This window comes from Desulfatitalea alkaliphila, from assembly GCF_022968795.1.
Classification (GTDB): Bacteria; Desulfobacterota; Desulfobacteria; order Desulfobacterales; family Desulfosarcinaceae; genus Desulfatitalea; species Desulfatitalea alkaliphila.
In genome coordinates, this window is sequence record NZ_JALJRB010000004.1 from 1 (window position 1) to 57,671 (window position 57,671).

At 61.3% G+C, this 57,671-nt stretch carries 46 protein-coding genes, 1 tRNA gene and 1 riboswitch (1 of these 48 running past the window's edge); of the genes, 24 read left to right on the forward strand and 23 right to left on the reverse strand.

Translation table 11 applies throughout. The features are described from left to right. The first annotated feature begins 232 nt into the window (after positions 1–232). Together MRX98_RS05035 and MRX98_RS05040 are read left to right on the forward strand one after the other, a co-directional pair. The gene (locus MRX98_RS05035; protein ID WP_246903610.1) at positions 233–904 is read left to right on the forward strand and encodes a lysoplasmalogenase; all 672 of its coding nucleotides are present in this window, start codon (positions 233–235) and stop codon (positions 902–904) included. A gap of 60 nt (positions 905–964) precedes the next feature. Continuing rightward, positions 965–1,885 carry a zinc-dependent alcohol dehydrogenase gene (locus tag MRX98_RS05040; protein ID WP_246903613.1) on the forward strand — a complete coding sequence of 307 codons (921 nt, stop codon included), beginning with the start codon at positions 965–967 and terminating at the stop codon, positions 1,883–1,885. A gap of 178 nt (positions 1,886–2,063) precedes the next feature. Here MRX98_RS05040 and MRX98_RS05045 read toward each other — a convergent pair whose 3' ends face one another. From MRX98_RS05045 to MRX98_RS05055, 3 genes are all read right to left on the reverse strand, one after another. Beyond that, positions 2,064–2,477: a J domain-containing protein gene (locus MRX98_RS05045; protein ID WP_246903615.1), complete on the reverse strand. Its 414-nt coding sequence runs from the start codon at positions 2,475–2,477 to the stop codon at positions 2,064–2,066. A 124-nt stretch (positions 2,478–2,601) separates the two neighbouring features. Further along, complete coding sequence (locus MRX98_RS05050; RefSeq protein ID WP_246903617.1) at positions 2,602–3,006, reverse strand: Hsp20/alpha crystallin family protein; 405 nt, start codon at positions 3,004–3,006, stop codon at positions 2,602–2,604. Positions 3,007–3,031: 25 nt separating this feature from the next. Beyond that, the gene (locus MRX98_RS05055) at positions 3,032–3,493 is read right to left on the reverse strand and encodes an Hsp20/alpha crystallin family protein (RefSeq protein ID WP_246903621.1); all 462 of its coding nucleotides are present in this window, start codon (positions 3,491–3,493) and stop codon (positions 3,032–3,034) included. Between the two features lie 639 nt (positions 3,494–4,132). On the opposite strand from MRX98_RS05055, the gene MRX98_RS05060 reads away from it, so the two are divergent. From MRX98_RS05060 to cobK, 12 genes are all read left to right on the forward strand, one after another. Continuing rightward, positions 4,133–4,807, forward strand: coding sequence for a class I SAM-dependent methyltransferase (locus MRX98_RS05060; protein WP_246903623.1), 675 nt, complete (start codon positions 4,133–4,135; stop codon positions 4,805–4,807). A gap of 68 nt (positions 4,808–4,875) precedes the next feature. Further along, positions 4,876–5,058: riboswitch (cobalamin riboswitch) on the forward strand. 193 nt (positions 5,059–5,251) lie between these two features. Then, positions 5,252–7,843 carry a cobyric acid synthase gene (locus tag MRX98_RS05065; protein ID WP_246903625.1) on the forward strand — a complete coding sequence of 864 codons (2,592 nt, stop codon included), beginning with the start codon at positions 5,252–5,254 and terminating at the stop codon, positions 7,841–7,843. Then, complete coding sequence (gene cbiB, locus MRX98_RS05070; RefSeq protein ID WP_246903627.1) at positions 7,844–8,806, forward strand: adenosylcobinamide-phosphate synthase CbiB; 963 nt, start codon at positions 7,844–7,846, stop codon at positions 8,804–8,806. Beyond that, positions 8,803–10,197 (forward strand): cobyrinic acid a,c-diamide synthase CobB, encoded by a 1,395-nt coding sequence (locus MRX98_RS05075; protein WP_246903631.1) that lies wholly within the window; start codon positions 8,803–8,805, stop codon positions 10,195–10,197. Before cbiB ends, MRX98_RS05075 begins: the two co-directional genes overlap by 4 nt. A gap of 404 nt (positions 10,198–10,601) precedes the next feature. Then, the gene (locus tag MRX98_RS05080) at positions 10,602–11,798 is read left to right on the forward strand and encodes a precorrin-8X methylmutase (RefSeq protein WP_246903632.1); all 1,197 of its coding nucleotides are present in this window, start codon (positions 10,602–10,604) and stop codon (positions 11,796–11,798) included. Positions 11,799–12,012: 214 nt separating this feature from the next. Then, positions 12,013–13,104, forward strand: a complete 1,092-nt coding sequence (gene cbiD, locus MRX98_RS05085) for a cobalt-precorrin-5B (C(1))-methyltransferase CbiD (protein ID WP_246903633.1) — start codon at positions 12,013–12,015, stop codon at positions 13,102–13,104. A 92-nt stretch (positions 13,105–13,196) separates the two neighbouring features. Further along, positions 13,197–13,847, forward strand: a complete 651-nt coding sequence (cbiE, locus tag MRX98_RS05090; RefSeq protein ID WP_246903932.1) for a precorrin-6y C5,15-methyltransferase (decarboxylating) subunit CbiE — start codon at positions 13,197–13,199, stop codon at positions 13,845–13,847. Then, positions 13,844–14,572: a precorrin-2 C(20)-methyltransferase gene (gene cobI / locus MRX98_RS05095; RefSeq protein ID WP_246903635.1), complete on the forward strand. Its 729-nt coding sequence runs from the start codon at positions 13,844–13,846 to the stop codon at positions 14,570–14,572. Before cbiE ends, cobI begins: the two co-directional genes overlap by 4 nt. Then, on the forward strand, positions 14,569–15,324 hold the full coding sequence (gene cobM / locus MRX98_RS05100; protein ID WP_246903636.1) for a precorrin-4 C(11)-methyltransferase: 756 nt from the start codon (positions 14,569–14,571) through the stop codon (positions 15,322–15,324). Before cobI ends, cobM begins: the two co-directional genes overlap by 4 nt. Next, positions 15,321–16,088 carry a cobalamin biosynthesis protein gene (locus MRX98_RS05105; protein WP_246903637.1) on the forward strand — a complete coding sequence of 256 codons (768 nt, stop codon included), beginning with the start codon at positions 15,321–15,323 and terminating at the stop codon, positions 16,086–16,088. Before cobM ends, MRX98_RS05105 begins: the two co-directional genes overlap by 4 nt. A 29-nt stretch (positions 16,089–16,117) precedes the next feature. Continuing rightward, entirely contained in the window at positions 16,118–16,807 is a 690-nt protein-coding gene (gene cobJ, locus MRX98_RS05110; RefSeq protein WP_246903934.1) for a precorrin-3B C(17)-methyltransferase, read from the forward strand. Next, a complete protein-coding gene (gene cobK / locus MRX98_RS05115) occupies positions 16,774–17,559 on the forward strand; it encodes a precorrin-6A reductase (protein WP_246903638.1) in 786 nt (261 codons plus the stop codon). Before cobJ ends, cobK begins: the two co-directional genes overlap by 34 nt. Before the next feature lie 42 nt (positions 17,560–17,601). Here the strand turns inward: cobK and MRX98_RS05120 are convergent, their stop codons facing one another. Both MRX98_RS05120 and MRX98_RS05125 read right to left on the reverse strand, forming a co-directional pair. Next, positions 17,602–18,618, reverse strand: a complete 1,017-nt coding sequence (locus MRX98_RS05120; protein ID WP_246903639.1) for a class I fructose-bisphosphate aldolase — start codon at positions 18,616–18,618, stop codon at positions 17,602–17,604. A 157-nt stretch (positions 18,619–18,775) separates the two neighbouring features. After that, the gene (locus MRX98_RS05125) at positions 18,776–19,618 is read right to left on the reverse strand and encodes a Kazal-type serine protease inhibitor family protein (RefSeq protein ID WP_246903641.1); all 843 of its coding nucleotides are present in this window, start codon (positions 19,616–19,618) and stop codon (positions 18,776–18,778) included. Here MRX98_RS05125 and MRX98_RS05130 point away from each other — a divergent pair. From MRX98_RS05130 to MRX98_RS05140, 3 genes are all read left to right on the forward strand, one after another. Continuing rightward, a complete protein-coding gene (locus tag MRX98_RS05130) occupies positions 19,590–23,396 on the forward strand; it encodes a PAS domain S-box protein (RefSeq protein WP_246903643.1) in 3,807 nt (1,268 codons plus the stop codon). The two genes, MRX98_RS05125 and MRX98_RS05130, sit on opposite strands and share 29 nt — an antisense overlap. After that, complete coding sequence (locus MRX98_RS05135) at positions 23,393–24,319, forward strand: GGDEF domain-containing protein (RefSeq protein WP_246903645.1); 927 nt, start codon at positions 23,393–23,395, stop codon at positions 24,317–24,319. Before MRX98_RS05130 ends, MRX98_RS05135 begins: the two co-directional genes overlap by 4 nt. A gap of 423 nt (positions 24,320–24,742) precedes the next feature. After that, positions 24,743–27,676, forward strand: coding sequence for a DEAD/DEAH box helicase (locus MRX98_RS05140; protein ID WP_246903648.1), 2,934 nt, complete (start codon positions 24,743–24,745; stop codon positions 27,674–27,676). On the opposite strand, the gene MRX98_RS05145 is transcribed toward MRX98_RS05140, so the two are convergent. Next, positions 27,652–30,408 (reverse strand): hybrid sensor histidine kinase/response regulator, encoded by a 2,757-nt coding sequence (locus MRX98_RS05145; RefSeq protein ID WP_246903650.1) that lies wholly within the window; start codon positions 30,406–30,408, stop codon positions 27,652–27,654. The genes MRX98_RS05140 and MRX98_RS05145 overlap by 25 nt on opposite strands. 343 nt (positions 30,409–30,751) lie before the next feature. Between MRX98_RS05145 and MRX98_RS05150 the strand changes: the two genes are divergently transcribed. Next, the gene (locus tag MRX98_RS05150; protein WP_246903652.1) at positions 30,752–31,600 is read left to right on the forward strand and encodes a HEAT repeat domain-containing protein; all 849 of its coding nucleotides are present in this window, start codon (positions 30,752–30,754) and stop codon (positions 31,598–31,600) included. Positions 31,601–31,703: 103 nt separating this feature from the next. Here MRX98_RS05150 and rho read toward each other — a convergent pair whose 3' ends face one another. From rho to MRX98_RS05210, 12 genes are all read right to left on the reverse strand, one after another. Next, positions 31,704–32,777: a transcription termination factor Rho gene (gene rho / locus MRX98_RS05155; protein WP_246903655.1), complete on the reverse strand. Its 1,074-nt coding sequence runs from the start codon at positions 32,775–32,777 to the stop codon at positions 31,704–31,706. 15 nt (positions 32,778–32,792) lie between these two features. Further along, positions 32,793–33,101 (reverse strand): hypothetical protein, encoded by a 309-nt coding sequence (locus tag MRX98_RS05160; protein WP_246903657.1) that lies wholly within the window; start codon positions 33,099–33,101, stop codon positions 32,793–32,795. Further along, positions 33,061–33,855, reverse strand: coding sequence for a ParA family protein (locus tag MRX98_RS05165; protein ID WP_281432206.1), 795 nt, complete (start codon positions 33,853–33,855; stop codon positions 33,061–33,063). The genes MRX98_RS05160 and MRX98_RS05165 overlap by 41 nt, the downstream gene beginning before the upstream one ends. Positions 33,856–34,039: 184 nt before the next feature. Then, complete coding sequence (locus MRX98_RS05170; RefSeq protein WP_246903658.1) at positions 34,040–34,306, reverse strand: hypothetical protein; 267 nt, start codon at positions 34,304–34,306, stop codon at positions 34,040–34,042. Positions 34,307–34,547: 241 nt separating this feature from the next. Continuing rightward, entirely contained in the window at positions 34,548–35,756 is a 1,209-nt protein-coding gene (locus MRX98_RS05175; RefSeq protein ID WP_246903659.1) for a TAXI family TRAP transporter solute-binding subunit, read from the reverse strand. Positions 35,757–36,155: 399 nt separating this feature from the next. Then, positions 36,156–38,093, reverse strand: a complete 1,938-nt coding sequence (locus tag MRX98_RS05180) for a TRAP transporter permease (RefSeq protein WP_246903660.1) — start codon at positions 38,091–38,093, stop codon at positions 36,156–36,158. A gap of 116 nt (positions 38,094–38,209) precedes the next feature. After that, positions 38,210–39,415: a TAXI family TRAP transporter solute-binding subunit gene (locus tag MRX98_RS05185; RefSeq protein WP_246903661.1), complete on the reverse strand. Its 1,206-nt coding sequence runs from the start codon at positions 39,413–39,415 to the stop codon at positions 38,210–38,212. 23 nt (positions 39,416–39,438) lie between these two features. Then, on the reverse strand, positions 39,439–40,560 hold the full coding sequence (locus MRX98_RS05190) for an NAD(P)H-dependent flavin oxidoreductase (RefSeq protein ID WP_246903662.1): 1,122 nt from the start codon (positions 40,558–40,560) through the stop codon (positions 39,439–39,441). A 157-nt stretch (positions 40,561–40,717) separates the two neighbouring features. Continuing rightward, the gene (locus MRX98_RS05195; protein WP_246903663.1) at positions 40,718–42,214 is read right to left on the reverse strand and encodes a 4-hydroxyphenylacetate 3-hydroxylase family protein; all 1,497 of its coding nucleotides are present in this window, start codon (positions 42,212–42,214) and stop codon (positions 40,718–40,720) included. Between the two features lie 350 nt (positions 42,215–42,564). After that, entirely contained in the window at positions 42,565–44,343 is a 1,779-nt protein-coding gene (locus MRX98_RS05200; RefSeq protein WP_246903665.1) for a sigma 54-interacting transcriptional regulator, read from the reverse strand. 288 nt (positions 44,344–44,631) lie between these two features. Further along, positions 44,632–46,101 (reverse strand): HD-GYP domain-containing protein, encoded by a 1,470-nt coding sequence (locus MRX98_RS05205; protein WP_246903666.1) that lies wholly within the window; start codon positions 46,099–46,101, stop codon positions 44,632–44,634. Then, positions 46,098–47,825: a HEAT repeat domain-containing protein gene (locus MRX98_RS05210; RefSeq protein WP_246903667.1), complete on the reverse strand. Its 1,728-nt coding sequence runs from the start codon at positions 47,823–47,825 to the stop codon at positions 46,098–46,100. Before MRX98_RS05210 ends, MRX98_RS05205 begins: the two co-directional genes overlap by 4 nt. 98 nt (positions 47,826–47,923) lie before the next feature. Here MRX98_RS05210 and recD2 point away from each other — a divergent pair, with 98 nt between their 5' ends. After that, positions 47,924–50,413, forward strand: coding sequence for an SF1B family DNA helicase RecD2 (recD2, locus tag MRX98_RS05215; protein WP_246903668.1), 2,490 nt, complete (start codon positions 47,924–47,926; stop codon positions 50,411–50,413). A 108-nt stretch (positions 50,414–50,521) separates the two neighbouring features. Here the strand turns inward: recD2 and MRX98_RS05220 are convergent, their stop codons facing one another. Continuing rightward, positions 50,522–50,857, reverse strand: coding sequence for a cupin domain-containing protein (locus tag MRX98_RS05220; RefSeq protein WP_246903669.1), 336 nt, complete (start codon positions 50,855–50,857; stop codon positions 50,522–50,524). A gap of 186 nt (positions 50,858–51,043) precedes the next feature. Here MRX98_RS05220 and MRX98_RS05225 point away from each other — a divergent pair, with 186 nt between their 5' ends. Genes MRX98_RS05225 through MRX98_RS05235 form a run of 3 tightly spaced genes read left to right on the forward strand, consistent with a single transcriptional unit; the run spans position 51,044 to position 54,532 of the window. After that, positions 51,044–52,258, forward strand: coding sequence for an MFS transporter (locus tag MRX98_RS05225; RefSeq protein ID WP_246903670.1), 1,215 nt, complete (start codon positions 51,044–51,046; stop codon positions 52,256–52,258). A gap of 6 nt (positions 52,259–52,264) precedes the next feature. After that, positions 52,265–52,801 (forward strand): hypothetical protein, encoded by a 537-nt coding sequence (locus tag MRX98_RS05230; RefSeq protein ID WP_246903671.1) that lies wholly within the window; start codon positions 52,265–52,267, stop codon positions 52,799–52,801. A 27-nt stretch (positions 52,802–52,828) separates the two neighbouring features. Then, positions 52,829–54,532: a sugar phosphorylase gene (locus MRX98_RS05235; protein ID WP_246903672.1), complete on the forward strand. Its 1,704-nt coding sequence runs from the start codon at positions 52,829–52,831 to the stop codon at positions 54,530–54,532. Here MRX98_RS05235 and MRX98_RS05240 read toward each other — a convergent pair. From MRX98_RS05240 to MRX98_RS05245, 3 genes are all read right to left on the reverse strand, one after another. Next, on the reverse strand, positions 54,513–54,827 hold the full coding sequence (locus MRX98_RS05240) for an integration host factor subunit alpha (protein WP_246903673.1): 315 nt from the start codon (positions 54,825–54,827) through the stop codon (positions 54,513–54,515). The genes MRX98_RS05235 and MRX98_RS05240 overlap by 20 nt on opposite strands. A gap of 98 nt (positions 54,828–54,925) precedes the next feature. Further along, complete coding sequence (locus MRX98_RS21985) at positions 54,926–55,057, reverse strand: hypothetical protein (protein ID WP_281432207.1); 132 nt, start codon at positions 55,055–55,057, stop codon at positions 54,926–54,928. Between the two features lie 94 nt (positions 55,058–55,151). Further along, complete coding sequence (locus MRX98_RS05245; RefSeq protein ID WP_246903675.1) at positions 55,152–55,490, reverse strand: hypothetical protein; 339 nt, start codon at positions 55,488–55,490, stop codon at positions 55,152–55,154. A gap of 210 nt (positions 55,491–55,700) precedes the next feature. On the opposite strand from MRX98_RS05245, the gene MRX98_RS05250 reads away from it, so the two are divergent. After that, positions 55,701–55,874: a hypothetical protein gene (locus MRX98_RS05250; RefSeq protein ID WP_246903677.1), complete on the forward strand. Its 174-nt coding sequence runs from the start codon at positions 55,701–55,703 to the stop codon at positions 55,872–55,874. Positions 55,875–56,034: 160 nt separating this feature from the next. On the opposite strand, the gene MRX98_RS05255 is transcribed toward MRX98_RS05250, so the two are convergent. Further along, positions 56,035–56,110: transfer RNA gene (locus tag MRX98_RS05255), tRNA-Thr, on the reverse strand. A 27-nt stretch (positions 56,111–56,137) separates the two neighbouring features. On the opposite strand from MRX98_RS05255, the gene mfd reads away from it, so the two are divergent. Continuing rightward, on the forward strand, positions 56,138–57,671 hold the beginning of the coding sequence (gene mfd / locus MRX98_RS05260) for a transcription-repair coupling factor (RefSeq protein ID WP_246903679.1). It continues 1,979 nt past the right edge of the window; only the first 1,534 of its 3,513 coding nucleotides appear in the window; the start codon lies at positions 56,138–56,140; its stop codon lies off the right edge, out of view.

Genomic DNA, 57,671 nt, shown 5'->3' on the forward strand with positions numbered 1-57,671 from the left:
CTTTAAACTATCTTAATTACGCATGACAGCAAACCACAACCTATGGATGGAATATCGTCTTGACCCCGGCATCCATTTTGGTATCTTGACTTGCGTTCAATCACTGAAGACGCCTTGCACCGAACCGGGCGCCGCCGTCACCGTCGGCTTTCTCCGGCGTCCATTCCGGATCGGTGGCGCATCGGCCCCAGGAAACCGGTTGTCGCCGTCGGTTGCCAACGAAGGAGATAGCATGCCTATGCCGCGTAACGCCTATTATTTGAAGGGCTACACCCTGATCTTTGTGGCCGCTGGTTTGGTTTTTCTGGTGCTGCTGGCCCTGGGGGTGCCCGGTATCGGGAGGTCGTTGCTCAAGGCGGTGCCGGTAAGCACCTTGGCGGTCCTGGTGCTGCGGGAAATGAGCGGCCTGCCGCGCGTCGCCCTGGCGGGTGCCTTGATCGGTTCGGCCTGCGGCGATTTCCTGCTGGATCTGCCCGGGGAGGATTTCTTCGTTTTCGGTTTGGCGGCTTTCCTGACGGGGCATCTGTTTTATACGGGTCTCTTTTTCCGCTACGCCAGCCGACCCGATGGGGCCGGCCTGGCGGTCATCGCCGGCCTGGTGGTGTTTGCCGGGTTCATGATGTGGCTGTTCAGGGGGATCGAGCCCGGACTCTATCCGCCGGTGGTGCTCTACATCGCTGTGATTGTGGCCATGAGCATCGGTGCCTACCTGGTGCCCGCCGGCAGCCGGCTGCTCTTTTGGGGCGCACTGCTGTTCATTTTATCGGATGTGGTGCTGGCGGTGAACAAATTTCTGGTGGCCATTCCCAATGGCCGCCTGGTCAACATCAGTCTCTATTTTCTGGCCCAGTATCTGATTGTCGTCGCCGCCCGTTCCATTTGGGGGCGCCGCGCGGCGGGATGACGGTGGCGGGCGGGCTGCCAAGCGACTGCCTGGATCAAATGAAAGGATGGCGAACCGAAAATGAAAAAAGCAGTCTATTACGGCATTCGGGATGTGCGCGTGGAAGAGGTGCCGGAACCCGAGCCGGCAGCGGGCGAGGTGAAGGTCAAGATCCACTCCTGCGGCATTTGCGGCTCGGATCTGCACGAGTACCTGCACGGTCCTTTTCCCGAGAGCCCCTTCGGGCACGAGGCCTGCGGCACCATCTGCGCCATGGGTCAGGGGGTGGACGGGCTTGCCGTGGGGGATCGGGTTTGCGCGGTCAGCCCGGGTGCCTTTGCCGAGTACCTGGTCTGCCCCGTGGCGCGGCTGATCAAAATACCAGACGACATGACCTGGCAACGGGCTGTGGTGCTGGAGCCCTTTTCGGGTGCGGCCTACGCCATCAGTCGCGGCGGGGTGAAACCCGATGACACGGTGCTTGTGGCCGGCGCGGGCACCGTGGGCCTGATGCTGTTGCAAGGGCTCAAGGCCATGGGGGTGGAAACCGTTTTCATGACCGATGTGCTGGCTGATCGTCGCCGCAAGGCGGAGGTGTTGGGCGCCGCCCGGGTGTGGGACCCGACCCGTGTCAAAAGCGGTGCAAACATCAAGGCGTTGACCGGGGGGCGGGGCGTGGATGTGGCCATCGAAGCGGTGGGCGTGGCGGCAGCGCTCAAAGATTGTCTCTCCTCGGTGCGTTATCAGGGCACGGTGATCGTTCAGGGGATTTTCACCGAAAAGGTGCCCATGCACATGCTCGGCTTCGTCTCCCGCGAGACCACCATGATGGGCACCAATGCCATCGATGTGCCCTTGGCCATGTCGTGGCTGGAGGCCGGAACCATCGCGCCTGAAAACGTCATCACCCACACCATCCCGCTGGAGGGGATCGTTACGTCCGGTTTCGAGACGCTGGCCGCCAGGCAGGAAGGGGTCATCAAGATCGTGGTCGCTTTCTGACGGCGGGTGCAGGGATATCTGAAGTTGGAAATCGAAAGCGGAATCGGGATCGCTATCGAAATATCGTCGAACCGAAGCGCAAAACGGAACCGAATCGATTGCGATCCCGATGCTGCGTTCGCCGGCTGCCAATCTCATTTGGGCATTGTGCATAGCCGCATCTATTTACGCATGAGCCCTAAAAGCGGCCGGGCCCGAAGGGGAAACCGAAAAGCCACCCCAGAAGTGCGTCGAGGGAGGGGTCGGTCCTGCGGGCGCCGCGGATCGGGGCTGGGCCCACGGGGCCGGACGGCCGGGTCGGGATGAGCGGTTCGGGTGTTCCGGGCCGCTGGGCGTAGGTTCGGTATGCCGCCTGTCGTGGGGGTTCCGGTCGCAAGTTGCGCTGTTGGGCCGCCAGCCGATGACGATAGGCTTGGCGCTTGGCGCTGTCGCCCAGCACGGCATAAGCTTCCTGAATTTCGCGAAAAGGTTCGCTGCCGCCGGAAAAGTGGTCCGGGTGGTATGCCTTGGCCAAGCGGCGGTAGGCGGATCGGATCTCCTCCGCGGAGGCGTCGGCGGCTACACCGAGTATGGTGAAATAGCTCTTGCCCATGGTGCGATTATGCCACTGTCCGGATCCTGATTTCAAGTAGTGCTGACAACACAAAAAGCCAATGGATGCATGGGCCGGCTTGGGTTTGAACAATGCCGCCCATGCATCGCTTTTGTTATGTACTTCAACCGGCGTTCACGGTGATTTTGCGCGGTCGCGCCTTTTCCGCCTTGGGAAGGGTCAAGCGCAGCACGCCGTCAGCGAGCTTGGCTTGTATCTTGTCCTGGTCAATGGCTTCCGACAGAGCGAACTGCCGGTGATACTTTCCGATTTCGAATTCGATCAGAACATCCTTTTCGTCGGGGTTTTCCCAAGGTATTACATCCCCCGTGAACGTCAGCACCCCGTCATGCAGATCGATGGTCATTTTATCCGGCGTTACACCCGGCATATCGGCCAGCAGGGTGATCTCGTGGTCGGTCTCGAAAATATCCACGGCCGGGGTGAAGATCAAGCCGGGTCGGGTTTGCTCGGCGGGGGTGGTCATCTCCTGCTTCTCTTTGACTTGCAGCTCTTTGGATTCCGCCATGGTTCATTCCTCCTTTCAATCGGCTTTATTGGACAGTGATCTGCTTGGGCTTGGCCGCTTGCGTTTTGGGTAGGGTGATGGTCAGGACGCCGTTGGACATCTTGGCCTGGATATTGTCCCCATCGGTCTCACCCGGCAAGGCGATGATTTTCGAGAACCGTCCCGCTTTCCGCTCACGGCGGTGATAGCGCACGTCCTCTCCTTCGGTAGGGATCTTGCGCTCACCGGAGATCGCGAGGTTGCGTCCGGTCAATTGAACGTTCAGGTCCTCGGCGGCCATGCCGGGCAGTTCGGCACGGGCATAGTAGTTGTTCGCGTCTTCGGTCAGATTGACCGCCGGGAATACCCCCGACCCCAACGGACGGTATCCGGCTTGACCGAAAACGGCATTGGTCAGCAGGTCCATCTCCCTGCGCATGCGCTCCATCTCCCCGAAGGGATTTCGCCAAAAGCGATTGGGTTGATCGAACAAGCTGCGTGCAATCATGGTGTCCTCCTCCTTTCTGCATGTGTTTGGATTGTGTTTCTTCAGCAGCCAACCCGCAAAACGGGTCACGCTTCGGTTTGGACCGCAATGTGCTTCACCTCCCGGTGCGGCAATGCTATGCTGGCATCCGCCGCCTCTTCTTTCTTGAACCCGTTCCAGGGGATCCATTTGTTGCTATCCATCCTACGCTGCCTCAAGTTTTTTATATTTCGCGGGCCGGGCGAAGCCTCATTCGTCTGCGACGGCCGCAAAGACCGACAGCGCGTCGCAGGTCAACTCCCCGGAGGTTGTCATTCACCCCGGCGGTGTCCGCGGTTCAACTGTTCAGGAAGGGGATCGATGCCCAAAACACCATAGCTTCACCTCCTATTCGCCGCGATGGGCAGCCCAAAAAGGCAAATCTTGGTACCTGGATACATGAGGAAATCGGTTTTGTTGAAAAAGTAATGAGAGGCGCCGTTCTGTCAAGAGGGGGGCAACCCCTGATCGTAAGTTTTTTGGGCGGATCGGGAGGTGCCCATCCCCGCCCCCAGGTTTCGCTGATATTGACAAAGATCGGTGGAGATGATTGATATGGAGCCGATGTGAACCGGCGCTGCGACATGCGGCTGCGTCCCACGGAATGAAAGGTTGGTCCTCTTGAGCGGCATATCCGTCAGAAATCAGATCTACGCACTCATCTTCGACGATATCACGAGCTGGTGCTATCGGAACTGCCTTTCCTACTTCCACCCGGGTGCCACCATACTGGATGTCGGCATCGGTAACGGGATCATGATGAAGCATTTTCACCAGCTGATTCGCGAAAAGGAATTGAGCATTATCGGTATCGACATCAACAAGACCTACTTGAATCAGTGTAACGGTTACATCGAATGCTTCAATCTGGAAGATCATATCCAGATTCAGAATGCCCCCATCGAACAATATGAGCCACCGGCGCGGCCCTATTTCGACTACATTCTGTTCAGCATGAGTTTCATGCTTTTCGAAGATCAACGGTTGGTGCTCGACCGCATTAAAAATTGGCTCAAACCGCAAGGGCAATTGGTCTTTTTCCAGACCTTGTTCAAAGAGAAGCTGCGATTGATCGAATTCATCAAGCCCAAGCTCAACTACCTGACCACCATCGATTTCGGCCGCATCACCTACGAAGATGCGTTTTACAATCTGTTGCAGGAAAAAGGGGTCACGGTGGTCAAGGACAGGCTGATCAAAAAAGAGTGGTTCAAGGGCGAGTACCGCATGATCGTGGCCAACCCCGAGAACGGTACCGGTCCAAAGAAGTCGCCCCCCCCATCCGCCACCGGTTGAAATTCGCCGGCGGCGACGGCCCAGCCATTTCCCTGAAAAAGGCTTGACATCCCGCCAGCCCCCATTGTACGTGCACCGTCAGTGCAAGTGGCCCATGGGCCTTCAAAGGGAAGACGGTGCGAAGCCGTCGCGGTCCCGCCGCCGTAACCGGGGACAAACGCCGCAACAACGCCACTGTCCGAGAGGATGGGAAGGCGCGGCAAGTAGAACGATCCGGAAGCCGGAAGACCTGCTGGCACACTCAACAACAGCTCCGCCCCTCGTGGAAAGGGGGTCGGCCAAGCGACAAAGGGATAAAAAACGGTATCCCCGAGCCTTGATAAAAAGGCTCGGGGATTTTTTTGGCCTAACACAATTAGGGGACGTTCATGAAAATATGAATTTATGAGATGAGATCCAATTATTTTCATATTTTCATGAACGTCCCCTATTGGGGTGGTGGTGATGGGTTTTGCGCATGGTGGGTATGTCAGGGCGTTGGCGGCGGCGGCCGGGTGCGCTGTGGAGGAGCTGCTGGATTTCAGCGCCAATATGAACCCATTGGGTCCCCCGGAGGGGTTGCGGGGGGTGGTGGCCGCTCATTTGGGGGAGGTGGTGCACTATCCCGATCCTTTGTGCCAGGCGTTGCGCGAGTCCGTCGCGGGGCGGTTCGGGATCGGGCCGGACGAGGTGGTGCCGGGCAATGGTTCGACGGAATTGATTTACGCTTTGCCGCGGGCCCTGGGGGTGCGCCGGGCTGTTTTGCCGGTGCCGGGCTACATCGATTACGGGGTTGCCGCCGAAAGGGCCGGGGTGGTGGTGGAGACGGTGCCATTGGCGGCGGACCGGGGCTTTGCCATGGATTGGGATGCCTTGGCGGATCGGTTGCGGGGCGATGAGATGGTGGTGATCGGCCGGCCCTCCAATCCAGCGGGCGTTCTGTGTGATGGGGCGGAATTGGTGGCCCTGGCTGACCGTTTCCCGGACACCTGGTTTGTGGTGGACGAGGCGTTCGTCGACTTCGCGGGTGACGACCCATCCCTGATCCGCTGTGGCCGGCCCAATGTGGTGGTGTTGCGCTCCATGACCAAGTTCTATGCGATTCCCGGCATCCGGTTGGGCTACGCTGTGGCAGCCGAAGCGGTGGCGCGACGTTTGAACGAGCAGTTGCCGCCCTGGTCGGTGGGTTCCCTGGCCCAAGCGGTCGGCGCGGCGTTGGTGACGGAAACGGATTATGCCGCGCGCAGCCGCGCGGCGGTCGCCCGGCTGCGGGCGGCACTGCAGGTAGGGTTGGCGGCGTTGCCGGGTTTGCGGCCGCTGCCGTCGGCGGCCAACTACCTGCTGGTGCGCATGGCGCGCGGCGGCATGGATGCCCGCGATCTGGCAAAGGCACTGCTGCAGCGGCGTCTCGCCATTCGTGTGTGTGACAACTATGCGGGTTTGGACCGTTACTATTTCCGGGTGGCGGTTCGTACCGATGCGGAGAACGAAAGGTTGCTGGCGCTGCTGTCCGAGGTGCTCGGCCCGGCGGAGCGGCCCGTCCCGGTTCGGCGCCGGGTGCGTCCCGCACCGGCGGTGATGTTTCAGGGGGTTTCCTCCAATGCGGGCAAGAGCGTGCTCACCGCTGCCTTTTGCCGCATTCTGCTGCAAGATGGCTACCGGGTGACGCCGTTCAAGGCCCAGAACATGTCGTTGAACTCTTTTGTGACCCGGGATGGCGGCGAAATGGGACGTGCCCAGGTGGTGCAGGCCCAAGCCTGCCGCCTGGACCCCGATGTTCGCATGAACCCGGTGCTGCTCAAGCCCAACTCAGCCACGGGCGCCCAGGTGATCGTCATGGGCCGCCCGGTGGGCAACATGGATGTGGGGCGCTACATCGACTACAAGCCCCAAGCCTTTACGGCGGTGCGGGAGGCCTACGATGCCCTGGCCGCCGAGAGCGACGTGATGGTGCTGGAAGGGGCCGGCAGCCCAGCCGAGGTGAACCTCAAGCACCACGACATCGTCAACATGGCCATGGCCCGGCATGCGCAAGCACCGGTGCTGCTGGTGGGCGATATCGATCGGGGGGGCGTGTTCGCCGCCTTCGTGGGCACCATGGAGCTGCTCAGCGAGGCGGAGCGGCGCATGACCGCCGGATTCGTGATCAACCGTTTCCGGGGCCAACAGGCGCTGTTGGGGGACGCCATGGACCGCACCGCCCGCCACACCGGCTTGCCCACCTTCGGGGTGGTGCCTTACATCCCCGACCTGGGGCTGCCGGAGGAGGATTCGGTCAGTTTCAAATGCGGGGCGCAAGATCCAGCTGATCGGCGGGACGTGGATGGGGTGACCATTGCCGTGGTGGATTTGCCCCACATTTCCAACTTCACCGACATCGATTCCCTGCGCATCGAGCCGGACGTGCAGCTGCGCATCGTGCGCAGCGCAGCCGATTTGGCGGCTGCCGACGCGGTGATTCTGCCGGGCAGCAAGAATGTGCCGGGCGATCTGCGCCACCTGCAGGACAACGGAATGGCGGGGCGCTTGCTGGAACTGGTCCGGGCGGGCGACACGACCCTTGTGGGCATCTGCGGCGGTTTGCAGATGCTGGGCCGCACCATCGGCGATCCCTTTGCCTTGGAATCGTCCGGCGGCCCGGCGCCGATTCAGGGGTTGGGGCTGCTGCCGGTCGATACCGTATTGGCGTCGGAAAAGACCTTGCGTCTCGTTCGGGCCCGCCATGTGGCTTCCGGGTTGTCCCTTCAGGGCTACGAGATCCATCACGGTCAGACCGTGGGCGACGGCGCGGCGCCGGCCGTGGTGCGGGAGGACGGCGCCGCGGTGGGCTTCGACGGCTTCGGCGGCCGCATTTTCGGTACCTATCTGCACGGGCTGTTCGACAATGACGGATTCCGCCGTTGGTTCATCGACGACCTGCGCCAACACCGCGGTCTGGTACCGCTGGGCAAGGTGCAGGCCCACTACGATATCGAACCGGCCCTGGATCGGCTGGCCGCCATTGTGCGCGCCAACCTTGACGTGGCCGCGATTTACCGATGCATGGGGCTGCAATAGATGATCGATCCGCTGCTGCAGATTTGGTTGGCCTTGGCCCTGGACGGCTGCCTGGGCGATGCCCGCCGGTGGCCCCACCCGGTGCGCTTCATCGGCCGAACCGCTCTGGCGCTGGAAGGGCCGGCACGGCGCTGGATCCCATCGCCGCGCTTGGCCGGGGCGGTGGTGGCTTTTCTGGTGGTGGCGGGGACCATGGCCCTCACTGGTCTATTACTGCTTGTGGCCCGGCGCCTTTCACCCCTGGCCGGCGATTTGTTTTCGATCCTGCTGTTCTATTTCGCTTTTGCGGCCCGCGACCTGGCCGACCACGCCCTGGCCGTGGCGCGCCCATTGATGGCGGGTGATACAATCACCGCCCGGCAGCGGGTGGCATGGCTGGTGGGCCGCGACACCGATGCGCTGGATGCGGCCGGCGTCAGCCGCGCCACGGTGGAGAGCGTGGCCGAGAACACGGTGGATGGCGTGCTGGCCCCCCTTTTCTTCGCTTTCTGTTTCGGCCCCGTGGGGGCTTGGGGATATAAGGCGGCCAGCACCCTGGATTCCACCTTCGGTTATCGAAACGCGCGCTACCGTCTGTTCGGTTGGGCCTCGGCCCGTCTGGATGACGCGGCCAACTTTCTGCCCGCCCGCCTGGGCCTGTTGTGCATCGCCCTGGCCGCCGCCTGCGATGGCGGATCCGCCCGCCGCGTGCTGCACATCGGTCGGCGGGACAGCCGCGCGCATGCCAGTCCCAACGCCGGCTATCCCGAAGCGGCCTTTGCCGCCGCCCTGGGGGTGCAGTTGGGTGGTGCAGTGATGCGCGCGGGGGTCCGCCAGGAGATGCCCGTGATGGGCGATCCGGGGCCGTCGCCGGATCACGGCCACATCGCGGCGGCCGTGGCATTGATGGTCCGCACCACATTGGTGGGGGCTTTGCTGGGCACCGTCGTCACAATCGCCTGGCGGGCGGGAGGTGGATCATGAGCGTCCATGTGCCCCGTCTCCTGGTGGCCGGCGCCCAGAGCGGCAGCGGCAAGACCAGTCTGACCCTGGCGCTGGTGGCGGCCCTGGTGCGACGCGGGCTCAAGGTGCAGACCTTCAAGGTCGGGCCCGATTTCCTCGACCCCACCTACCTGGCCATTGCATCGGGCCGACCCTGTTACAACCTGGATGGTTGGATGTGCGGCCGGGCCTACGTGGCGGCACTGTTCGCCCGCGCCGCCGCCGATGCCGACATCGCCGTGATCGAAGGGGTGATGGGACTGTTCGACGGCGCCCGTCCCGACGGCCCGGACGGCAGTACGGCCCAGATCGCCTGCTGGCTGCGGGCGCCGGTGCTTCTGGCGGTCAATGTCCACGGCATGGCGCGCAGCATCGCCGCCTTGGTGGCCGGGTATGCGGGGTTCGAAAAAGGGGTGGCCATCGGCGGAGTGATCGCCAATTTTTGCGGTTCCGCGGGGCATGCCGACATTCTGCGGCAAGCCTTGGTCGCGGCTTGCCAACCGGCCTTGCTGGGTGCGCTGCCCCGCAACGGTTTGCCGGAAATCCCGCGCCGGCACTTGGGGCTGGTTTCCGCGGATCCACAAACCAATTGCGACACTGCTCTATTGGACCGTTTTGCCGACGCGGCCGAAGCACACATGGACATGGCGGGCATCATCGCCATGGCCGCCGGTGCGGCGCCCCTGACCCCGGCCACCGACCCTTTTCACCGAACGGTGTCCGATGCCCATCCATGCCTGGCGGTGGCGCGGGATGCGGCCTTTCACTTTTACTACCCCGACCTGTTGGAAATTCTCGAATCGCGCGGTTGCGCCATTCGTTACTTCTCACCGTTGCTGGACCATCAGGTGCCCGTCGATGCCGATGCCCTATACATCGGCGGCGGTTATCCCGAACTGTACGCCGACCAATTGGCCGCCAACGGCGCCATGCTCGAAAGCATACGCGCCTTTGCCGGTGCCGGGCGACCGGTCTATGCCGAGTGCGGCGGACTGATCTATCTGTCCCGCTCCCTCGAAACCCTGGACGGCCGCCGGCATCGCCTGGCGGCCGTGTTACCGGCCGACACCCGCATGCGCCGGCGCAAGCGGCACCTCGGCTACGTTAACGTCACCCTGCGCCGGGACACCCTTTGGGGCAAGGCCGGCGACACCCTGCGCGGCCACGCCTTTCACTACTCCGAACTGCTCAACGATCCGGCCGAAGCGCCCGGTTGGCATCACGCCTATCATCTGACCGGTCGCAGCAACCCGTCCGGCTGGCTGGAAGGCTATGGGAGGGGGAATGTGTTGGCCAGTTATGTGCATTTGCATTGGGGGGGAAGTGATGGGGTGGTGGAGAGGTTTGTAGATAGTTTAAAGTTTAAAGTATAAAGTTTAAAGCAATGAATTCTATCATTTATATGTGGTGTGGGGGGAGATGATGATGTTGAAGGGCGACTTGCCATAAGTGTCAGGTAGCAGGGGAGTAAAGGAGTGGCGTGGTGATAATATCCTGCGCAGCCAACAAGCGGTGTGGTTATCCATAAGGGACAGGGTTGTAGTGGATATCGGAGATGCGCAATACTGCCATGAAGCCCACTGTTTCAGCATTGGAAGACATATCCAACGGTATTTCATGGCACCAAAGGCAGGAGAATGAGACTTTGGCACCTTTCATCGCGTGAGCGTCATGGACCCACACACAACATATTCATCCACCCTCTAATCGGCAGAATACCTTAACTTTACACTTAAAACTTTAAACTTAAAACTTTAAACTCAATAAAGGAACTCCCATGCCCCCCAAACCCTTGATCCACAATCTTCTGTTTCACCCTATCGATGGCCCAACCATAGAACAGCACTCCTTTGATGCCATCGACCGTGAGGCGCCGGCGCATGATTTTACTGCTGCACAGTGGCCGGTGGTGCGGCGCATGATTCACACCACGGCCGATTTCGGGTTGATCGAGGCGGTGCGGTTTTCCGACGATGCCGTCACGGCCGGTTGCAAGGCCCTTGGCGAGGGGCGGCCGATCTATACCGATGCGCAGATGATCCGTTCCGGTATTTCCACGGTGCGTCTGCGGGCCGTTAATCAGGGATACGATCGGACCCGGATTCACTGTCATGTCGCCGATCCGGACGTGGCCGCGGCGGCGCGGGAGAGCGGTCTGCCGCGGGCCGTGGCCGCCATCCGCAAAGCGCGCGGGATGCTGGACGGGGCCATCGTGGCCGTGGGCAATTCGCCCACGGCATTGCTGGAGCTAAACCGCATGATCATCGAGGAGGGGGTGCGGCCGGCCCTGGTGATCGGCATGCCGGTGGGATTCGTGCATGTGGTGGAGAGCAAGGAGGAGTTGATGGGGCTGGACCTGCCCTGGATCGTGGTCCGTGGCCGGCGGGGGGGCAGCCCCCTGGCGGTGAGTGTGATCCATGCGTTGTGCGTCCTGGCGGAGGCGGAGCGGACCGAAGCGGCCTGCGATGCGGCTGCGGCGGCGGACGATTTCGATGCCGTGATTCTTTTGGGCCACGGCAGCCGCGTGCCGGATGCGGGTCAGTCCATGCAGCGGGTGGCGGCGGCACTGCAAGAAGCCGGACGTTACCCCCGGGTGGCCTGCTGCAACATGTCGCGCTTGGGTCCCCATTTCGAGGAAACCTTCACGGCCATGGTGCGGCAGGGGGCGCGGCAGGTGCTGGTGCTGCCCTATTTCCTGCACGATGGACTGCACATTCGTCTGGATATTCCGGCCATGATGCAGGCGGCAGCAGCGCAGCATCCCGATGTCGGGCTGGTGTTCGGCCCCAACCTGGGTTTCGACCCGTTGCTGGTGGAGTTGGTCGAACGGCGCATCGCCCAGTCCCGGGGATTGGCGGATGTGCGGCAGTTGCGACTGCCGGAGGAGGACGATTATCCAGTGCCGCCCGGACAGTGCGCCTTCGTGGCCATGCCGCCGGAAGAGGCGCAGCGGTGGAAGTCAAAGCAGTCTTAAATGGTTGGACAAGGTGTGCCTTGGTGGGGTGCGCTGTTGCGCCGCTTGGCGTTTGTCGGAAAAGGAGGACTTGGTATGCGAAGTGTTGTCAGGAAGCCTTGGCCGTCAATGACGGTGATGCTGCCGGCGGCGGGGTGGCTTGCGCCGGGTCGGGCCCATGCCATGCACATCGCCGAGGGTATTCTACCGGCGGGGGGAGGGACGACGGGGCACAATGGCTGAGCATCGCTGGGGATACACGACCGGCGCCTGTGCCGCCGCCGCCGCCAAGGCGGCTTTGCAGGTGCTTTGCGGGATCGCCGAACCGCCGCCTGTTGTGTGCCTGACTTTTCCCGGCGGCCGCCGGCACACCTTGCCCCTGGCCTTTGTGCGGGCCACCGCCGGGGGGGCGGAGGCCGGGGTGGTCAAGGACGCGGGGGACGATCCCGATGTGACCCACGGCGCCTTGGTAACCGCCCACGTGTGCTGGACCAATGGCGCAGAGATGGTGTTTCGTGCCGGCGAGGGAGTGGGTACGGTGACCAAGCCGGGTTTGTCCATCGCGCCGGGCGAGCCGGCCATCAACTCCGGCCCCCGCCGCATGATCCGCCGCGCACTGGCGGAGGTGAGCGACCGGCCGGTGCAGGTCACCATCGGCATTGCCGGCGGTCGCCAACTGGCTGCCAAGACCTTCAATCCCCGTCTGGGGATTGAGAACGGCCTGTCGGTGCTGGGCACCACCGGCCGGGTGCGCCCCTTCAGCTGCGCCGCGCTGCGCTCCGCTTTAGTGTGCACCCTGGATGTGGCATGGGCTTGCGGGGTGCGTGCCCCGGTGCTGGTGCCGGGTCATATCGGTGAACAGGCGGCCCGTTGCCATTTGCAAACCACCCCCGAACAGGTCCTCGAGGTGGGCAACGAATGGGGATTTGTGCTTGGGCGTCTGGTGCGCTACCCCTTCGAGCGCTTGCTGTTATTCGGCCATCCGGGCAAGTTGGCCAAGTTGGCCGACGGCCAGTGGGACACCCACTCCGCCCGTTCCACCAGCCCGGTGGCGGCGGTGCGGCGTATCGCGCAACCGTTGCTGGCGGCGCCGCTGCCCGACAGCCCCACCACCGAAGGCGTCTTCGGCGCTCTGGCGCCGCATGAACGCCGCCGGGCGGCCGAGGCGGTGGCCGCCGCCGTGGCTGCGGCCGTGGCGGAGAAGATCGGCGCCCGGTGGCCGGTGGCGGTGGTGTTGGTGGATATGAAGGGCGGGTTGTTGGGGGCGGTCGGTCAGTGGCAAAGATGGCGTCCGCGGCAATCGCCGAAGGCCGCGGAGGGTGCTTGAGCCCGCTTCCAGTCTTACTTGGGCTTTGCGCATAACCGCATTTTATTTTAATCTTGCTGCTTGTAAGGTCGGGCGGGAGAAGCGATGTGGATATGATACCTGATGCCGATCCATTGCCGATTGCCATCGTCGGCTGCGGGCCGGGTGCCCCTGAATATTTGACCGCGGCGGGACAGGACGCCATCCGGTCGGCCGCGGTGCTGGTCGGCAGCGCGCAGTTGCTGGCGCTGCACGCGGCGGCGGGCCAGGCGCGGGTGGTGTTCGGCAGCGATGTCGCCGAAACATTGGCGCAGATCGAGCGCCACCGGCGGCGGCACGCCGTGGCGGTGTTGGTCAGCGGCGATCCGGGGCTGTGCAGCCTGGCGCGGCCGGTGCTGCGGCGGTTCGGCCGGGCGTCCTGCCGGGTGATACCCGGGGTGAGCGCGGTGCAGGCTGCTTTCGCCGCCGTGGGGGTGGACTGGCTGGATGCAGCCATTGTCGACGCCCATCACGCCTTGCCGGAGGCGGACATCGAGGCCCTGTCTGATCGGCAAAAGATTGCCGTGCTGGGGGGCCACCGGGAGGCCCTGGCGTGGATCGTGCGTTTGGGCGCCCGGCTGGGAGATGCCTACACGCCGGTGGTGTGCGAAGATCTGACCTTGCCGGGCGAGCGTGTTCGCATTCTCGCGCCGGGCAGCAGTGTGCAAGGGCCGCTGGCCTCCCGTACCATTGTGCTTTTTTTAGGAAAGGAACTGCTTACATGACCCTCGGAACCTTATACGGCATCGGCATCGGTCCGGGCGACCCGGATCTGATCACCGTCAAGGGCGCCCGGCTGCTGGGCCGCTGCCGCCACCTTTTTGTGCCCAAGGCCCGGCAGGCCGCCGACAGCGTTGCCCTGGGCATCGTGCGCAAGCATTTGTCGCCGGACACCGTGATTCACGCGGTGCTTTTTCCCATGGTCACCGACCCGACCGAATTGGAAAGCCGCTGGCGCGAATCGGCACGGCAGGTGGCGGCGGTGCTCGAACAGGGCGAAGACGCCTGTTTCGTCACCTTGGGCGACGCTTTTCTCTACTCCACCTACATCTACCTGGTGCGTACCTTGCGGCAGGTGCTGCCCGGCGCCGTTGTCGTCACCGTGCCGGGTATCACCGCCTTCAGTGCCGTGGCCGCGGCCACCGAATTTCCGGTGGGGGAGGGCAAGATGCCGGTGACCATCGTGCCCACGGCCGACGATCTCAGCGCCGTGGACAGGGCCCTGGCCGGGCCGGGGACCGTGATACTGATGAAAATCGGCAAGCGGCTGGACGCCGTGCTGGATCTGCTCGAACGGCACGAGGCCCTGGACGCCGGGGTCTTCGTGGCCCATGCGGGCATGGCCGACGAAGTGGTATCCACCGATCTGCGCGCATTGCGGGGGCGGGGCGAGGGGTTCGGCTATCTGTCCACCATCCTGGTGAGCCCGCAACGGGGAGGGGTGTCATGAAAGTCTATTTTGTCGGCGCGGGGCCGGGAGATCCCGATCTGTTGACCCGCAAGGCCGAGCGGCTGCTGCGCCGGGCCCAGGTGTGCATCTACGCCGGCTCCCTGGTCAGTCCGATGGTGTTGGCGCTGTTGCCGGCGGCGGCCCGGTCTTATAATTCCGCCGGTCTCACCCTGGAGGAGACCATCGCCATCATGTTGCAGGCCAGGGACGCGGATCAGGACGTGGTGCGGTTGCACACCGGCGATCCCTCCCTCTACAGCGCCACGGCGGAGCAGATGGCCGCCCTGGAGCGCCACGGCATGGTTTACGAGGTGGTGCCGGGGGTCAGCGCCTTTCAAGCCGCCGCGGCGACCCTGGGCTGGGAACTGACATTGCCCGAAACCACCCAGAGCGTGGTGTTGACCCGCACGCCGGGTCGCACCCCCATGCCCGCCGGTGAAACCCTGGCGCGGTTCGGCCGTTCGGGGGCCACTTTGTGCCTTTACCTGTCGGCCCACACCATCGCGGAGACGGCCGCCACCCTGGCGGCCCACTACGGCCGCGACTGTCCGGCGGCGGTGGTCTATCGCGCCTCATGGCCCGACGAGCGGATCGTGCGGGGCACCCTGGCCGACATCGCCGCCAAAACCCGCGCGGCCGGCATCACCAAGACGGCCTTGATTCTGGTGCGGCCGGCGCCCGTCCAGCCGGCCTGCTCCCGGCTCTACGATGCCGATTTCAGCCACGGCGCGCGCGAGGGGCGGACATCATGATCGCCCTGGTGACCCTTTCGGCGACCGGTGCGGAGTTGGCCGCCACCCTGCACCGGCGAATGGCCGGCAGCGCGCTCTATATTCACAGCGCGGTGGCGCCGGCGCCCGCCGACGCCGAGCGTTTTGAACGTTCCGCCGACCTGCTGGCCCGACTGTTTGCGACGGTCGACGGCATCGTTTTCATCGGCCCCTGCGGGGTTGCGGTGCGGGCCATCGCTCCCTGTCTCCAGGACAAGTACAGCGATCCGGCGGTGGTGGTGCTGGATGTGGGCGCGCGCCACGCCATCAGCCTGCTCAGCGGCCACGAAGGCGGCGCCAACGACCTGGCCCTGACCGTGGCCAATATCCTGGGCGCCGAGCCGGTGGTGACCACCACCACCGAAGCGGAGAAGCGGATCATCGTGGGCGTGGGCTGCCGTCGCGGATGTTCGGCCGAAGCTATCGCGGCGGCGGTGCGGGTGGGGTTGGCCCGGGCCGGCACGGATCTGACCCAGGTGCGCTACCTGGCCAGTGCCGACATCAAGGCCGACGAACCCGGCCTGGCGGCCGCGGCCCGCCAACTGAAACTGCCGCTGCGCCTGATCGCCTCCGAAGCGATTCGGAACTGTACTCAGCCGTTCAACGAACAGGCCTTGGTGAAAGAAAAAGTAAACCTGCCCGGCGTCGCCGAACCGGCGGCCCTTCTGGCGGGAAGGAGGACCCGATTAATACTGCCCCGCATCATACACAATCAAGTGACCGTGGCCGTCGCCCGGGAAGAGTAACCGTCGTCGGCATCGGTCCGGGCGGTCCCCTGGACCGCACCCGTCGCGCCGAACAGGTTATCGCCCGCAGCACTGTGGTGGTTGGCTATCACCGCTATCTGGAGCTGATCGCCGATTTGACCGACGGCAAGAAGATCATCGGCTCAGGCATGACCCGCGAGGTGGTCCGCTGCCGGGCCGCCATCGAACGCGCCCTGCAAGGCGAAGAAGTAAGCCTGGTCTCCTCCGGCGATCCGGGGGTGTACGGCATGGCCGGCCTGACCATCGAGCTGGCCGCCGAGATCGCGCCGGAGCTGAGCATCGAATTCGTGCCCGGCGTGTCCGCCGCCAATGCCGCCGCGGGCCGCCTGGGCGCCCCCCTGATGCTCGACTACGCCGTCATCAGCCTCAGTGATCTGTTGGTGCCCTGGGAGATGATCCAGCGCCGCCTGGAAGCCGTGGCCGCCGCCGATATGGTCACCGCGTTGTACAACCCGCGCTCCAAGAAGCGGGTGCAGCAGCTGGAAACGGCCGTTGCCATCTTCCGGCGGCACCGCCCGGAGAGCACCCCGGTGGGTATCGGCACGGCCGTGGGGACGCCCGACGAAACGATCTGTTTGAGCAACCTGGGCCGCCTGCTTGCCGAGGAGGTCAACATGCGCAGCATCGTGATCGTGGGCAACAGCCAAACCAGAATCGACCGTCAATGGCTGGTGACGCCCCGGGGCTACCGGCTGTGATCCTGTTGTTGGGCGGTACCAGCGAAGCCGTGCCCATCGCCATGGCCCTGGTGGCGCAGGGCCATGCCGTGTTGCTCTCCAGCGCCACCGATGCGCCCCTGCGGGATCCGCTGCCTCCAGGGGTGCGGTGCCGCAGTGGACCGTTGGACAAGGATGGCATGGTGGCTTTGATCCGGCGCCACGCCATCGCTTGCGTGGTGGATGCCACCCATCCCTATGCCGGCAACGCCACCGCCAATGCACGGGATGCCTGTCGGGCCGCCGGCGTGCCTTGTTTGCGCTTCGAACGGCCGGCGGTGGATGTCGACCTGCAAGGGATCGACCTCCGGCACGCCGCCGATCACAGTCGAGCGGCCGTATTGGCCTGCGCGCCGCGCAAGTCGATCCTGCTCACCGTCGGATCGCGCCATGTCCACCTTTACAGCGCCGCGGCCCGGTCCCATGATCTGCCCTTATGGGCAAGGGTATTGGACCACCCCGCCTCCATCGCCGCCTGCCGGGAGGCCGGTTTGCGTCCCGACCGGATCATCACCGGCCGGGGACCGTTCAGCGAACAGCAGACCGGCGATCTGATCCGCCGGCACGGCATCGGCGTGCTGGTCACCAAAGAGAGCGGGGCGGCCGGCGGCCTGACGGCCAAAATCGCCGCCGCCCGCAGCAACCATTGTGTCGTTGTTCTCGTGGATCGGCCACCCGCCGAGCCCGGCGCGGTCCATTCCATTGACGCGTTGCTCAGCAAAACAAAACTTTGAGCAATTCATTGGCGGGCGGCCGTTGCAAGGAATTGCCCGGATTTACGTTTCTTCCATGGCCGGCGTGTATTCGCCTCTGCGCGCGGCGCTGTTGCACTTGGCACGGTGGAAGAATGCGCGTTGGGCGGCTTCGACATTGGCGCTCTCGCCCTGCCAGGCCTTGAGCGTGTGCTCCTGCAGTGCCCGTCCGTAGGAGAAGCTCAACGCCCACGGCTGTTTTCCCAACGCATTGATGGCATTCAGGTTTTCTGTTGCTTGCACCGGAGATTGGCCGCCCGAGAGAAACACGATGCCGGGCACGGCCGCCGGCACCACCTGCCGGAAACAACCCACCGTGGCTTCGGCGATCTCTTCGGCGCCGGCCTGCCGGGGGCAATCCATACCCGAGATCACCATATTGGGTTTCAAGAGCGTGCCCTCCAGGTAGACACAGTGCTCGAACAGGGCTTCATAGAGCCGTTTGAGGGTGGCGGCGGTGGCGTCGCGGCAGCGGCTGATGTCGTGGTCGCCGTTCATCAGCACTTCCGGTTCCACAATGGGCACGATTCCCGCCTCCTGGCACAAAGCGGCATAGCGTGCCAGGGCATGGGCGTTGGCATCCATGCAATAGCGGGTGGGAATGCCCTCGCCGATGGTGATCACGGCCCGCCACTTGGCGAATCGGGCCCCCATTGCCGCATATTCGCCCAGACGTTCGCGCAGGCCGTCCAGCCCTTCAGTGACCTTTTCGCCATCAAAACCAGCCAACGCTTTGGCCCCCTTGTCCACTTTGATGCCGGGCAGGATGTTTTTGCGTTCCAGCAGTTGAGGAAAGGGGGTGCCGTTGTTTGACGTCTGTCGCATGGTCTCGTCGAAAAGGATCACGCCGCTGATGAACGCCTCTACGCCCTCGGTTGTGAACAGCAGATCGCGATAGGCACGCCGGTTCTCCTCGGTCGATGCCACATCGATGGTGTCGAAACGCTTTTTTATGGTCGGCGAACTCTCATCGGCGGCCAGGATACCCTTGCCCGGAGCGACAATGGCGTTGGCAATTTTCGCAAGGCGTTCTTTGTCCATGGAAAGCCTCCTTTTTGAGATTAGAGAAATCGCAAGCGGATCGCATCTTGGTTATGTATCAGACACTCGACACCATCTCGCCCCTGTCAAGGGCGGCACCCCCTAAAAACAACTTGAGCAGCATGGGCCACGATAGCGGTTTTCTGATTTGTGTGTGTTACCGGGACCTGTTTTTGCACTCGCCGGGATAATCAATGGATGCCCCCCTGGCAGCGGCGATGCAACGGTTGGCGTAGGTTTCGCCGTCACATCCGCACACCGGCTCCCACAGGCGCGGGCAATCGCTTACCTGCGGACGGGGTTGGCAAACACCCGTCTCCAGAGCGCACTCCCTGAAAAAGCAGTATGCCTCGGCGCCGCACTGATCGTTGTGCCAGCAATATTGCGGCGCACATTCTCCTTTGTAATCGACATTGACGCCGTTGGATGCGGCGACGCAGGCATTGCCGTAAGTTCGGCCGTCGCAGCCGCACACCGGATCCCACACGTGGGGGCAAATCTCCGGCCTGGGAGCGCATTGCCCCACGGCGGCGCATTCTCCCGGTGCCTTGCGACAAAAGGCGTCGCGGGTGTCGCAATCGGTGTTGTCAATGCAGGAATCGGTCCCCTGCAACACCTGCAGGACCGCCACGTAGTCCTTTTTGCCGGGTGGATTCCGCAGCGAATAGGGCGGGAACAGATCATGCAAAACAACCGTATAGCCGGCCACCGGGTGGATTTGGATGCCGGCACCGGCCTGCAATACAAAGGATTCCCGGCGCGCGCCTTTCCAGAACACCAGTTGCAATTCGGCCGTGCCGGGCACAAGGCAGTTTTGTTCGATGGGGCATCGCCGGTCGCTGAGCACCGCGTTGAAGCGGATGCGGATGTTTTCCCCTTTGTTGATTTTGGTCTCCTGGTACTGCAGGCGGAACAGCTCCTCCAATTGAAATTCATCCGCCGGTTGACAAGCGCAGACCAGCAAGACGACGATGGCCGCGGATACGGTTCTGAGAAACATGGGCGGGGCCTCCTTTCTCGGAAAGGGGTTGGGTGAATCGCTGTGTTTTTTCTGGAACGCGAAGCCTGAGCGTGTGGAACGATTGAATCACCTCAACTATGACAAGACAACGGATGGAATGTCAAGTCGCTGTAGAAGATGGCACAACCATCAAGGCCTGAAGATCGCCCACGATTTGCGCATGCCCGGGCCTATAATGAGACAGCGCCGAAAAGATGCTCAAGTTCGGATGCAAAAATGCCGAAAATTAAAAAATATCATTGTTTTTTCACCGGAGCACGCCATGGGCCGATATGATCGAAAAACCAAGAAGGCGCTCATCGAAGAGCTGGAGCGCCGCGACCCGGCGAATGAAATTCACGGTTCATCCGAGGCGCAGGAGCACCCGGCGGATATTTGGCAGAACACCTTTGATGCCTTGCCGGAATTGATTGCGTTGATCGATACGGATCATCGAATTCTGCGGGCCAACCGGGCGATGGCCGCTTGCCTGAATCGAAAAGCGGATGATGTGCGCGGCCTCCGTTGCTATGAAGTGGTGCACGGTCTCGCGGCGCCGCCGGATTATTGCCCCCATGCACAAACGATGAAAACCGGGAAGGCCGTCTGCCGGGAAGTTTCAGAACCGGGTCTGGGCGGCATCTACGATATCACCACCACACCATTGCGCGGGCCGGCAGGCGATCTATTGGGCAGCGTGCATGTGGCCCGCGATTTGTTGTCTCTGAAAAAGACGGAAGACCTGCTGCAAGACAGCGAGGAAAGATACCGCCTTTTGGTGGACCATGCCGTATCGGCCATCGCGCTTCACAAATTGGTGTTCGATGCCGCAGGCAATCCCGTCGATTACATTTTTCTTTCGGCGAATCCGGCTTTTGAAACCCACACGGGGTTGAAGGCTTCCGACGTTATCGGGCGCCGGGCCACCGAGGTGATGCCCGGCATAGAAAACACTCCCTTTATTGAAATTTACGGCCGGGTCGTTGAGACCGGAGAAAGTGTCTGCTTCGAGCAGTATTCCGAAGTGCTCAAGCGCCATTTTATCGTCAACGCATATAGCATTGGCGAACAGCGGTTTGCGGCGACATTCATGGATATCACCGATCGCAAACGGGCGGAAGAGGAGCGGGAGCAGGCCATCGCTTCCCTACGGGATCGCGAGGCGCGTTTGGATCTCCTGATGGCGGCCACCGACGAAGGTTTATGGGAATGGGATGTCGCAACCAACCGCCTGACGTTCAGCGACGGCATGCTGCGTTCCATCGGGTTTGAAGACGGCGATCCGGGATTCAATTTTCAATGGTTTGCCGACCATATCCACAAGGACAGTGTCCACGTTTTTGAAGAAGCGCTTACGGCCTATACGCAAGGGCGAAGCAAGTATTACGAGTTCCAGTACCTCATGAAAACCAAAACAGGCCTTTGGCGTTGGTATTGGGCGCGCGGTGCCTGCATTTCATGGGCTGCGGACGGACGCCCATTGAAATTTATGGGAAGCCATCGCGACATCACTGAACAAAAAAAGATCGAGCGGGAAAAGGAAGCGGCGCTCTCGGCGCTTCGCGCCAAAAGTGAAGAGCTGGACCGCTACTTCACCTCAAGTCTCGACCTTTTGTGCATTGCCGACACCAGTGGTCGATTTTTGCGCGTCAATCCGGAGTGGGGCAAAATTCTCGGATACCGCCCCGAGGATCTGGAAGGACGGGTTTTCCTGGATTTTGTCCATCCGGATGACCTTGCGGCGACACTTGCCGCCATTGCCGATCTTGAGGCGCAAAAGGATGTGCTGAGTTTTGAAAACCGGTATCGTGCCAAGAATGGCGCTTACCGCTGGATTGAATGGCGTTCGAGGCCGCAGGGCAACCTTATCTATGCCGTCGCCCGCGACGTTACCGTGCGCAGGAATATCGAAACAGAGCTGATGTCCGCCAACCGGCGGTTGGAGAAAGCAACCGAGCGGGCGCGCACGATGGCGAGGCAAGCCAAGCTTGCCAATCTGGCCAAAAGCGAATTTCTGGCCAACATGAGTCACGAAATCCGCACGCCCATGAATGCCGTTATCGGCTTGAGCAAGCTGCTTTTGGAAACGTCCCTGGATGAACGCCAGAGGGACCATCTCAACAAAATCATTCTCTCGTCGCGTATGTTGACGGCTATTATCAACGACACTCTGGATCTTTCCAAAATCGAGGCGGGAAAACTTGAACTGGATGCTTCCCATTTCCATCTGGGTCAATTGATCAACCAGATGAAGAGTCTTTTCGATTCGGCCGCCATCGACAAAGGGCTTGAACTGCGTTTTCGGGTATCGCCGGAGATTCCGACCCTGCTGGTGGGCGACGCGTTGCGCTTGGGGCAGGTTTTGGCCAATTTGTTGGGAAACGCCGTCAAATTCACCCAAAAGGGGCGTGTCGCACTCGATATTACGCGGCAATCCGGCAATGCGGAACGCGTCCGGCTGCGGTTTGCCATATCGGACACGGGCATCGGGATGAACAAAACCCAGATCAAACGGCTTTTCAAACCGTTTGCGCAGGCGGACAGTTCGACGACCCGCAAATACGGCGGCACCGGGTTGGGTCTGTCGATCAGCAGCAAACTGGTTGAACAAATGGGCGGAAAGATTGCGGTTGCGTCAACGCCCGGAGCCGGGAGCGTCTTTTCCTTTGAATTGGATTTGCCTGTTTCGCGCAATGCGGATTCCGGGCGCGCCTTCCGCGCCATATCGCAGACGGCGGTTGCTGCAGGGCCGGCCAAAGCAGATATCCCCGATCTGGGCGGGTACACTATTTTGCTCGTGGAGGATAACGCGCTCAACCAGGAGGTGGCAAGGCATTGGCTGGACAAGACCGGCGCGGCAGTGGCGGTGGTCGAAAACGGGGTCGCAGCCGTGCGGCGCGTTCAGGAACAGCCCTGCGACTTGATCCTGATGGATCTTCAGATGCCGGGGATGGATGGCTTTGAGGCAACCCGACACATCCGCGCCGAATTCCCGCACTTGCCGATAGTGGCGTTGTCGGCGGCGGCCATGGAGGAAGACCGGCGCAAGTCCCACGGGGTCGGGATGAATGCGCATCTGGCCAAACCGATTGATGAAAATGAACTGTACCGGGTGTTGGCTGAATACTTGAAAGGCGACGTCACGCAAACGCAGGCAAACTTCAGGGCAAGCGGTACCAACGCCGTGCCCTCCGGGACCGTGGAAGGATTCGATTTCGCTCGCGGGCTTCGCTCGGCCGATGGTGACGAGGCGTTTTATCAACGCTTGCTGAGGCACTTCCAACGGCAACTTGACGGAGAATTCTCCTTGCTTGCGGATCTGCTCGATCAACCGCATGACGGTGAAGCGTCCCGCCTGATTCACGCGCTCAAAGGCATAGCCGGGACAGTCGGACACCAACGGCTGTTCACAATTACAACCGCCATCCATGACCTTTTCAATAAGAACCGGCCGATCCCGGAAGATGTTCGCATGGAATTTCGCGCCGCCATGCAGGACGTCAAAACTCGATTGGCGGATTTGCCGCCGCTGTCTGCCGACCCGCGCCATGTCGGTCCGGATGAAGGCCGACGGGCAATGCAAAATCTTTTGCGCGTGCTCCAAAACAGCGAGTATGTCGAGGAAGGTTTGCTCGAAATGGTGTGCGATTATATCGACGCCCGCATAGGGCAGGGGGCATCGGCAACGCTTTTCGAGTTGGTTGAAAATTATGATACGGATCCGGCGGCTGAAAAGCTCATGGAGCTGGCGCAGCAAACGGGAGAACAATTAGGGTGAGTGATTTGGCATTGCAGGAAAAAGCGACCATCTTGGTGGTCGATGATCAGCGTTCCAATTTGATGGTCTTGTCGAAATTGCTCAAGGACGACTACCGTGTTTTGGTTGCCAACAACGGCGCCAAGGCACTGGCGCTGTCAACGGGCGACCACCCCCCGGTTCTCGTTTTGCTCGATATCGAGATGCCCGGCATCGACGGCTACGAAGTCTGTCGGCGACTCAAGGCGAATGAGAAAGCCAATGCCATCGCCGTCATCTTCGTAACGGCGCGCGACGCCGCGGAAGACGAAGAAAAAGGACTGCGCCTCGGAGCGGTGGACTATATATCAAAGCCCTTTCACCCTGCTATCGTACGTGCGCGGGTGCGCAATCATATCGAGCTTAAGATCAAGACCGATCTGCTTGAGAGCCTTTCCAATCAGGATGGCCTGACCCGGATTCCCAACCGTCGCCATTTTGAAGATCGCATACAGGCCGAATGGTCGCGCGCCAACCGGGGCGACAAATGCTTGTCGGTCATCATGATGGATATCGACCATTTTAAATCGTACAACGATCACTACGGCCACGGCGCGGGCGATGACTGTCTGCGCAGGGTTGCGATGCTTCTGAAAACGACGCTCAAAAGACCCATGGATATGGTTGCCCGGTATGGCGGAGAAGAATTCGTGGCGCTTTTGCCGGACACCGACCCAAACGGCGCTCGCTATGTCGCCGAGCAAATGCGGTCCATGGTTGAAGCGGCCGCGATACCTCACGACCAGTCGCCGACACAACCTGTTGTAACCCTCAGTTGCGGCGTGGCCAGCTCCGGCGGGCAATCCCCGAAATCCGATGTGGCGGCCCTGCTGCAATGCGCCGATCAGGCTCTCTACAGAGCCAAGCAGCAGGGGCGCAATCTGGTTCACGCCTGCACCACCTGATCAGTAATCGCGTTTGCAGTGCCGTTACTTCCATCACCCATTCCCCTGTCAAGGCGGTCACGGTTTTCGATAGGGTTGTATGCGCAGCGTGACCCGTCAACGCCTTGACAAGCGTTTTGATTCCATGTTGAGTGTCCACTTCGGAATTGTACGTTTGCGGTTCATTGTGAGGTTGTAGGGGTTTTCATTCAGGGGTGCGGTGCAGCTGCCTTGCAGGTGGTGGATGAGTGATGATGCGGTGATGGTTGCAAGCGGCATCACCCGGATGAATGGCGATGAGGGACGAACGGTCAAGGGAGCTTTGATTTGGCGCATAAAGGTCGAGGCAAAGGTACAAGGAAAGCGGCCGCCGGCACCAAGCGGGTGCAAAGGAGAGGCGCCGCGCCTTCGACAAAGGCAACGTCCGCCGTAGACGAAGCGGACATGACGCGACTGGAGTTTTTTCGACACGCTTTTGCGTTGATGCCCGGTGCCGATGATCGTTTTCCCGCCATCGCCGTGATGGCGCCGGCCCGCAAGGGCCTTGCAGGGTATCGGGCCTGTTCCTGTGCCGTTGCGCGGCAAAAAAGGTGCGTCCATCTGAAGGCCCTCGAGCGCATCCGGCGTGCGTTCGTGGACCGCTTCGAGCAGGGTGACCCGGCCGAGGCGTTCCGGCAAAGCGTCTGGTATCGATTGGCCGCGATCTTGGCGGAGCGTCGCGGCGGGGCGCCGGATTCGGTCGGCGGTGTCATCGGCGACAGAGAGCGCGATGATGGGGATCTGTGCTTGGTGGACCGGTCCGGTGACTTGCTGCTGGTCTATCAATCGGCCGGATCCGACCGGGAACGCTTGGTGGATCGGCTCAGGACCCGCGCCGACGAGAGCGTGGTGCCGTCACGGGGCGATGTGCTGCGGGATCTGACCCGATTGACCATGACGGACGACGAACGCCTGTTGTGCGAACGGGGTATGCGGACGGTGCGCCAGGCGTTGGAGGAGAGTTTCTGGCATCGTTTCGCCTACCACTGTTTCATGGAGTACCATGGGCGGCACACCCTTTTGCAACCCTCCATCGACACCCCCAGCGGCGATTTTTTTCTGACGGCCCGTTTTGATGAGGACACGCCGCTGTTTTATGTCTCGGTGCCTCGCAAGAAAGTCAGAACAGTGTTGACCGATTTGGCCGACGCCTTGGCCAATCAGCATGGGCTGCGGATTGCGCCCCTTTCCCTGGATGCGGTCTTCGATGTGTCGCTCAACGAGGGGTTGGGCCTGGAGATCCGCCCCTTGCTGCGCCTGATTCAGCAAAACGGTGAGCGACGTTTCTTCAAACGGGAGGACCTGACCCGCTACCAATACGGCGATTTGTACTACATCAAGGAGTTGGGCATGCTGGTGGAGGATCGCTATCCCGCGTCGCCGCCGGACTTTACCGAGCCGCTGCCGACGGTGGTGCGCAAGAGTCAGGTGCCCCTCTTTCTGGCGCGCCACGGCGCCGATTTGCAGGGGGAGACGTTTCGTCTGGATGAAAAGGTGCGGCGCTTGCAGATCATGGATCGCTTCGACCAGGTGGAAATCGGCCCCGAGGTCATCGAGCGGGACTGGCTTTGGTTGTCGGTGTCCTACGGCGACGGCAGCCAGTCGGTGTCGTTGCGCGATCTGCTGGCGGCCAAGAAGGCCGACCAGCGGTTTGTGGCCACCGACAGGGGGTGGGTGGACTGTCAAGCACCGGCTTTCGATTTCCTGGACGGCGTGGCCGAGCGCGCGTCCGCCGCTGCCCAAGGCGCGTCAGGGGACTTGGTGGGGCTATCCCGGATCGACGTGCTGCGACTCTTCGCGGGTCGGGACGGCACCATCCAACCGGCAGGTGAAGCAGAGGCGGCCGCGGCCTTGCACAATTTGCTGTCGCTGCAACCGACGGTCCCAATGCCCGCCTTGGAGGGATTGCGTTCCCGGCTGCGGGGCTATCAGCAGCGCGGTGTGGATTGGTTGCGGTTCTTGTACGAAAACCGGTTGGGCGGCCTGCTGTGCGACGACATGGGACTGGGCAAGACCCACCAGGTGATGGCCCTGCTGGTGGCCTTGCGGGAGGCCGGCGGTGTTCCGGCGCCTTTTCTGGTGGTTTGCCCCACGTCGGTGCTCGGCCACTGGGAACAGAAACTGGCTTGCTACGCACCCGGTTTGGCCGTGGTGGTGCACCACGGCGGCGGACGCGATCCGGGCGCCATGGCCGCCGCCGACGTGATTGTGACCTCCTACGGCATCTTGTGGCGCGATATCGAGGCGCTGGGGGCCATCGCCTTCGCGGTGGCTGTGTTCGACGAGATGCAGCAGATCAAGAATGCCGAAACCCGCGCTTACCAGGCGGCGCGGGACATCGTCGCCGACATCAAGCTGGGGGTCAGCGGCACGCCCTTGGAAAACCGGCTGAGCGATCTCAAAGCGTTGATGGATATCGTGCTGCCCGGCTACCTGGGAAGCGACGAGGATTTCAGGGCGCGGTACCAAGTGCCCATCGAACAGGAGCATGCCTCCCGGCGGCAGGAAGCGTTGCGCCGCCTGATTCACCCCTTCACGCTGCGCCGGCTGAAAAAGAGCGTGCTGCACGAGCTGCCGGAAAAAATCGAAGATCTGCGCACCTGCCGCCTCAGCGAGCAACAGGTCAAGCTCTATCGCGACGCCGTCGAGCAGCGGGGGCGCGACCTGCTGGGCGCCTTGCACGACGCGCAGGCGGTGGTGCCCTATATGCACATATTCGCCTTGCTCCATCTGCTCAAGCAGATTTGCGACCATCCCGCCCTGGTTGAAAACGCGCCCGACCAATACGCCGATCATGCTTCGGGCAAATGGGATCTTTTCACCGAACTGCTGGCGGAGGCGCTGGACAGTGGACAGAAGGTGGTGGTCTACAGCCAGTATTTGGCAATGGTGGAGATCATCGCCCGCCATCTGACAACGCTGCAGGTCGATCATGTGGCGCTCACCGGCCGCACCCGGAATCGCGGAGAGCGCATCCGGCGCTTCAACGCAGATCCCGATTGCCGGGTTTTCGTGGGCAGCCTCAAGGCGGGCGGGGTGGGCATCGACCTGGTGGCCGCATCGGTGGTGATCCATTACGACCGCTGGTGGAACGCCGCCCGCGAAGACCAGGCCACCGACCGGGTTCACCGCATCGGCCAGACGCGCGGCGTCCAGGTGTTCAAGCTCATCACCGAAGGCACCTTGGAAGAGAAGATCGCGGCCATCATCCAACGCAAACGCAACTTGCTAGACACCATCGTGCAGGAGGACGACCCGAATCTGGTGAAAACTTTCGATCGCCGGGAGCTGATCGAGATGCTGGCGCTGCCGGCCTATCCATCGTCGGATGGTTTTTGACCCATCACTTCGTTCAGGGTTTGCAGCAGTTTGGCCATGTTGTAGGGTTTTTGAATGAAGCCGGCGGCCTTGGAGAGGATGGTGTCGCCGGTGGGGGCGTCCATGGCGAAGCCGCTGGCGATCAGCACCTTGGTCCGCGGGTCGATCTTCATGATTTCCACCAGGCACTGTTTGCCGCCCATGCCCGGCATGATCAGATCGAGGATCACCAGGGCGATGCGCTCCTTGTGGGCCTTGAAAAGCGCCAGGCCGGCCTCGCCGCTTTCGGCCAGCAGCACGTCGTAGCCGTGCAGGGAGAGCATGTCCCGGGTCAAGTCCCGCAAAAAGAGTTCGTCGTCCACCACCAGCACGGTTTCTCCCCGACCGCGTGCAATGGCCGGCTCGATCTCTTCCCGCGGCGGCGGCACCGGCTCCTTGATGGCGGGCAGGTAGATGTTGAAGGTGGTACCTTGGCCGGGGACGCTTTCGCAATTGATGTGGCCGCGGTGGTTTTTGATCAAGCCGTAGGCCATGGCCATGCCCAGACCGGTGCCGTGACCCTTCTGCTTGGTGGTGAAAAACGGCTCGAACATGTGCTGCTTGACTTCCGGTGTCATGCCGTGGCCGGTGTCGGAGATGGAGAGCAACACATAGTCCTGGATCGTTTCGTCCAGGTGGATGCGACGGAAATTGTGCTCGGGTTGGATGTTGGCGGTGGTGAAGGTCAGGCAGCCGCCTTCGGGCATGGCATCGCGGGCGTTGAGCCCGATGTTGAGCAGCACCTGTTCCAATTGCACCGCATCGGCGTTGACGGTCATGATGGGCTCGGCCAGGTCGAGCCGGATTGCGATCATCTTGGGGATGGTCCGCTCCAGCAGTTTCTTCACCTGCCGCACGGCCTGGTTCAAGTCGGTGGGCAACGGGTGGGATTCGGCTTTGCGGCTGAAGGCCAGCAACTGTCCGGTGAGTTCGCTGGCGCGGCGGGCCGCATTCTCGATGGCCCGCAGTTTGCCGGCGCGGGGATCGGGAGAAGGGGTTTCGGCGATCAGCAACTGGGTGTAGCCGATGATGGCTTGCAGCAGGTTGTTGAAATCGTGGGAGATGCCGCCGGCCAGAATGCCGATGGCCTCCATCTTTTGGGCTTGCAGCAGTTGGGCTTCCAGGTTGCGGGTGGCGGTCATGTCCCGCGTAAAGCCGCACAATCCGGTGATGCGGCCGTCATGGTCGACCAGGGGCACCTTGATGCTGTGAAAGATGCGCGGGCGGCTGCCGATTCGCCACCGCTCGTCCTCTTCCACGATCCGGCCTTGGAGAACGCGCTGTTCAGAACGCTTTACGGCGGCCACATCTTCGGGGTGAAACACCTCCTCGTTGGTACGGCCGATGAAGGCCTCCGCCGCTAGGCCGAACAGTTTTTCCATTACCGGGTTGACCAGGGTGTAGCGCAGCGATTCGTCCTTGAGGAAGATGGCATCCTGGGCGCTTTCCACGATGGTCCGGAAACGCTGTTCGCTTTTGGCCAGCTCACGCTGGGCGCGCTTCAAGGCGGTGATTTCGGTGGTGATGAAAAGGATGCAGTCCTCACCGCGAAACCGCAGGGGGCGGGCGGCCACCAGTGTTTCGAGGGGATCGCCGTTTCTGCTTTTGAAGGTCACCTCCATGCCGTCGACGCCGCCTTGCAAGTTGAAAGTGTTCATGATCCGGGCACGATCAGCGGGGTCGGTATAGAGATCCAGTTCCGTTGCGGTGGCGCCGATCACCTCTTCGCGGCTGTAGCCGGTGCGAGTACAGAAGGCGTCGTTGGCCTCGAGGTAGCGCGCATCGGATTGCCGTGTAACGGTGATGGAGTAAGGCGCGCAGGACAAAATTTGGCGATAGCCGGCTTCGCGCTCCGCCAGATCCCTTTCCATTTGCAGTGCTTCGGTGCGATCCCGGGCGATGCCGAAAAAACCCGTGGGTTCGCCGGCGGCATTGCGCGTCAGGGAGACGGAAATCTCCTGGAAGCTGCGCGAACCGTCCTTGCGGATCAGCTCGCAGGCGTAAACTTTGGCCGGTTGGCCGGATTGGTGGACGGCATTGAACACCTCGAAGGTTTTGGCCGCTGTGTCAGGGGTCATGAAGTCCCGATAGGAGAGGCCCATCATCTCCTCGCGCGAATACCCCAGATTCCGTGCGCTGGTGTCGTTGAAGTAGGTGAGTTGGCCGGTCGGATCGGTTTCGTAATAACCTTCCTCCATGTTTTCGATGATGCCGCGGTGCTTGCTCTCGCTGTCCCGCAGCGCCTTTTCGGTGCGCTTGCGTTCCGTGATGTCGCGGGAAATGCCGCAAAAACCGATGGGGGTGCCCTCGTCGTCGCGCAAAAGGGAGGTGGCGGTTTCCACCGATACCCGCCTACCGTCGGCGTCGATGATTTGGTACTCCATCACCGGGGACGGGTTGCCGGTGCGATAGACCGTCTCGAACATTTCGTACACCCGTTGCACGTCGTCGGGGGCAAGAAAGTCCTTCGGGCGCAGTTGCCGCAATGTTTCCGCCGAACGGCCGTGCAGTCGGGTGACGTATTCGTTGAAAAAGGTGAGGCGGCCGGCGAGATCGCTTTCGAAATAGCTCGCCCGGATCAGCGCCAGCATGCGGTGGAAGTGCGCTTCGGAGGGATGGTGGCGGCGAACGGGCAATTTGCTTTCGATCCCGGAAACGTTCCCGCCGTCGGATCCTGACGGGGCGGGGCTGCCAGGCGGAAGAGCTGCGGTCATATTCATCCCTCCATTTCACTCCGGTCCATGCCTTGACGGCCATCGAACCGGGTCGTGGGGGTTGGGTGGTGTGGAAGCCCTCCTTTTTCCTCGCTCTTCTTTTCCGTTACTATGGCAGCAAATCGCTTGCGTTGTCAATTTTGGTGTTGTGTATGGCGTGCGATGATAATACATATTGGCCATCCGGAAGGAGCGGCCCGCGATCCACGGCCGCCTTTTCCGGTGCAAACGCAAAAAGGGACGCCCATGTCGGTAGTGCCCGTGAACCCGGATCATTCTGATGCCGCTGTACTCAAGCCCGCGGCCACTGAGTCGGGGCGGTTGGAATTTTGGAGGTGTGGTGATGGATGTCAAGAAACTTCTCGAAATGGAACCCTGGCAGTGGCCGGCGGAAACGGCCGACCTGCTGCGTGACCTGCTGGGCCGCAAGGACGCCGACCCTGAAGAACGTCTGGTGGCGGCGGAATTGGCCGGGGATTATGTCGTTATGTGTGATGGCCTCGCCGCGGCACTATTGACCATCCTGAACGATGCCCGGGCACCGGAAGCGCTGCGGGCCACAGCGGCCATCTCCCTGGGGCCGGCGCTGGAGAATGCGGATTTGATGGGTTTTGACGATCCGGAAGACATCCTGATTTCCGAAGCGGTTTACATGGCGGTGCAACAGACCCTGCAGGCACTGTGTCAGGATGAACAGGCACCCAAGGAGGTGCGGCGCCGGGCTCTGGAGGCCGCGGTGCGCGCCCCCATGGATTGGCAGCAGGATGCGGTGCGCAAGGCCTATGGCGCGGGCGACCCCGAGTGGCGGCTGACGGCCGTGTTTTGCATGGCCTATGTGGAAGGCTTTGAGCAGGAGATTCTGGAAGCATTGCAAAGCGAGGATCCCGACATCCGTTATCATGCCGTACAGGCAGCGGGCAATTGGGAGCTGGAAGCCGCCTGGGATGAGATCGTGCCCCTGGCGCTGTCCGATCGGACCGACAAGACCCTGCGCCTGGCCGCCATCGATGCCGTTATCGGCATACGACCGGAAGAGGCCTCCCTGGCATTGACCGAACTGATGGCGGACATGGACGAGGACATTGTCGCCGCGGTGTTCGAGGCCCTGGCCATGCACGGCATCCTGTGGGATGCGGAAGAAGATCTGGAAGATATGGATGATGATGACGACGATGAGGTCCCGCCCCTCTGAAGACGCGGGCTTGCTGGATTCCGCCCGCGTGGGTGCGCCGGTGGCGGTCGGCGCGATCCGGCAGGCGTGGGCCTGGGGCGCCGAACGGTGCGGCATCGGCCGCTCAATGTTTTTTAAGATACTCCAGTAATGCTTCCATTGCGCCGCATTCGTCGAAGCGGGCCAGGGCGCGGCGGATTTCGATGCTTTCCCGGTAGGCCTCCCGGTCCAACAACTGCTCCTCCTTGCGGGTGCCCGACTGGTGAATGTGGATGGCCGGCCAGATGCGCTGCTCGGCGCAGGCGCGGCTCAACACCAGGTCCATGTTCCCGGTGCCCTTGAACTCCTGGTAGATGATGTCGTCCATGCGGCTGCCGGTTTCGATCAGGATGGTGGCCACGATGGTCAACGAGCCGCCGTTTTCCACATTGCGGGCGGCCCCGAAGATCTGGCGCGGAATTTCCAGGGCCTTGGCGCCCAGGCCGCCGCTCATGGTCTTGCCGTGGCTGGGGGTGTCGGCGTTGAAGGCGCGGGCCAAACGGGTCAGCGAGTCGATGAACACAACGGCGTCGCGGCCCGCTTCCGCATGGCGGATGGCGCTGTTCATGGCCAGGCGGGTGATGCGCATGTGCTGGGCGATGTTCTGATCGGCCGAGGAGAAGAGCACGTGGGCCTTTTCCAGGCGCCGCCGGAAATCGGTGACCTCCTCCGGACGCTCGTCCACCAGCAGGACGAACACGCGGGCATCGGGGTGATGGGTGGTGATGGCATTGGCCATATGTTGCAGGATCGTGGTTTTGCCGGTTTTGGGGGGCGCGATCACTAGGCCGCGCTGCCCCCGGCCCATGGGTACGATCATGTCCAGGGCCCGGCCCATCAGGTCGCCGGGGCCCATGGATAGGCTGAAGCGTTCATCGGGGTTGATGCTGATCCGCTCCTGCAGCAGAGGCGGGGCGTTGTAACGTGCCAGCGGCACGCCCTCGAGCGCATCGATGGTGTTGAGCCGCAAATTGGTGCTCTTGGTGTCTTTGCGTTTGCCCTTGCCTTCGATGAACAGCCCTTCCCGCAATTGGTACTGGTTGATCAGGGGAGCGGGAACGAAGGTGTCGGTGGGCTTGGGTTGGAAGTTGGTCGCCAGGTCGCGCAAAAAGCCGTAGCCCTGGTCCATGATTTCAAGGTGTCCTTGTACCGGTGTCAAACGTTCTCTCCTGATTCATCCGCTGTTGGCGCGGGTTTTGTGAAGGGTTTGGAGCAGTCGGCTGTTTTCGCCGCGATCCAGATCGTCCAGGGCGAATCCCAGGCTGATTTCCAATAAATCCGATTTGTTTTCGATGGGCAGGCCGGCGAGCTTCATTTCGTGAAAGCGACGGTTGAACCGTGCCAACAAGGCTTCGGTCAGATAAAACCCCGCCTTCTTTTTGGGTTGGGGGGATGCCGCCGCTGCGCGGGTTGCCGTGCGCACCGGATCCAGCGTGTGTTCTTCAAAAAAATCGGGGGACCTGTTGCGCTCGGATGCCGTCATCGATGAGCCTCCTGGTCAGTTTACGGTAGTCTTGGGCGCCGGTGGCACGCGGGTCGAATTCGAAAATCGTTTGGCCGGCCGAAGGGGCCTCCGACAGTCGCACGTTGAGCCGGATCGGATGGCAGATCTGCTTGGTGAACAGCCGTTTGAGCTTTTTGTAGAGATCGTAACTCTGCCGCGTGCGACGATCGAATAGGGTCGGCAGGATGTATTTGAGTCCTAAAGGGTTGTTTAATTTCTGTGCTGAAATGAGATACTGGAAAAAGGTTTTCAACCCTTCGATGGCCGGCCCCTGCAGCGCCACCGGGCAGAGCACCTCGTCGACGGCCATCAGAATGTTCACGCTGAGAAGGTCCCATCCCGGTGCGCAGTCGAAGATCAGGTAGTCCAGGGCGTCCCCCTTGGGCACCAGGGCCTTGCGCAGCAGCGCGTGGCGATTCTCCCGGGGTTGTTCGCCGAGCCAGTACTTGAGCTCCACCAGCTTGATGCCGCCGTCCAGGATCCAGAGATTGTCACGGGCGGGATGCACCGCTTCCCGTTTGCTCACGGTGTTCCCCTGCGCATCCCGACCGGTGATGAACTCGTATAAACCATATGGCGGTGTGACCCCCAAAAAGCGGGCCACTTGGCCCTGGGTGTCACAATCCACCAGCAGGACGCGGTGCCCCTGCAGGGCCAGATCGTGGGCCAAGTTCACCGCCGTCGTGGTTTTGCCCACACCGCCTTTGGCCATGGCGATGGCGATTTTTCTCATTTACAGGGAATTTCCTCGAGGTGGGCGATACATGGCGCCGTTTGGGATCGGATTTCAGGGCGATGACGCGGCCGGGCCCCTGACGGTCCCAGCCGTGACGGCATTGTCTTCGTACATGGTAGAATTCAGATGTTCGGGTAATACACGACATCCGGGGCGAGGGCAACCCTTTTTCCGCGACTGCTCAAGGAATGGGCAGCGGTGCCGGTTCGCACAACAACTCCGGGTTGACGGCGGTCTGACCGCAGTTGCGGCACTGCCATCGCGCCGTGTGGGTTTTGGTGTGGCAGTCCTTGGGGGGCATTGTTCCCTTGACGCCGCACCAATCGCTCTTTTTCCCGAGGCCTTGCACCTTGCAGAGGTTGTTGGGGTCCAAGGCCACTGCGCCGCAATTGGCGCAGATATAGGCCGGCGTCTCTTTGGGTACCGGTATGTGTTTGGCTTGAGCCATGGGCGGTCTCCTTTCGATACGATTCGCAATGTCGATAATATAACCACAATCCGACAGAGTCCAATGGTCGGCGTGAACAGATGCATGGTCGTCGTTGGGTGTTGTTCGGTGTCATCCTGGGGCACGGTATGGACGGTGCGAGAGCGACGTTGGGTTGAGCGTGATGGCGTGGCTCGGATCGAAATTAACAAAAGGGGTGGCGGCGCATTGGATGGCCGACACCCCTTTCGTGGAAAATTCTCTAATCCAGCCGGGTTGTGAAGACGGGGATTCCTTCGGTGTGCTTTTTGAAGATGGCCAGGAATTCCGGTTCCTCGAAATGGACTTTCACCTTTTTGGCTTCGGCCTCGTCCAAGGCTGCGTTGCGGGCGGCGATCCAGCGTTCCTGCAAGGCGATGGCATCGTTGTTCCACTGGTCGTCGGCCTCCGTCCACTGACCGATCTCACGCAGGTAGCGGATGGTGCCTTCGGCCACCGGATAGGGATTGTGGTTCAAGAATTTGCGGAAATGGTCGAGGGACATCCGCTTGGCGATGGCATGCACATCCTTGTAGTCATCGAAGGATTCGTGGAGCCATTTGGCGACCCGGTACACCATCTCCTGGTCCAAATCAGGCCTTGTGTAGTAAAGAAAGGCGGATGCGAGACCGTCCACACCAAGGGCGGACTTCACACCGAAATCCATTGTTACGGGAATGACCGTCGGGCGAAAATCCATGAACCGCTGCCATCCCGCCTTGTCATCGAGGGGCAGGGCCAGCCAGCGCAATCCGCGGGGGTGGGCCTCCATCTCGAAGGTGATGGAGCTGATGGGGGTCACGTAGGCTACATCCGCCCGCCCATCGGTAATGGAGCGGCAATTGTCCGGGTAACTGCCCGCGGGTACGAAGGTCCAGTTGGCGGCGGCCTCTTCTTTTGTCCAGCCGAGAAAGGCCGGCAACGCTTCTTGAACGGCAACCATCATGGGCGGTGACTGGGTCGAAAGGGCTACCCGGACCCCCTTCTTTTTCAGATCGTAAACGGTCTTGATATCCGAGTCGCCCCGCACCACAAAACTCCAGGGGGTGTCGTTCTGAAACCACAATATTCGGGTGGGCATGGCCCGCTGGGTCTTGTAGCCGTCCTGACCCTCCATGGACGCCGCGCCGTCGGCGATGGAGATGGAGGCCATTTCGAACTCTTTGCTGATGGCAAAGCGCATGTAGCGACGCAGCTCGCTGTCCTCGGGCACCACCCGGATGTTGACGCCCGTGTCGTTGCGCAGCAAGGGGGCCCAGCCGTTGGTGGATGCGAAGCTGGCGCTCTGGGTGGTGGGGGTGGCGATGCGAAACATCGGCGGCCATTTGAAATCGTTGCCGGCTTTTTGCTGTGCCAACGCGGTTGCACTGAAAACCAGAACCAGGATCATCAGGCAACTGATGATCGCGCCGAAAAGGACACTTTTTTTCATTGTTCTCTCCTCTGGGTTGGGATGTTTCGTACGGTCGACCCAATGGTCACGGGCGCCGGACAATGCCATGGTTGGTGCAAGAAACGGGTGATGTCGCGAAGCTTGATCAGCAACATGCACAAAATCGGTATCGAGCATGGGTTGATGGGTCGATCTCTTTGTTTGTGTGTGCCCGTGATGGATCAATTGCAATCTATCATGAATTTTCAGGGTTCGACAATAAAAAATCCATATTCATTTATTTGGCTTTGCAAAATAGTGTTTGGTATTGTGGAACATTGCGAATTGCTGAGATGCGAGATGCCGGTGATCGCGGGGCGTTGCGGGCTGCAGGCGGAGATTTCGGCGCCGGACCGCCTGTCAAGTCGGTCCGGCGCCGTTGGAGGGCAATGGCGGGAATCAGGGTTCAGGCGACGGGCTGGGTTCGGTTGCCCCCGCCTTACGATGGTACAACAGCAGCGCCACCACCAGGATGGCGGACAACACCAGCCCGACGACGGTGATGCGCGGCGTGGGAAAGCTGAGCAGGAATCCGGCGCCGACCAGGGGTAGGCGCATCCAGAAGGGCACCTTGCCGACACCCAGCAGGTACCCTTCGCTGCCGGCGCAGATCAGCATGATACCTAGAATGCAGGAAGGCAGCACATAGGTCAGAAGCCACAAATTCCCTTGCAGCACCAGGGCCGGTTGAAAGATGAAGAAGAAGGGCACGAAATAGATGACGATGCCCAGCCGCATGGCGGTCATGGCGGTTTTCATCGGTGCCGCACCGGCGATGGCCGCGCCCAGAAATGCGGCCGCGGCGACCGGCGGCGTGATACCGGCCAGCATGGCGTAGTAGACGATGAACAGATGCACGGCGATGGGGTTCAGATCACCGATGGCGATGATCGCCGGGGCCAGGGTGACGGCCAGGAAGATGTAGGCCACGATCATCAGACCGGCCATACCCATGATATAGCAGGCGATGATACCCAGCAGCAGGATCAGGAACATGTTGCCGCCGCCCAAGGCCAGCAGACCGGAAGTCATGGAGCCGGTGACTCCGGTGATGGTCAGGGCGCTGACCACGAAGGCCACGGGCAGGATGAGGGCTGCTGTCTGGGTGATCAGCTCGCCGATGCGACGGATGGTGGCGAACAGTTTGGCCGGCGTCATCCAGGTGTTGCGGTTCAGAAAGGAGAGCCCGATCATCAACAGGGAGGCGTACCACGGCGCCAGGTACTCCCAGCGCATCACCAGCAGGCCCCAGATCAGGAAGATCAGCACGGTCAAAAAGGGCCAGCCCTTGCGAAGCACGGACCACATGGAAGGGATCTCTTCCTTGGGCAGTCCTTGCAAATCGGTTTTGGCGGCATAGGCATCCACTTGCAGCAGCAGGCCCAGGTAGAACAAGAAGGAGGGGATGATGGCGGAGACCATGATGACCCGGTATTCCACGCCCACGGTGACGGCCATCACGAAGGCGATGGCGCCCATGACCGGCGGCATCAGGGTGCCTCCGGTGGAAGCGCACGACTCGATGGCGCCCGCATAGTGGGGCGGGAAACCGGTTTTTTTCATGGTGCGGATGGTGATCGACCCGGTGCCGACGATGTTTGAAAAGACACTGCCGCTCAAGCTGCCGAAGAAACCGCTGGCCACCACGGAGACCTTGGCCGGGCCGCCGCGGAATTTACCGAAAATGGAGTTGGCCAGGTCGATGAAGAAATCGCCCGCCCCCGTGGCCAACAATACACCGGCGAAGACCAGAAAGCCGAGAATGATTTCGGCCACAATCTTGGTGGTGATTCCCATCATGCCCTCGGAGCGGAAGATGTGGGACTCCATGGTGCTGTCGAAGGTGTAGTTGATGCCTCGGAGCAGACCCGGAAAGGAGTCCGCCGCCAAGGGGTACATGCCCAGCAGCAGCACCACCAGGAAGAAGGGGATGCCGCCGGCGCGGCGCGCCGTCTCCATCATCAGCACCCAGATGACAATGCCCAGGGGGATGTTGCTCCATCCCATCAGGATCATGTCGCGGCTGTTGAGGAAAAAATAGAAACAGATGCCCAGGGAAACCGCCGCCAACAAAAGATCATACCAGGGCGGCGGACCGGATCGTTTGCGCGCCGGCAGGTAAATGAAAGTAGCCGCGGAGAAGATGCCGATGAACAGCCAATAGTACTCCGCCTCCAGAAACACCTTGCCGCGGAAGGTGAATCCGAAGATGTGGTAGACGGCCAGCAATATTCCCGCGATCGAAAGGATGGAAAAGAGGATGCTTTGCCAGCTGCCCAAGGCGCCGAGGCGCGCCACTTGGGAGGTTACTTTTTCAACGCCCTTGTTTTGATCCATTTGTCCTCCAATTGTTCGAACTTCCCATTACCGATGGGCGGACGCCAAGGCGACGTTACACGGATGGTTTATAAAAAAAGGGCGGCCCCTTGGCGGACCGCCCCCATTGATACGGGCTATTGAAGACGGGTCTTGAACACAGGGATGCCTTCGATGTGTTTGTTGAAAATATCGAGATACTCCTGGTTTTCGAAATGGATGCGCACTTTCTTGGCCTCGGCCTCGTCGATGGCCGCGTTGCGGGCCGCCACCCAACGATCCATCAGGGCGATGGCCTCGTTGTTCCACTGGTCGTCCGCTTCGGTCCACTGCCCGATTTCCCTCAGGTAGCGGATGGTGCCTTCGGCAACGGGCAACGGCGAGGTGTCGAGAAACTTCCTGAAATGAGACAGGCTCATGCGCTTGGCGGTGGCATGCACATCCTTGTAAGTGTCGAAGGATTGATCGAACCATTTGGCCATGCGGTAGATCATTTCCTGGTCGACGTCCGGACGGGTGTAATAGAGAAAGGCGGATCCGATGGCATCCGTGCCGATGGATGACTTGGCGCCGAAATCGATGGTGATCGGCACGGCCATGGGCCGGATCTCCAGGAAGCGGGCCCAACCTTCCGTGTCTTCCAGGGGCAGGGCGATCCAGCGCAACCCCTTGGGGTGTGCCTCCATTTCGAAGCTGATCGAAGAGATGGGAGTGAGGTAGGCGATATCGGCCCGTCCGTCGGGGATGGTGCGGCAGTTGTCCGGATAGCTGCCCGTGGGTACGAAGGTCCAGTTGGCGGCGGCTTCTTCTTTTGTCCAGCCGAGAAAGGCCGGCAGCGCTTCCTGCACCCCGATGGTCATGGGCGGCGATTGCGAGGCGACGGCCACCCGGACGCCCTTTTTCTTCAGATCGTAGACGGTTTGCAGTTCGGAATCGCCCCGCACGGCGTAGGACCACGGGGTGTCGTTCTGAAACCAGGTGATGCGGGTGGCTTGCGCCCGTTGGGTCTTGTAGCCGTCGTGGCCTTCGGTGGAAGCGGCCCCTTCGGCGCTGGAAATGGAGGCCAGCTCGAACTCCTTGGACAGGACGAAGCGCATGTAGCGGCGCAATTCGCTGTCTTCGGGCACAACGCGCACATTGACGCCCACGTCATTGCGCAGCAAGGGGGCCCAGCCGTTGGTGGCGGCGAAGCTGGCGCTCTGGGTGGTGGGGGTGGCGATGCGCAACATGGGCGGCCATTTGAAATCGTCCTTGCCTTGTTGAGCGAAAACAGGGGAGCTGAAAAGCATGAACAGCACTGCGAGACAAGCGATTACCAATCCTACTGAACGACCGTTTTTCATTCCTTGCTCCTTGAACTATGTGTTTAATAATTCCCGTCAACCAGATGACGGGGCATCGACGTAACGATTCGCACGGCATCGTCCATGATGCCGTCGACCAGGGTCTTCACCTTTGGCAGATCCTCCACCCGCTGGGCGCACTCGCCGCCGGCCATCATGGCATTTTCGCGGTCACCGGTGCAGACCGCCCGGATGGCGTCCCGCTCATACTGAATCAGGTCGGGCGGAACGGTGGTGAAATCGTCGGGCACACCGGAGAAGACGCCGGGGGATTTGGTCAGGGTGTTTTGCAGATGTTGGACGCTGGAGGGGGTTTTGAGCCAACGGGCCGGCCCCACGATGCCACGGGCCACCAGGGTGCCGCGATCTTCGGTTTTGACCACCTGTTCCTTCCAGAGCGGATGGAAATCACTCTCTTGGGTGGCCAGAAAACGGGTGCCCATCTGGGCGCCGGCGGCACCCATGGCCAGGGCGGCCGCCAGGGTTTTGCCGTCACAAAAACCGCCGGCGCCGACCACCGGCAGATCGGGGTCGCCGACGGCATCCACCACGGCGGGCAGCAGCACCATGGAGTGCACCGGCTCCCAGGCGATATGAAATCCGCCCTCATGGCCGGAGGCCACGATGCAATCGACGCCGGCTTTTTTACAGCGCAGGGCGCCCTTGACCGAGGGCACCACGTGCAGCCAGGTGAACCCGGCGTTCTTGATTTTCTCGCGCCACGGCACGGGATCGCCGGCCGAGGTGAAGATCACTTTGAAGTGGTTCTTCATATCCGGATTCTCTTCCCGCACCCGGATGGCGGTGTCAATCAAAATCTTGGACTTGTCCACCAGCTCGGCGGAGACCATGACATTGATGCCGAAGACGCCGCCTTGATCCTTTGTCAGGCGGTAGGTTCGCTTGAGCACCTTTTCCAGGACGGTGGCCATGTCGTCGTCCATGTCGGCTTCGCCGCTGTCCACAAAGGCCTTGTAGATCCAGGGCTGGTCGGTTTTACTGAAAATGCCGCTGGTGGACAACAACCCCAGTACTCCCGCGTTGGCGGCCGCCACACACAAATTGTTGTTGCTGAAAGGGCCCATGCCGGCCTGGATGATGGGGTGCCGGATGCCTAGCAGTTCAGTCAGTCGGGTTTTAAGCATGGATGCTTCTCCTTCATTGGGTCCGGGGCGCCCCGACGCAAGCGCGACCACCGGCCATTTGTGTCTCTTTGCGGTGTAGATGGGGCCGCTCTCCCTGCGTGGAGGATGCACCTCGCGGGAAGAGCGGCCCTTGGTTTTGTGCAAAGAGAGTTATGGGTTAGTCTTTCTTTTTGGCCAACACCTCACGATCGCCGTCGCTCATGCCGGCGATATGGCGGACCAGCTTTTTGCGGGACTCGATGTCATATTGGGTGGTGATGGCGATCTGTTCCATGACCGGGGAACCGCCGCCATGGAAGCCGCCCACGTTGTGAATGCCGCCCTTGGCGGAACAGAGGGCATCACCCAGGTAGCGCCAGAATTGGGCCTGGTCTTCCACCGGCATGTTCGGGTTGCGCTGGGTGTACTTGAGCAGCAGGTCCTTGGTTTCCGGGTTCATGAAGTCTTTTTCGTGGGGGAAAGTGGCAACGACGCCACCGGCGATGTCGCACAGAATTTCGGCTTCGCGGAAGACCGATTCGCCCGTCAGGCAGCGGCCCACGTTGCAGTAAATGGAGTGGGGGATGTAGGAACCGGGGCCGTAGGGCACCAGGCCCTTGCCCGGCATGAAGACTTTCGGGCTGCCCAGGTCGGAGGCGGTGTACCCCGCCGCATAACCCAACTCGGTGATCATGATCAGTTCGGACAATTTTTCGCGGATATGGGAGGCCTTGTGCACATTGTTGACCTCGGCGGCCAGGGCCGCGGCGCCCAAAACGATATCGCCGATGGCCGGCTTGCACCCGGAGTAGGAGTGGCGATGGAAGAGGGCGAAGAGCAGGGCGTTGATGCCGCCGTGCTGGTGTTCGCCGGCCAGAAAGACCCGTTCCCAGGGAATGAAGCAGTTTTCGAAAATCATGTAGGAGTCTGTGGAGCCGGGCATGAAACCCCGTTTGAAGTGCTCGCGGGGCCGGAAGTTGTGGATGGTGGCCACCTGGGTCAAGCCGTCCCAGTCGCCGGGCACCGCGAAGGCCACGGCGTAATCTTTGTCCTCGGGCCGCAGGGCGCGGGTGGGCACCACCATCACCTCATCGGCCACCGAGGCCTCGGAAATGTGCAGCTTGCACCCTTCCACCACGATGCCGTCCTTGAGGCGCTCCTTGATATAAACATAAGCGCCCGGATTGGGTTGGTCGGCGGGGCGCAGCATGCGGTCGCCCTTGACGTCGGTCTGGGCGCAGCAGCCCACCAGGTCCTCGGTCTGAAAACGGGTGAGCCATTTCTTGAAATTCTCATGATATTCGGTGGCACCGTTGTTCATCTTGTCCGCCTCGTAGGAGACGTTGTAGATGGCGTTGACGGCGTCGATGCCCATGCAGCGTTGAATGCAGCCGCCCACCTTCTGGCACAGCATGCGGGTCATGTCCTGTTTCTTGTGCAAATCGTCGGTGTTTTGATGGATATGGGTGAAGCGGTTGATGCGTTCGCCGGTCAGGTGGGAAATTGCGGTCATCAACTCCTGGTTTTCCGGTTTGGCGGCCTCATCGAAGGTGGTGCCCATAACATTGAGGCAGTTCATTTGCATTTCATCGGTGCGATCGATAAGTTCACCGTTGAAATAGATGTTGCGTTTCATTTTGGATAGACCCTGGATGTACTCTTCTTTGGTCCGCATTGCTGAAGCTCCTTGAATTATAAGGGTTTTTTGGTATCGGGCCGACCGTCGCCCGGCAAAGGGCGATGCGGTTGCCATGGCTGACAATATTCGACGAAGTCTCGAATGGCTCGGGATCGTTCTGCTGTGTTCCGTTCTCGGCTTGCCAGATGCATGCCATCGGCTGTGGCCAGAAGAGGCAAATCCATAACCTGTTCTATTGAAAGAACAAATAGAACGAATGGTTCATGGAGTGAATGAAATTAAGGCGCGCTGGGATTTGCAATGTTGCAATACCTGAATTGGAATCAGTTAATTGATGACCGAAATTCAGGGGTATTTGCATTATTGCAATATTTGCAATAATGCAATCATACGGTGAGGTGGTATTTGGCCACTTTGCGATAGACCGTGGTATAGTCCACGCCCAGTACTTGGGCCACCTTCTGCCACGACTTGTGTTCCTTGTAGGTTTCCTTGAGCAGGTAGGTTTCGGTTTCGGCGACCGCCTCCTTGAGGCGACTGCCCACCTTGGGCAGCGGCCGTTTGGGTTGGATGAAGGCCGGCAGGTCGTCGGTCGTCACCCGCGGCGCGCCGGACATGACCATCATCCGCTCCACAACATTTTTGAGCTCCCGCACGTTGCCGGGCCAATCGTAAGCCACCAGGCGGTCCATCACTTCCGGCGCGATGGTCTTGCTGAAATTGTGGTGCCGGTTGAAGGCATCGACAAAGTGGTAGACCAGCGGCGGAATGTCCTCCCGACGTTCTCGCAAGGGCGGCGTGTGGATGGGCACCACCATCAGACGGTAATAGAGGTCCTCCCGGAAACGTTTTTCCATGAGCATCCGGGCCAGATCCTTGTTGGTGGCGGTGATGATGCGGGCATCGACGGGGATGGGACGGGTGCCGCCCACCCGGAGCACTTCCTTGCTCTGCAACACCCGCAATAGTTTGGCTTGCAATGCGAGGGGCAATTCGGCCACTTCGTCCAGAAAGAGGGTTCCGGTGTGGGCCAGTTCGAACATGCCCGGCTTGCCCTCCTTTTTCGCGCCGGTGAAGGCGCCGCCTTCGTAGCCGAACAGTTCCGATTCCAGGAGCTGGTCGGGGATGGCGCCGCAGTCGATGGCGATGAAGGGTTTTTTGTCCCCTCGCCCCAACTGATGGATCAGCCGGGCGATCATCTCCTTGCCGGTGCCGGATTCACCGGTGATCAGAATGGTGGAGTCCACGTCGGCCACCCGGGAGGAGAGCTCCACGATACGCTGCATGTCCGAGCCGCGATAAATCAAATCGGCCGATTTGCTCTGTAATTTGCGCAGTTGCACCAGCTCGGCCATGTAACGCAGCGACAGTTCCTGCTCCTTGTAGAGCCGGTCCCGCAGCCGCACCAGCTCGCTGATGTCCCGGGTGTTGGTGACGATGCGGTACAAATTGCCCGTATCGTCGAATACCGGGTTGCCCGTCGCCAGCACCACCATGGTGTCGCCGTTGGCGGTCTTGATGGTCTGGTTGATGGTCACCCGTTCGCGTTTTTCCATCACCAGCAAGGTGGTGGATTGATCCAGCAATCCTTTGTCCACCAGCTCTTTCATGTTGCGGCCGATGTAGGTCTTGGCCGGTCGGCCGGAGATGCGTTCGCTGGCCTTGTTTATGTTGAGGATGACGCCGTTGCCGTCGGTGATCCAGATGCCGTCGTAGGAGGAGTCGATGATCGCTTCCAGTTCCTTGTTCAGCAGCTTGACTTCGCCCAGCTCACGTTGCGCGACGGTGCAGCGGTTCTGCAATTCGCTGTTGTGCCGGTGCAAAAAGGCCGCATAGGTGGTTAAGGTCACGACGCCGATCGGCGCGCCGGCGTTGTCCACGACAAGTGCCGGCAAATCCTGCGGCGCAAGGCTTTGCGGATCGGCATCGGCGGCAAGTGTGGGTGGATCGGTGTCGATCAGCGGGCGGACGGGGCCGTCCCAGGGCTGCCCGTTTTGCAAAGCGGCCAATAAACGCTGGGTGGTCAGTACCCCCGTTAGGCGCCCTGCCGCGTCGGTCACCGGTAACAATCCTGTATCCGATCCGCACAGCAGGGCGATGGCCTTTGCAATGGCGGCCGTTTCCGGCAAGGAAGGGGTATGCACCAAGATCTCAGCGATCTGCATTCAAGTACCTGTCTGTTGGAAGATGTGTATCCGTCCGGTGTCGTGAAGGCTAAAAGGCTGTGCGTTTCCTGACGGTTCACAGTTCGCATAATGTCTCAATTGCGCAGGCGGATGTCAATGTTTGTGCGGGATGTAGATAGTTTAAAGCGTGGAAGGCCCGATGCGTGGAAATCCCCATCTGCTCGATCACCCCCTACCATCTATAACCGACAGAATTCCTTAACTTAAAACTTAACACTTAAAACTTTAAACTATTTTCACACATAACCGCACAGCAACCGGTCCCGTCTATTGAAGTAGAAACGCGGCCGCCTGAATCCCTTTACAACTTGGATGCATGGTTTGGGTGATGTTGCGCCGGTAGGGACCGTCGGGTTCCCGCCGTTCGGCGAGGGAGACGATGGCACCTTTGTCGAAGCCGCCGGGGGGTGCGGGTTGCAGTAGCTGTACGACGGGTCGGGTGGGGGTATCATCCGCCGACGGTTGGACGACGATGCCCAGCTCGCCGGTGTCCAGCGTCACCATGGTGCCCACCGGATAGACGCCCAGCATGTTGATGAACACCTTGAGCAGAATCGGGTCGAAATGGGTGCCGGAGCGTTCCATCATGTGGGCCAGCGCCCTGTCGGGACTCATGATCCGGGCGCGATAGATGCGCGGCGAGGTGATGGCGTCGTACACGTCGGCAATGGTCAGGATGCGGCCGAACAGGGTGATGCCCGGGCCGGCGGTGGTTTGGGGGTAGCCGGAATGATCGTATCCCATGTGGTGTTCGAAGGGGGGCACCAGCAGCCTGATTTTACGTTCCCTTTGTGCCTTCAGCTTGAGAATCAGGCGTGAACTGTGTACGGCGTGGCTTTTGATGAGGTCGAATTCAGCCTCGGTGAGTTTGCCCCGTTTGTTCAGGATTTCCTTGGGAATGGCCGTTTTGCCCAAATCGTGGAACAGACCGCACAAACCGAGCCGTTCCAGGGCGCTGCGGCTCAAGCCGATCCGTCTGCCGAGACACATGGAAAGAATGGCTACATTAATAGAGTGCGCATAGGTGTAATCGTCGTAAATCCGTATGGTGCTGATGCCCAGAAAAAGGGATTCGTCCTCGGCGAGGATGTCCACCATGCCCTGCACCAAGCGCACCGAGTGGCGCATGGCGACGCTTTGGTTGGCGGAAAGCTTGGTCGCCACCTCCTTCACGGCGCTCAGGGCATGGGCGTAGGAACGGCGTATGTGTGCTTTGCGTCGGACCATGGGGTCTTCCCGGCCGATGGCGCCCATGGCCCGGCCCGACCTGTCTTCCGCCGCGGGCGGCTTTTGTTCGATGGCGACCCAGGTCCATTGTTGCGCCTCGCACTGCGCTGCGAGCCATCCGGCGGGAGACGGTTGAACGATGGCCTGGTCGATCAGCCGAAAGAAGGCAATGATCTGCAGCGGCAGGACGTTGGGTAGCGGGGTTTGGAACTGGAGGCCGTAAATGCCTCGATTTTCCAAAAAGCGCCGCATTGTAGTGAGCAAACGGTGGTTGGCGGGGCGAATCGGGAGGTTGCTCTCCTGGAAATAGAAACGGCCGCCGGTGTGTCGAATGGTGACCCGGTCGTCGGTTTTCCCCAGGTACGCCATGAGGTTTGTGAATTTTTCCGCGCCATGACGCAACTGATCGTTGTTGTCCGAATGCAGCCGGGTGATCCGGGTCATGCTGTGGATGGCGTTGAGCAGGACTTCGCCGGCCTTGCCCGGGGTCCATTGCGTGGTTTCCGTCATTGCGGCACGCTCCTTGATTGCGTCGGGCAATTTTTTGCCGAACGCAATAGGTTTTTCCAAAAACCGCTGCTGTTTCTTCGCAGCAGCGGGGCGGCGATGGACGGGTCGAGGGCGGACAGGGCCGTGACGGCGGCGCGACGCTGTCGGCCGGCGGCGGGCCGCAGGATACCCAACAAAGGCCAGCGAAACAACAGGCGGCGCAAATAGGGCAGGGACTGTTCGGAGCCGCTGCGTCCCAAGACCTGGTGCAAGGCCATCAGGTGTTCATCGCCATCGTCGCCGGGGGGGGGTTGCGCCAGACGCGCGAGCAGGTGTTGTTCCACCTGCCGATTGCGTTCCCGCCCCAGCTCTTGCAATGCACACTTGCGGACCGTCGGGTCCGGATCGTCCATCAACGCAAAGAGCTCTTCGAGGGTCGGCCGGCCGTGGGCCGATATCGCCTTGAGGGCCTGGCGTCGCACCGGGGCGGCCGGATGGCCCAGCAACCCGGACAACATGCGGCGCGAATCATCATCCTTGAGATAGCCGAGGACGTACACCAGACGCGCAGCCAGCTCGTTGTTGCCGCCTTGGATCAATGCCGCCACGGGAGCCAAATCGTTGTGGGCGAAGGTGGCGATGGTTTCCAGCAGCAGACGCTGGAGCGCCGCGGATGATGTGTGCATCATCATGGCGCCCAGGGCGGGAAGGGTGCTGTGGCCAAGCAACAGGAACAGCTTTTTCAACTGCTTTGCCGCACTGGGCGCTCTTTGGTCCATGGGGGGCATCAGCGTCAACAAGGCGTTCAGAAAGGTGGCGTCGGCCAGATTGTCCAAAAAGCACCGCAAACGGCGTGCCGTCCCATGCTGGCGGCGCTCCAGATCGGCCGTATGCTGTTGTAACTTGAGCAACACGTCATGGAGATGGTGAAAACGTCCCTGCCCCAGTGTTTCGTGGAGTTCCTGGAACAGCGTATCCAAAAGGTCGGCAATGTCCTCCTCGCTGCAATGGTGGTGGGTCAAAATATATAGCAAAACCGCAACCACCTGAGCAGTGCCGTCCATTCGTTCTTCGGAGGCCACCATTTTGCGCAATTGTATCCGTTCGTCGGCGCTGATGCGAAACAAGGCCGGCGTTTGGGCCAGGGGGGCGATGGGCATGGCATGCGGCGCGTCGGCCGTGCGGTTTTCATTGTGAGCAGGGGTCTCGGCCGGTGCGCCGTCCTCTTCGTTGACGACGCCATTCCAGATTTTTTCCAGATCCGTCAGGGGAGTTTCGGTGATGGGGCCCAGGGCTGGCGCAGCGGCCTCGTAGGACACGGAGGGCAGGTCGAGTTGCCACAAAGCGGTGACGATGTCCTCTTCGGCATCTTCGGGCAGAACGGCGTGTTCGTGCCAGATGGAGACGAGGGTATCCAGTTCCCAGCGTTGCAGGCCCCGCCTCAGGGTCAGCGACAAGAGCCCGTCACGGTGCAGGATGAAGGTCAGGTCGGTGGGTTCGCCGGCGCCTTCCAGAATCATCGCTTCCCGGTGCCGGATGCCGTCCTGTGCGATGGTCAATTGCAGGCGGTCGGCGCCGGCGAAGAGTCGGTCGCACAGCTGCATCAGCCCATCGAGGGCGCTTTGGTAAATGGTGTGCTCAGGGTCGTACAGATTGCGCTTTTTGTAGGCGCCGGAGAGGGCCGTGGCGACTTGTCGGATCAGGGACGGCTCGGCAGATTCGCTATGGGTTTCGTTCGCATGCACCGGTACTGGTTTCAACCTCGGCAGTTGTAGATGAACGACGTCGGCACAAGCTACTTATCGGTTGATTTGCCGAATTCTTAATGAAAAGATGGGGCGCCATGGAACAGCGGTCGGAACAAGCACTCACTGCCCTCGGCGAGTCCCTGCGCGGCATCGTCCAGCGGGTCACCTATCACAATCCCACCACCGGTTGGTCGGTGTTGCGGGTGCAACCCTTCGACACTCCCCACCAGCAAGAAACCGTGGTGGTGCATCAGACCAAGGTGTTCGCCGGCGCCACCATGTTGTTTCGCGGCGCCTGGACGGTGCACCCCCGCCACGGGCGACAGTTCCGGGCCGTTGAGGCGCTGGAACAGAAACCGGCCGACAGCGCCGCCCTGGAAAAGTATCTCGGCTCCGGATTGATCAAGGGTGTGGGGCCCAAGACGGCGCGCAAAATCGTGCGCCATTTCGGCGCAGACACCTTGACGGTGTTCGAGGAGGCCATCGAACGGCTGACGGAGGTGCCCGGCATCGCCGAGAAGAAGCTGGCGGCCATCCGCACCGCCTGGCAGGCCCATCGCGCCGTGCGGGATGTGATGATGTTTTTGCAGTCCCACGGTATCAGCACCCTGTTCGCGGTTCGGATTTATCAGGTCTACGGGGATGAAGCCATTGCGCGGGTGTCGGAGGACCCTTACCGCCTGGCCGCCGATTTCTACGGCATCGGTTTTTTCTCGGCCGACCGGGTGGCCCTCAGTCTCGGGTGGACGGTCGACAGCCCCCGGCGCATCATGGCCGCCATTCGCCACGTACTGGCCGACAGCCGCCAGATGGGCCACTGCTATCTGACCCAAACCCAGGTCGCACGCCAGGTGGAAACACTGCTGGATTTTTCGCCGCAGGACCGCCTGGCGGACATTCTGGGCGCCATGGCGACCGAAGGGCAGTTGATGGTGCGCATGCTGCCCGATGCCGCGGGACAAGCGGTGCCTTGTTACTATTCCAAAACGCTGTACTACGATGAGCTGGCCGTTGCGCGTAAAGTGGCTGCCATGACGGCGCCCGTGGCGGTGGACCGGCCCAGGGTGGCGGCCTGGATCGATCGCTACTGCCGCAAGCAGCACATCGTGTTGAGTGATGAACAGAACGCGGCGGTGCAAGGGATCGTGGGTTGCGCCTTTTCCGTTTTAACCGGTGGGCCGGGCTGCGGCAAGACCACCACAACCCGGGTGCTGGCCGGTTTGTTGACCGCCATGGGGCGCAAGGTGCTGCTGGCCGCGCCCACCGGGCGGGCCGCCCAGCGCATGATGGACGTGATCGGCAAAGAGGCCAAGACCATTCATCGCCTGTTGGAGTGGCGGCACAATGGGTTTCGCAAGAACGAGACGGCGCCCCTGGAGATGGATTGGTTGATCGTGGACGAATGCTCCATGCTGGATATCAGCCTGACCGCCGCACTGTTGCGGGCGGTACCGCAGGGCGCCCAGGTGCTGTTCATCGGCGATGCGGATCAACTGCCGGCGGTGGGGGCCGGCAATGTCCTCAAGGATCTGATCAGCGCCGGGACGGTGCCCGGCTTTCGTCTGACCCGTATTTTTCGTCAGGCCGAGCAGTCCTTGATCATCCGCTATGCCCACCAGATCAACGCCGGCCGGCTGCCGCGCATCGACTCGCCCTTCCACAAACCGGAGATCTGGCGCACGGGGGCCGAGTGTCTGTTCATCGACGCGGAGGAGGCGACCCGCGACCAGTTGCAGTTCATCAACAAGGTCAAACGGTTTTTCGACGCCAACGGCGCAACCACCGGCGAGCAGACCGGCGAAGATCCCTACACCTTTCGTGCCGTGGCGCAGCTGCCTGAGCGAACCCCGGAACTGGTCATTCCGCAGCGATTTCGGCATGTGGACCTGGAAATCCTGCAACAAGCGGACAGCCGGGTGGACGAATTGTTGGCCGTGCTCAACCAGGTGCACCCCTGGTCCGCCCTGCACTATGGACTTCCGGCCGTCGAGGTCGTTCGCAAACTTTACATGGAGTGGATTCCCAAGTACCATGGGGGCTGCGAGGTGCAGATCCTTTCGCCCATGATTCGGGGCAGTCTGGGCACGTTGAACCTCAATGCCATGATCCAGGCGGCGGCCAACCCGCCCGGCGGGGGCAAACGCCAACTGCAGGTAGGACAGCGGCTTTTCCGGGAAGGGGACCGGGTGATTCACCGGCGCAACAACTATGAGCTGGGGGTGTTCAACGGCGACATCGGCGTCATCCGTCAAATCGACAACGAAACGCTCAGCTGTGAAGTGGCCTTCACCGAAGATCAGCCGCCGGTGCGCTATCAGCGCAACGACATCCTGGAGCTGGATCTGGCCTATGCCATCACCATCCACAAATCCCAAGGCAGCGAGTTCGATGCGGTGATCCTGCCGGTGCTCACCCAGCACTACAAGATGCTGTTTCGCAATCTTCTCTACACCGGCTTGACGCGCGCCCGCCGCCTGGCGGTGCTGGTGGGCACCCGCAAAGCGCTGGCCATGGCGGTGCACAACCAGGACACCACCCTGCGCCAGACCGCCCTGGGCCGATTGTTGGCGGATTTCCGACCATAAGGGGACGGCGCCTCAAAATAGTACCTTCGACATGCCCATGATGCGCCGCCGATGCGTCGGTTCGGTATGCTGCTCATCGTTTAATGCCACCATGAGGGCAGCGCTGCATCACTCTCCGCGGATCATCACCAGCAGCATCTTGAAACGCTGCTCGGCATGCAGCGCGTGGGGGATATTGGCCGGCATGATGAACATTTCACCCGCCGCCACGTTCTGCGGTTTGCCGCCGATGGTGATGCGCGCCTGGCCGTCCAGGATGTAAACCACGGCATCGAAGGGTGCCGTGTGCTCGCTGAGTCCCTGGCCTTGGTCGAAGGCAAAAAGGGTGAGGTTGCCCGTCGATTTCTTGAGCAGCGTTTTGCTGACCACCGAGCCGTCCGCGTAATCCACGAAAGAGGCCGGCTGAAACGGTGTCGCCTTGAATTGGTCGTTGGTATCCGTCATGAGGGTTTCCTTTCCATGTGATCAAGGGGCTGATTGGTGCTGCGGTATGTTGTCAATGGCCCATTATAAGAGATGATGACTGAGATGCAAGGCGCGGCGCCGATGGTGTGCAGTGCGCACGGCCATTCTTTGGAGTTGCGATTTCCTGTATTGCCTGTCGGGGGCAAGTGGCATAAAAATGGCGTTATGGGATCCATTGCGCCATATCGCGCCACCCTGGTCATCTGTCTGGCGGAAGTATTGGGGCTGGCTGCCATTGCCGCATTTCCGGCCTTGTTGCCCACCTTTCAGGCGCAATGGGACTTGAGCAATACGGCGGCGGGCTGGATCAGCGCGGCCTATTATGCCGGTTACATGCTTTCCGTGCCGTTGCTGGCAGGTATCACGGATCGGATGGACGCCCGCCGGATCATGGCCCTCGGCGCTTTACTGGGGGTTGCTACGGCGCTGGGATATGCTTTGCTGGCCAGAGGTTTCTGGTCCGCACTGGCCTTGCGCTGGTTGGCCGGCATCGGGTTGGCCGGCATCTACATGCCGGGCCTCAAGCTGGTCAGCGACCACACCGAGGGGGCGCTGCAATCCCGTTTCGTTTCCTTTTACACCGCCAGTTTTGGTTTGGGCATGGGGCTCTCCTATTTGATGGCCGGCGAGATCAACGCCTTGGCCGGTTGGCGGTGGGCATTCCTGGCCAGTGCAATCGCGGCCGCCATGGCGTTGCTGGTGATCTGGCGCTATGTGCCCGGCGGCGTCCGGCTGCCAAGCGGCCAACCATTGCGGTTGGCCGATTTCGTAACGGTGTTGCGCTGCCGTCCGGCCATGGCTTATGTTTTTGGTTATGCCGCCCACATGTGGGAACTGTTCGCTTTCCGCACCTGGATCGTCGCCTTCCTGGTGTTCAGCATGGGTTATTCATCGGACGGTGACGGCGGCTGGCGGCCGACACAGGTGGCTTTCCTGGCCAACCTTGTCGGACTGGCCTCCAGCATCGCCGGCAACGAGTTGGCCCGCATCCATGGACGGCAACGGGTGATCGCCGCCGTCATGCTGCTGTCGGCCGCCTGCGGCGCGGGCCTGGGTTTCATGGCGCCCTTGCCATATGCCTGGGTGGCATTGGGCGCACTGGTTTACGGTTTGCTGGTCACCGCCGATTCGGCCGCCCTCACCGCCGGTGCGGTGGCTGCGGCACCGGCGGGGCTGCGGGGGACCACCCTGGCGGTCCATTCCACCATCGGCTTTGGCGCCGCCTTTGCCGGGCCCCTGGCCGTGGGTCTGGTACTCGATGCCTTCGGTGGCGCGACCCCCCTTGCCTGGGGCATGGGATTTGTTACCATGGCGGCCGGTTGCTTGGTGGGGCCGTTGATCTTGGCCTATTACAGTGACCATCATGCGGCGCGGGAGTGATCGGGCATGGCTGAAATCGTTCATTTGTCCGCCTATCGTGATCAGATGGCTGTTCAGGCGGGTTTTCGAGAGTGGCACCGGCGCTTCGGACAGCAGTTCGATGCCCGCACACGGCTCAACGATCTGAGCCCGGCCACCCTGTTGGCCCTGGCCGAACCCGGCGAGGCCGGCACCAACCTGTTTTACGGCCTGATCATCGGATTCATGGGGCACGGGCCGCGGCGCACCTTCGACAGCCTGGATACCCCCACCCAATTGCGTGTGGTGGACATCCATCTCTTCCTGGCCGATCAAGTACGGTTCGAGATGATGCGGCGGCTGGGCTGGTTGGCCCGCTACGGCGCCACTCAGTACGGGTTGTTTGACATGGTGCGCCGATTCGACGATGTGCAGTTGGCCTGCCGCCAGGACCCGCCGGTGTTGGCGCCGTCCCATCCCGCCCACCCGGAGTACGCGGCCTTGACCCATCGGGATCGGGATGTATTCATCCGGCGATTACTGCCTTCGGCCCTGGACCGTTTTCAGGCACGGTTCGGCGTTTGACATGGATGCGGCCGCCGAGGGGGGACCATGACCGCCATGCATACCATTCGCCGGTTGCTCGACGCGCTCTACGGCGCCCACGGGGGCCGGGCCTTTGATCGTATTTCCGGAATTTTGGCTGCTTACGAAACACGGACGACGGGGTCCGGGCGGGGCTTTTCGGAACGGGACGTGGTGCTCATCACTTACGGCGACACCCTGCGCGCCGGGGACGAGCAGCCCCTGGGCACCTTGCACCGCTTCGCCAAGGCGCGGCTGGCCGAGGCGATTTCAGCCATTCACCTGTTGCCCTTTTTCCCTTACTCGTCGGATGACGGTTTCGCCGTATGCGACTATTATGCGGTGGATCCGGCCATCGGCGATTGGGAAATGGTGGAGCGCTGCGGCGATGATTTCGACCTGATGGTGGACTTCGTGCTCAATCACATTTCGTCGCGCAGCCGGTGGTTCAGCGACTATCTGTCCGAGCAGCCGGGGTTTACCGATCTGGCCATCGAGGTCGATCCGACGGCCGATTTGTCCGCCGTGGTCCGGCCGCGGGCGCTGCCCCTGCTGACCCCCTTTACCAAGCAGTCGGGTCGGCAAGTGCACTTGTGGACCACTTTCAGCGCCGACCAGATCGACTTGAATTACAAGAGTGTCGAGGTCTTGGGCAAAATGGTCGAGGTGTTGCTCTTCTATGTCTCCCGGGGTGCGCGCCTGATTCGCATGGACGCAGTGGCCTATCTGTGGAAGAGATTGGGCACCCGTTGCATCCATCTGCCCCAGACCCATGATGTGGTGCGGCTGCTGCGGGCTGTGCTGGATGTGGTGGCGCCCGATGTGTGGTTGATCACCGAAACCAATGTGCCCCACGCGGAGAACATCCGCTATTTCGGCAATGGCACCGATCAGGCCCAAATGGTGTACAACTTTACATTGGCGCCCTTGTTGCTGCACGCTTTTACGACGGCCGACAGCCGCGTTTTGTCCAAATGGGCCGCCACCCTGACCACACCATCGGACCGCACCGCCTTTTTCAACTTTACCGCTTCCCATGACGGCATCGGTGTGCGCCCCCTGGAGGGCATTCTGCCTGCGACCGAAATCGACCGGCTGGCGGGCTTGGCCGAGAAGGGCGGCGGCGGCGTCTCTTTGCGCCACAGCGCGGGCAGTGGACCCATCCCTTACGAACTGAACATCACCTATGTGGATGCCATGGGGCTTGCGGGGCCGTGGGGCGGTGCCCTGCACGCGGCGCGTTTCCTGGCGTCCCAGGCCATCCAGCTTTGCCTGCCCGGGGTGCCCGGGGTCTATTTGCACAGTTTGCTGGGATCTCGCAATTGGCGGGAGGGGGTGGCGCGGACCGGCCAAGCCCGCAGCATCAACCGGGAGAAGTTGCGCCTGGAAGCAGTGAATGCCGCCTTGGCCGATGTTCGAAATTTCCGCTCACGGATATTTTTCCCTTACTGCAGAATGCTGGCGGTGCGCCGGCAACAGCCGGCCTTTCACCCCAAGGCCGATTGCCAGGTACTGCCGCTGCAACCCAATCTGTTTGCCGTCAAACGGCAGGCCGATCAACAAACGCTCTTTGCCGTTACCCATATCGGCGGCGCATCGGTTGTCTTAAATTTACAGCCTTTCGGCGGCGTCGGCCGGCTGCATGATGTGCTCAGCGGCCGCTGGTTCGAGGCGGCGCGCGTGCCTGTCAACGCTTATCAAGCCGTGTGGCTCACACCGGGTGTGGCGTGACGGGCGCCTGGTCGCCGTCGCCGTTGATCGCTTCGCGCAGCTTGCCGGAGCACTTGAAGGTGACCACCTTGCGCTGATCCAGCAACAGGGCTTCGCCGGTTGCCGGGTTGCGTCCACGCCGGGGCCTTTTCTGCTTGATGCAAAATTTGCCGAAGCCCGAGACCAGCACGTCCTCACCCTCGGCCAAGGCGTCCTTCATAATTTCCAGCAGGGACTCGACGACTTCGGCCGATTTTTTCTTGGTGAAGCCCAAGTCGTTGACTTTGGCCACGATGTCATTTTTCGTGAGTGTCATCTGCGCCTCCTCCAAGCCCCGGTTGCCGGGGGATCGTAGGGATCTGCCATGGGGTCCGGACCGGGGGGTTCATGACAGCGCACCCGACCGAAGGGGACTTATTCTTCGTCCGGCGGGGGTGGCTCCTTGCGCGCCGGGTCGAGTTTTTCCACCGTTTCGATAATGGTGTCGATTTTTTGTGCAATACGGTCGATTTCAGCCTTCAAATCCATGTCGTCCACATCTTCCATGTCGAGAGAATACCTTCTTTATGAGCGTTGTATTATACCGGCCCGTGAGTTTGTCGACGGCCTTCCCAATCTTTCGCGCAAAGGGCCTTATTGTTCAGAGCGGGTAGACGCCACGCTGATAGAGATAGTCATAGTAATAGGTTTGGTATTCTTCGCTGTCGTCGCTGCTTTCACTCTTGGACGAGGGCGGCGCATCGGTGGGCTGAGGGCGGGTCAGCCACAGGCCCCTGGAATAGGCGTAGAGCACATCCAGCAACAGTTGCGGCTCCGCCACCACTTCCGGATTTTGCGAAAGGAACCGCTTGGTGCCGTCGATGATCGCTTTTGCATTGCGCACATATTCGCTGTCATCCAGGCAATGATCCATGCAAACGGCGTGCATTTGGTCGATGATGCTTTTAGCTGTTCCTTCGATGACATCGATGCATTTCATGCTGTCCCCTTCGATTCCCCCCGCGGCCTTCGCTTCGGCGTCATCTTTTGATTGGATTTTAAGATCCGGGTGTGATAACTACCATAGCCTTTGTTTGGGAATGATTTCATATGGATGGCAGGATATACGGATGGGAACAAGGTGTCAAGACAACAAATCCGGCATTCTTAAATCTCGCCGTTTATAAATGGACAATGGAAAGGATCCGGTTTGAGCGAGAAACCCACCGAAATCACATGCTCGGAAGAGACCCGGGAGATCGTCATCAACATCCCCTGCCGTTTGGCGGAAAGGGCATCTAAATACGCCAATGAAAACGGCAACACCATCACGGGCGTCGTCATCGAAGCGTTGGACGCGCTGTTGAGCGGCCGCACCAAGTAGCGGGCAGCGCGGCGAACGCTTCGCCGAGTGCCCGCGCGTCACGACGACCGCGACAACCCCACCGGGGACGGAAAACCCCTCCCCGCCATACGGCAGGGGGGCGTATTCCGATGGTTCGAAAATGAGGGGGTGGGAAGGACCCGACCCCCGTTGATATTTCTGGAGCCGGCGAGCGGATTCGAACCGCTGGCCTGCTGATTACGAATCAGCTGCTCTACCGACTGAGCTACGCCGGCCAAAAACGACACAGAACTACTGTTTTTATGCACCGAAATCAAGGGGAAATTTCCTGGGACCAATTGCTGGCGGGCCTGATGCGTCGCGCCGATGGCGTGGATGTCGCCGGCATGACCGATGCGGCGGCGCCCTGGGCGATCGCCCAAATGTATCGCACCCATCGTGCCCCGCTGCTGGTGGTGGCGGCAACGGCTCGTGAAGCGGAGCAATGCATCGAGATCCTTGCCCGCTTTTTAACGGACTTGGCGCCTCCGCTGCTCCTGTTCCCGCCCTACCACGCTTCCGCCTTCAAATCCCTGGCCTACCACAACGAAACCGCTGGAAAACGCATCCGTACCCTTTTTCAGATGGTTGAGGGTGTGCAGGCCCCTCTGGTGGTGACCACTGCGGGGGCTTTGCTGCAGCGGTTGATCCCCAAGGCGGTGCTGACCGGTTACGCCGAGCTCCTGGCCAAGGGCGAGGAGATCGACCGTGATGCCCTGGTGCAGAAACTGGTGGACGGCGGTTACAGCAGGGCCGCTCTGGTGGAGGAGATGGGCGACTTCGGGGTGCGGGGGGGGATTCTGGATATCTTCACGCCCATGCACGATGATCCGCTGCGGATCGAGTTGGACGGCGACCTGGTCGCTTCCATCCGAAGCTTCGATCCCGATACCCAGCGCACCATTCGAGACCTGGATGAGGTGGTGATTTTGCCGGCCCGGGAGGCGGTGCTGGACCGCGGGACGCTCAATGCGGTGCTGGGGCGCATTCGGACGCGGGCCGCCGAGCTGGGTCTGCCGGTAACGGCGGTGCGGGATATCGTTCAGCGGTTCAAAACCGAGGGGTTGTTTCCCGGATTGGAGGGGTTGCTGCCCCTGATTTTCGATCAATTGGACACCCTTTTCGATTATCTGGCACCCGACACGGTGCCGATCCTGCTGGACCCGGTCGACCTGGCACGGTCCGCCGCCGAGACGGCCAACCAGTCCCAACAGGGTTACGAGAGTGCCAAGGCGCGGCAGCAGTTGGTGGTTGCGCCGGACGCCCTCTATTTGGGATGGGACCGGGTGGGAGCATTGCTGGATCGCTTCAAACCGGTAACCTTCATCGCATTGGCGGTGACGGCCGGCCGGGGGGCTGCCGAAACCATCCTATGCCGTACCAAGGTGAGCGACACCGACGATCTGCGACGGCGTTTGCAGGCCGGCGTTGCCGGCGAGCAGCCGTTGCAGCCGCTGGTGGACTGGTTACAGGTGCAAAGCGCTGCAGGGCTGACCGTGCTGTTGATGTGTCGCCGTCCCTCCCATCGCAACCGCTTGGCGGAAGGGTTGGCCGCCTATGGTCTCCAGGCCAACCTCATCGAGGCCCCTTGCGATATGTTGACGGGACGGAGAAGGATATACCTCCTGCCGGGCGGCGCAACCGCCGGCTTTGTCTGGCCGGACGCGGGCATCGCCCTGCTCAGTGACGAGGAGATCTTCGGTACGGCCTACCGGCCGCGCAAAACCATCGCCCGCCCCGCAGCGGCCGACCAGCTGCTCAACATCGAGGATCTGAAGAGCGGCGATTTGGTGGTGC

Coding starts and splice junctions, on each gene's coding strand:
- MRX98_RS05165 (WP_281432206.1), bottom strand. CDS start 33,855: ATGAGAAAAATCGCCATCGCCATGGCCAAAGGCGGTGTGGGCAAAACC.
- MRX98_RS05130 (WP_246903643.1), top strand. CDS start 19,590: ATGGCCGCGGATACGGTTCTGAGAAACATGGGCGGGGCCTCCTTTCTC.
- MRX98_RS05080 (WP_246903632.1), top strand. CDS start 10,602: ATGCCCCCCAAACCCTTGATCCACAATCTTCTGTTTCACCCTATCGAT.
- MRX98_RS05220 (WP_246903669.1), bottom strand. CDS start 50,857: ATGACGGATACCAACGACCAATTCAAGGCGACACCGTTTCAGCCGGCC.
- MRX98_RS05055 (WP_246903621.1), bottom strand. CDS start 3,493: ATGATTGCACGCAGCTTGTTCGATCAACCCAATCGCTTTTGGCGAAAT.
- MRX98_RS05160 (WP_246903657.1), bottom strand. CDS start 33,101: ATGACGGCATCCGAGCGCAACAGGTCCCCCGATTTTTTTGAAGAACAC.
- cobI (WP_246903635.1), top strand. CDS start 13,844: ATGACCCTCGGAACCTTATACGGCATCGGCATCGGTCCGGGCGACCCG.
- MRX98_RS05245 (WP_246903675.1), bottom strand. CDS start 55,490: ATGAAATGCATCGATGTCATCGAAGGAACAGCTAAAAGCATCATCGAC.
- MRX98_RS05230 (WP_246903671.1), top strand. CDS start 52,265: ATGGCTGAAATCGTTCATTTGTCCGCCTATCGTGATCAGATGGCTGTT.
- MRX98_RS05075 (WP_246903631.1), top strand. CDS start 8,803: ATGAGCGTCCATGTGCCCCGTCTCCTGGTGGCCGGCGCCCAGAGCGGC.
- MRX98_RS05045 (WP_246903615.1), bottom strand. CDS start 2,477: ATGGGCAAGAGCTATTTCACCATACTCGGTGTAGCCGCCGACGCCTCC.
- recD2 (WP_246903668.1), top strand. CDS start 47,924: ATGGAACAGCGGTCGGAACAAGCACTCACTGCCCTCGGCGAGTCCCTG.
- cbiB (WP_246903627.1), top strand. CDS start 7,844: ATGATCGATCCGCTGCTGCAGATTTGGTTGGCCTTGGCCCTGGACGGC.
- MRX98_RS05145 (WP_246903650.1), bottom strand. CDS start 30,408: ATGACCGCAGCTCTTCCGCCTGGCAGCCCCGCCCCGTCAGGATCCGAC.
- MRX98_RS05050 (WP_246903617.1), bottom strand. CDS start 3,006: ATGGCGGAATCCAAAGAGCTGCAAGTCAAAGAGAAGCAGGAGATGACC.
- MRX98_RS05170 (WP_246903658.1), bottom strand. CDS start 34,306: ATGGCTCAAGCCAAACACATACCGGTACCCAAAGAGACGCCGGCCTAT.
- cobK (WP_246903638.1), top strand. CDS start 16,774: ATGGCTGGTGACGCCCCGGGGCTACCGGCTGTGATCCTGTTGTTGGGC.
- cbiD (WP_246903633.1), top strand. CDS start 12,013: ATGGCTGAGCATCGCTGGGGATACACGACCGGCGCCTGTGCCGCCGCC.
- MRX98_RS05195 (WP_246903663.1), bottom strand. CDS start 42,214: ATGCGGACCAAAGAAGAGTACATCCAGGGTCTATCCAAAATGAAACGC.
- MRX98_RS05180 (WP_246903660.1), bottom strand. CDS start 38,093: ATGGATCAAAACAAGGGCGTTGAAAAAGTAACCTCCCAAGTGGCGCGC.
- MRX98_RS05065 (WP_246903625.1), top strand. CDS start 5,252: ATGGGTTTTGCGCATGGTGGGTATGTCAGGGCGTTGGCGGCGGCGGCC.
- MRX98_RS21985 (WP_281432207.1), bottom strand. CDS start 55,057: ATGGAAGATGTGGACGACATGGATTTGAAGGCTGAAATCGACCGTATT.
- cbiE (WP_246903932.1), top strand. CDS start 13,197: ATGATACCTGATGCCGATCCATTGCCGATTGCCATCGTCGGCTGCGGG.
- MRX98_RS05125 (WP_246903641.1), bottom strand. CDS start 19,618: ATGTTTCTCAGAACCGTATCCGCGGCCATCGTCGTCTTGCTGGTCTGC.
- MRX98_RS05105 (WP_246903637.1), top strand. CDS start 15,321: ATGATCGCCCTGGTGACCCTTTCGGCGACCGGTGCGGAGTTGGCCGCC.
- MRX98_RS05035 (WP_246903610.1), top strand. CDS start 233: ATGCCTATGCCGCGTAACGCCTATTATTTGAAGGGCTACACCCTGATC.
- MRX98_RS05200 (WP_246903665.1), bottom strand. CDS start 44,343: ATGCAGATCGCTGAGATCTTGGTGCATACCCCTTCCTTGCCGGAAACG.
- MRX98_RS05140 (WP_246903648.1), top strand. CDS start 24,743: ATGACGCGACTGGAGTTTTTTCGACACGCTTTTGCGTTGATGCCCGGT.
- MRX98_RS05240 (WP_246903673.1), bottom strand. CDS start 54,827: ATGACACTCACGAAAAATGACATCGTGGCCAAAGTCAACGACTTGGGC.
- MRX98_RS05205 (WP_246903666.1), bottom strand. CDS start 46,101: ATGACGGAAACCACGCAATGGACCCCGGGCAAGGCCGGCGAAGTCCTG.
- MRX98_RS05175 (WP_246903659.1), bottom strand. CDS start 35,756: ATGAAAAAAAGTGTCCTTTTCGGCGCGATCATCAGTTGCCTGATGATC.
- MRX98_RS05040 (WP_246903613.1), top strand. CDS start 965: ATGAAAAAAGCAGTCTATTACGGCATTCGGGATGTGCGCGTGGAAGAG.
- MRX98_RS05185 (WP_246903661.1), bottom strand. CDS start 39,415: ATGAAAAACGGTCGTTCAGTAGGATTGGTAATCGCTTGTCTCGCAGTG.
- MRX98_RS05235 (WP_246903672.1), top strand. CDS start 52,829: ATGACCGCCATGCATACCATTCGCCGGTTGCTCGACGCGCTCTACGGC.
- cobM (WP_246903636.1), top strand. CDS start 14,569: ATGAAAGTCTATTTTGTCGGCGCGGGGCCGGGAGATCCCGATCTGTTG.
- MRX98_RS05190 (WP_246903662.1), bottom strand. CDS start 40,560: ATGCTTAAAACCCGACTGACTGAACTGCTAGGCATCCGGCACCCCATC.
- MRX98_RS05225 (WP_246903670.1), top strand. CDS start 51,044: ATGGGATCCATTGCGCCATATCGCGCCACCCTGGTCATCTGTCTGGCG.
- MRX98_RS05150 (WP_246903652.1), top strand. CDS start 30,752: ATGGATGTCAAGAAACTTCTCGAAATGGAACCCTGGCAGTGGCCGGCG.
- MRX98_RS05120 (WP_246903639.1), bottom strand. CDS start 18,618: ATGGACAAAGAACGCCTTGCGAAAATTGCCAACGCCATTGTCGCTCCG.